The 57,671-nt window shown below is 30.5% G+C and carries 59 protein-coding genes and 1 pseudogene (1 of these 60 running past the window's edge); 9 read left to right on the top strand and 51 right to left on the bottom strand.

Going from position 1 to position 57,671, the window contains the following annotated elements:
- The 34 genes and pseudogenes from ACIPKN_RS13765 to ACIPKN_RS13930 form a co-directional block, all read right to left on the bottom strand.
- Positions 1-1,900: pseudogene (locus ACIPKN_RS13765) on the bottom strand (BppU family phage baseplate upper protein); the annotation flags it as partial.
- Positions 1,901-1,927: 27 nt separating this feature from the next.
- Positions 1,928-2,356: a hypothetical protein gene (locus tag ACIPKN_RS13770; protein ID WP_400936870.1), complete on the bottom strand. Its 429-nt coding sequence runs from the start codon at positions 2,354-2,356 to the stop codon at positions 1,928-1,930.
- 75 nt (positions 2,357-2,431) lie between these two features.
- Complete coding sequence (locus tag ACIPKN_RS13775) at positions 2,432-2,830, bottom strand: hypothetical protein (RefSeq protein ID WP_400936873.1); 399 nt, start codon at positions 2,828-2,830, stop codon at positions 2,432-2,434.
- Positions 2,831-2,980: 150 nt separating this feature from the next.
- Positions 2,981-6,028, bottom strand: a complete 3,048-nt coding sequence (locus ACIPKN_RS13780) for a phage tail protein (RefSeq protein ID WP_400936876.1) — start codon at positions 6,026-6,028, stop codon at positions 2,981-2,983.
- Between the two features lie 16 nt (positions 6,029-6,044).
- On the bottom strand, positions 6,045-6,830 hold the full coding sequence (locus ACIPKN_RS13785) for a distal tail protein Dit (RefSeq protein ID WP_400936878.1): 786 nt from the start codon (positions 6,828-6,830) through the stop codon (positions 6,045-6,047).
- Complete coding sequence (locus tag ACIPKN_RS13790) at positions 6,830-13,276, bottom strand: phage tail tip lysozyme (RefSeq protein WP_400936880.1); 6,447 nt, start codon at positions 13,274-13,276, stop codon at positions 6,830-6,832. The genes ACIPKN_RS13785 and ACIPKN_RS13790 overlap by 1 nt, the downstream gene beginning before the upstream one ends.
- Before the next feature lie 164 nt (positions 13,277-13,440).
- Positions 13,441-14,874 (bottom strand): zinc-ribbon domain-containing protein, encoded by a 1,434-nt coding sequence (locus tag ACIPKN_RS13795; protein WP_400936883.1) that lies wholly within the window; start codon positions 14,872-14,874, stop codon positions 13,441-13,443.
- Between the two features lie 348 nt (positions 14,875-15,222).
- Positions 15,223-15,966 carry a phage tail tape measure protein gene (locus ACIPKN_RS13800; protein WP_400936886.1) on the bottom strand — a complete coding sequence of 248 codons (744 nt, stop codon included), beginning with the start codon at positions 15,964-15,966 and terminating at the stop codon, positions 15,223-15,225.
- A gap of 234 nt (positions 15,967-16,200) precedes the next feature.
- On the bottom strand, positions 16,201-18,087 hold the full coding sequence (locus tag ACIPKN_RS13805) for a hypothetical protein (protein ID WP_400936889.1): 1,887 nt from the start codon (positions 18,085-18,087) through the stop codon (positions 16,201-16,203).
- 154 nt (positions 18,088-18,241) lie between these two features.
- Complete coding sequence (locus ACIPKN_RS13810; protein WP_400936892.1) at positions 18,242-18,751, bottom strand: hypothetical protein; 510 nt, start codon at positions 18,749-18,751, stop codon at positions 18,242-18,244.
- A gap of 225 nt (positions 18,752-18,976) precedes the next feature.
- The gene (locus tag ACIPKN_RS13815) at positions 18,977-19,954 is read right to left on the bottom strand and encodes a tyrosine-type recombinase/integrase (protein WP_400936895.1); all 978 of its coding nucleotides are present in this window, start codon (positions 19,952-19,954) and stop codon (positions 18,977-18,979) included.
- Between the two features lie 44 nt (positions 19,955-19,998).
- Complete coding sequence (locus tag ACIPKN_RS13820; protein ID WP_400936898.1) at positions 19,999-20,499, bottom strand: hypothetical protein; 501 nt, start codon at positions 20,497-20,499, stop codon at positions 19,999-20,001.
- Between the two features lie 2 nt (positions 20,500-20,501).
- Positions 20,502-20,990 carry a hypothetical protein gene (locus ACIPKN_RS13825; RefSeq protein WP_400936901.1) on the bottom strand — a complete coding sequence of 163 codons (489 nt, stop codon included), beginning with the start codon at positions 20,988-20,990 and terminating at the stop codon, positions 20,502-20,504.
- A gap of 79 nt (positions 20,991-21,069) precedes the next feature.
- Complete coding sequence (locus ACIPKN_RS13830; protein ID WP_400936903.1) at positions 21,070-22,041, bottom strand: Ig-like domain-containing protein; 972 nt, start codon at positions 22,039-22,041, stop codon at positions 21,070-21,072.
- Positions 22,042-22,077: 36 nt separating this feature from the next.
- A complete protein-coding gene (locus tag ACIPKN_RS13835) occupies positions 22,078-22,836 on the bottom strand; it encodes a hypothetical protein (RefSeq protein WP_400936905.1) in 759 nt (252 codons plus the stop codon).
- A complete protein-coding gene (locus tag ACIPKN_RS13840) occupies positions 22,833-23,378 on the bottom strand; it encodes a hypothetical protein (protein WP_400936908.1) in 546 nt (181 codons plus the stop codon). The genes ACIPKN_RS13835 and ACIPKN_RS13840 overlap by 4 nt, the downstream gene beginning before the upstream one ends.
- A complete protein-coding gene (locus tag ACIPKN_RS13845) occupies positions 23,375-24,046 on the bottom strand; it encodes a hypothetical protein (protein WP_400936911.1) in 672 nt (223 codons plus the stop codon). The genes ACIPKN_RS13840 and ACIPKN_RS13845 overlap by 4 nt, the downstream gene beginning before the upstream one ends.
- Positions 24,033-24,290: a hypothetical protein gene (locus tag ACIPKN_RS13850; RefSeq protein WP_400936913.1), complete on the bottom strand. Its 258-nt coding sequence runs from the start codon at positions 24,288-24,290 to the stop codon at positions 24,033-24,035. The genes ACIPKN_RS13845 and ACIPKN_RS13850 overlap by 14 nt, the downstream gene beginning before the upstream one ends.
- Complete coding sequence (locus ACIPKN_RS13855; protein WP_400936915.1) at positions 24,287-24,679, bottom strand: hypothetical protein; 393 nt, start codon at positions 24,677-24,679, stop codon at positions 24,287-24,289. Before ACIPKN_RS13855 ends, ACIPKN_RS13850 begins: the two co-directional genes overlap by 4 nt.
- 11 nt (positions 24,680-24,690) lie before the next feature.
- Complete coding sequence (locus ACIPKN_RS13860) at positions 24,691-25,161, bottom strand: hypothetical protein (protein WP_400936918.1); 471 nt, start codon at positions 25,159-25,161, stop codon at positions 24,691-24,693.
- Between the two features lie 76 nt (positions 25,162-25,237).
- Positions 25,238-26,248: a hypothetical protein gene (locus ACIPKN_RS13865; RefSeq protein ID WP_400936921.1), complete on the bottom strand. Its 1,011-nt coding sequence runs from the start codon at positions 26,246-26,248 to the stop codon at positions 25,238-25,240.
- Between the two features lie 51 nt (positions 26,249-26,299).
- Positions 26,300-26,821 carry a hypothetical protein gene (locus ACIPKN_RS13870; protein WP_400936924.1) on the bottom strand — a complete coding sequence of 174 codons (522 nt, stop codon included), beginning with the start codon at positions 26,819-26,821 and terminating at the stop codon, positions 26,300-26,302.
- Positions 26,822-26,856: 35 nt separating this feature from the next.
- Positions 26,857-28,053 carry a GumC domain-containing protein gene (locus tag ACIPKN_RS13875; protein ID WP_400936926.1) on the bottom strand — a complete coding sequence of 399 codons (1,197 nt, stop codon included), beginning with the start codon at positions 28,051-28,053 and terminating at the stop codon, positions 26,857-26,859.
- Between the two features lie 202 nt (positions 28,054-28,255).
- Complete coding sequence (locus ACIPKN_RS13880; RefSeq protein WP_400937419.1) at positions 28,256-29,743, bottom strand: hypothetical protein; 1,488 nt, start codon at positions 29,741-29,743, stop codon at positions 28,256-28,258.
- Between the two features lie 66 nt (positions 29,744-29,809).
- Complete coding sequence (locus ACIPKN_RS13885; RefSeq protein ID WP_400936929.1) at positions 29,810-31,600, bottom strand: hypothetical protein; 1,791 nt, start codon at positions 31,598-31,600, stop codon at positions 29,810-29,812.
- Positions 31,593-32,504, bottom strand: a complete 912-nt coding sequence (locus ACIPKN_RS13890; protein ID WP_400936931.1) for a hypothetical protein — start codon at positions 32,502-32,504, stop codon at positions 31,593-31,595. Before ACIPKN_RS13890 ends, ACIPKN_RS13885 begins: the two co-directional genes overlap by 8 nt.
- A gap of 154 nt (positions 32,505-32,658) precedes the next feature.
- Positions 32,659-33,891, bottom strand: coding sequence for a hypothetical protein (locus tag ACIPKN_RS13895; RefSeq protein ID WP_400936934.1), 1,233 nt, complete (start codon positions 33,889-33,891; stop codon positions 32,659-32,661).
- 11 nt (positions 33,892-33,902) lie between these two features.
- Positions 33,903-34,157 carry a YonK family protein gene (locus tag ACIPKN_RS13900; RefSeq protein WP_400936936.1) on the bottom strand — a complete coding sequence of 85 codons (255 nt, stop codon included), beginning with the start codon at positions 34,155-34,157 and terminating at the stop codon, positions 33,903-33,905.
- Between the two features lie 162 nt (positions 34,158-34,319).
- Complete coding sequence (locus ACIPKN_RS13905; protein ID WP_400936939.1) at positions 34,320-34,625, bottom strand: HU family DNA-binding protein; 306 nt, start codon at positions 34,623-34,625, stop codon at positions 34,320-34,322.
- Positions 34,626-34,676: 51 nt separating this feature from the next.
- The gene (locus ACIPKN_RS13910) at positions 34,677-35,033 is read right to left on the bottom strand and encodes an HU family DNA-binding protein (protein ID WP_400936941.1); all 357 of its coding nucleotides are present in this window, start codon (positions 35,031-35,033) and stop codon (positions 34,677-34,679) included.
- A gap of 79 nt (positions 35,034-35,112) precedes the next feature.
- On the bottom strand, positions 35,113-35,955 hold the full coding sequence (locus tag ACIPKN_RS13915; RefSeq protein WP_400936943.1) for a hypothetical protein: 843 nt from the start codon (positions 35,953-35,955) through the stop codon (positions 35,113-35,115).
- Positions 35,948-38,563, bottom strand: coding sequence for a hypothetical protein (locus ACIPKN_RS13920; protein ID WP_400936946.1), 2,616 nt, complete (start codon positions 38,561-38,563; stop codon positions 35,948-35,950). Before ACIPKN_RS13920 ends, ACIPKN_RS13915 begins: the two co-directional genes overlap by 8 nt.
- Entirely contained in the window at positions 38,560-39,999 is a 1,440-nt protein-coding gene (locus ACIPKN_RS13925) for a competence protein CoiA family protein (RefSeq protein WP_400936947.1), read from the bottom strand. The genes ACIPKN_RS13920 and ACIPKN_RS13925 overlap by 4 nt, the downstream gene beginning before the upstream one ends.
- A gap of 207 nt (positions 40,000-40,206) precedes the next feature.
- Positions 40,207-40,440: a hypothetical protein gene (locus ACIPKN_RS13930; protein WP_400936949.1), complete on the bottom strand. Its 234-nt coding sequence runs from the start codon at positions 40,438-40,440 to the stop codon at positions 40,207-40,209.
- A 403-nt stretch (positions 40,441-40,843) separates the two neighbouring features.
- Here ACIPKN_RS13930 and ACIPKN_RS13935 point away from each other — a divergent pair, with 403 nt between their 5' ends.
- Positions 40,844-41,035 carry a hypothetical protein gene (locus tag ACIPKN_RS13935; RefSeq protein ID WP_400936951.1) on the top strand — a complete coding sequence of 64 codons (192 nt, stop codon included), beginning with the start codon at positions 40,844-40,846 and terminating at the stop codon, positions 41,033-41,035.
- Positions 41,036-42,261: 1,226 nt separating this feature from the next.
- On the opposite strand, the gene ACIPKN_RS13940 is transcribed toward ACIPKN_RS13935, so the two are convergent.
- The 17 genes from ACIPKN_RS13940 to ACIPKN_RS14020 all read right to left on the bottom strand — a co-directional run bounded on the left by ACIPKN_RS13940 (position 42,262) and on the right by ACIPKN_RS14020 (position 53,105).
- Entirely contained in the window at positions 42,262-43,308 is a 1,047-nt protein-coding gene (locus ACIPKN_RS13940) for a hypothetical protein (protein ID WP_400936954.1), read from the bottom strand.
- 107 nt (positions 43,309-43,415) lie between these two features.
- Positions 43,416-44,393, bottom strand: coding sequence for a hypothetical protein (locus tag ACIPKN_RS13945; protein WP_400936956.1), 978 nt, complete (start codon positions 44,391-44,393; stop codon positions 43,416-43,418).
- Between the two features lie 168 nt (positions 44,394-44,561).
- Complete coding sequence (locus tag ACIPKN_RS13950; protein WP_400936959.1) at positions 44,562-45,086, bottom strand: hypothetical protein; 525 nt, start codon at positions 45,084-45,086, stop codon at positions 44,562-44,564.
- A gap of 704 nt (positions 45,087-45,790) precedes the next feature.
- Entirely contained in the window at positions 45,791-46,114 is a 324-nt protein-coding gene (locus tag ACIPKN_RS13955) for a hypothetical protein (RefSeq protein ID WP_400936961.1), read from the bottom strand.
- 6 nt (positions 46,115-46,120) lie between these two features.
- A complete protein-coding gene (locus ACIPKN_RS13960) occupies positions 46,121-46,357 on the bottom strand; it encodes a hypothetical protein (RefSeq protein WP_400936963.1) in 237 nt (78 codons plus the stop codon).
- Positions 46,358-46,383: 26 nt separating this feature from the next.
- Complete coding sequence (locus tag ACIPKN_RS13965) at positions 46,384-46,881, bottom strand: hypothetical protein (protein ID WP_400936966.1); 498 nt, start codon at positions 46,879-46,881, stop codon at positions 46,384-46,386.
- Between the two features lie 43 nt (positions 46,882-46,924).
- Positions 46,925-48,916, bottom strand: a complete 1,992-nt coding sequence (locus tag ACIPKN_RS13970; RefSeq protein WP_400936969.1) for a hypothetical protein — start codon at positions 48,914-48,916, stop codon at positions 46,925-46,927.
- 124 nt (positions 48,917-49,040) lie between these two features.
- On the bottom strand, positions 49,041-49,208 hold the full coding sequence (locus ACIPKN_RS13975) for a hypothetical protein (RefSeq protein ID WP_400936972.1): 168 nt from the start codon (positions 49,206-49,208) through the stop codon (positions 49,041-49,043).
- A gap of 26 nt (positions 49,209-49,234) precedes the next feature.
- The gene (locus ACIPKN_RS13980; protein ID WP_400936974.1) at positions 49,235-49,654 is read right to left on the bottom strand and encodes a hypothetical protein; all 420 of its coding nucleotides are present in this window, start codon (positions 49,652-49,654) and stop codon (positions 49,235-49,237) included.
- A 64-nt stretch (positions 49,655-49,718) separates the two neighbouring features.
- Positions 49,719-49,964 (bottom strand): hypothetical protein, encoded by a 246-nt coding sequence (locus ACIPKN_RS13985; protein WP_400936977.1) that lies wholly within the window; start codon positions 49,962-49,964, stop codon positions 49,719-49,721.
- Between the two features lie 182 nt (positions 49,965-50,146).
- Positions 50,147-50,293 carry a hypothetical protein gene (locus ACIPKN_RS13990; protein WP_400936980.1) on the bottom strand — a complete coding sequence of 49 codons (147 nt, stop codon included), beginning with the start codon at positions 50,291-50,293 and terminating at the stop codon, positions 50,147-50,149.
- 37 nt (positions 50,294-50,330) lie between these two features.
- A complete protein-coding gene (locus ACIPKN_RS13995; RefSeq protein WP_400936983.1) occupies positions 50,331-50,546 on the bottom strand; it encodes a hypothetical protein in 216 nt (71 codons plus the stop codon).
- A gap of 79 nt (positions 50,547-50,625) precedes the next feature.
- A complete protein-coding gene (locus ACIPKN_RS14000) occupies positions 50,626-51,180 on the bottom strand; it encodes a hypothetical protein (RefSeq protein WP_400936986.1) in 555 nt (184 codons plus the stop codon).
- 44 nt (positions 51,181-51,224) lie between these two features.
- Complete coding sequence (locus tag ACIPKN_RS14005; RefSeq protein ID WP_400936989.1) at positions 51,225-51,464, bottom strand: hypothetical protein; 240 nt, start codon at positions 51,462-51,464, stop codon at positions 51,225-51,227.
- Positions 51,461-51,829: a hypothetical protein gene (locus tag ACIPKN_RS14010; RefSeq protein WP_400936991.1), complete on the bottom strand. Its 369-nt coding sequence runs from the start codon at positions 51,827-51,829 to the stop codon at positions 51,461-51,463. The genes ACIPKN_RS14005 and ACIPKN_RS14010 overlap by 4 nt, the downstream gene beginning before the upstream one ends.
- 91 nt (positions 51,830-51,920) lie before the next feature.
- Positions 51,921-52,379, bottom strand: a complete 459-nt coding sequence (locus tag ACIPKN_RS14015; protein WP_400936994.1) for a hypothetical protein — start codon at positions 52,377-52,379, stop codon at positions 51,921-51,923.
- 108 nt (positions 52,380-52,487) lie between these two features.
- Entirely contained in the window at positions 52,488-53,105 is a 618-nt protein-coding gene (locus ACIPKN_RS14020) for a DNA-directed RNA polymerase subunit alpha C-terminal domain-containing protein (protein WP_400936997.1), read from the bottom strand.
- Between the two features lie 793 nt (positions 53,106-53,898).
- On the opposite strand from ACIPKN_RS14020, the gene ACIPKN_RS14025 reads away from it, so the two are divergent.
- From ACIPKN_RS14025 to ACIPKN_RS14060, 8 genes are all read left to right on the top strand, one after another.
- Positions 53,899-54,225 carry a hypothetical protein gene (locus ACIPKN_RS14025; RefSeq protein ID WP_400937000.1) on the top strand — a complete coding sequence of 109 codons (327 nt, stop codon included), beginning with the start codon at positions 53,899-53,901 and terminating at the stop codon, positions 54,223-54,225.
- A gap of 442 nt (positions 54,226-54,667) precedes the next feature.
- Entirely contained in the window at positions 54,668-54,964 is a 297-nt protein-coding gene (locus tag ACIPKN_RS14030) for a hypothetical protein (protein WP_400937003.1), read from the top strand.
- A gap of 17 nt (positions 54,965-54,981) precedes the next feature.
- A complete protein-coding gene (locus tag ACIPKN_RS14035; RefSeq protein WP_400937005.1) occupies positions 54,982-55,536 on the top strand; it encodes a hypothetical protein in 555 nt (184 codons plus the stop codon).
- 51 nt (positions 55,537-55,587) lie between these two features.
- Positions 55,588-55,842 (top strand): hypothetical protein, encoded by a 255-nt coding sequence (locus ACIPKN_RS14040; RefSeq protein WP_400937007.1) that lies wholly within the window; start codon positions 55,588-55,590, stop codon positions 55,840-55,842.
- A 55-nt stretch (positions 55,843-55,897) separates the two neighbouring features.
- Entirely contained in the window at positions 55,898-56,581 is a 684-nt protein-coding gene (locus ACIPKN_RS14045) for a DUF4046 domain-containing protein (RefSeq protein ID WP_400937010.1), read from the top strand.
- Between the two features lie 37 nt (positions 56,582-56,618).
- Positions 56,619-57,113: a hypothetical protein gene (locus ACIPKN_RS14050; RefSeq protein ID WP_400937012.1), complete on the top strand. Its 495-nt coding sequence runs from the start codon at positions 56,619-56,621 to the stop codon at positions 57,111-57,113.
- Positions 57,114-57,168: 55 nt separating this feature from the next.
- Entirely contained in the window at positions 57,169-57,525 is a 357-nt protein-coding gene (locus ACIPKN_RS14055; RefSeq protein WP_400937015.1) for a helix-turn-helix domain-containing protein, read from the top strand.
- Between the two features lie 44 nt (positions 57,526-57,569).
- Positions 57,570-57,671 carry the 5' portion of a hypothetical protein gene (locus tag ACIPKN_RS14060; RefSeq protein ID WP_400937018.1) on the top strand. 327 nt of this gene lie beyond the right edge of the window, so only the first 102 of its 429 coding nucleotides appear in the window; the start codon lies at positions 57,570-57,572; its stop codon lies off the right edge, out of view.

Here is a 57,671-nt window from a genome sequence, read left to right on the forward strand (position 1 = left end):
ATGCCTGTCCTGATGCTATAGAATAGTCACCTAATGCGACTGAATGCAATGCTGATGCTACAACATTGTTACCAAGAGCAACACAGTTACTAGTTTGTGCAGTCGATTTTATTCCAGTAGCAATAGATGAGAATCCTAATGCTTGAGTTGAATCTCCTACAGCCAAAGAATAGTGCCCTCTTGCTATAGAATTTTTACCCATAGCTGTAGAATTGGCACCTCCAGATAAGTTGAATGACCCAAATGCCTGATTGGATCTAGTTGTGGCTCCTTCATACTTCTGTACAATTTGTATAAAGGCGATTGACATGTCAGTTGCATCACTCAACTTAATATCTACTTCATCAGCTACAGTCGTTTTACTTATAGCAATACTGTCAATCCAAGTCCCATCTATTCTCCTTAATGAGACAGGAGAATTAGTATATAATGTTGCTGCATCTTTAACCCGAACTGTCTTTGCAGAACTGTTTTGAGAAAAACATATTCCTGCAAACGTTACAGAGTCAACAAAATTATCGTTACCTATAGCGCTAGATGTAGGAAATGTAATATTGTTTTCTTGATATAGTTTTGCGCTACTTCCTCCAATGACTTTTGCTACACCAGTCACAGGATCAACTTCTAAAGTCTCACCATCAGGTTTAAAATGACCTAACTTTTCAGTAGTCGCAATTTCAGTCAAATGTTCAGTAACTTCTGCTTGCATTCCATCAACTTTTTGATTAATTTCTGTTAAATCTGCATCTTGACCTTTATCACCTTTTTCACCTTTTAAAGAAGCTAACCACTCTTCAGAAGTACCGACAAATCCATTTTCAACTGCTATCTCGTATGCAGATTTACCATCTTCTCCAGTGATACCTGTATCACCTTTTTCACCCTTGATGTTACCAACATTTTCCCATATACCTGTCACTTCTGACCACACATATAATTCACCGTTTACAGTATAAGCATCACCGGGATGTCCAGTAGGAGGGAGTTGCGATTCGTCTGTTAATTTACCTAGAATACTTAATGCCGCACCAGTATCACCTTTGTCACCTTTTGCTCCTTTGCTAGCAAGTAATCTCCATACGTTTGTATTTGAGACAGGTGTATTTGTATTGTCAGTTATCGCAATATAAGTACTTCCATCAACTTCTACTTGATTAAATTTTTTATATGTAACATTTGTATTGTATGATCCAGTGAATTTATACTGATTAATAATGATATTCATATCATCTAAACTTTTTAGGCGAGCTTGCTCGTTGGTGTTACGTATTTGTTCATTTTGGATTCGTGCAACCTCATTAGATTTACGTGTATCTTCAGCATTTCTTCTATCAGTCTCATTTGACTTACGAGCATTTTCATTCACAATCCGTTGTTGTTCATTTGTATTTCTAATTGTTTCAGCTTCATTCGATTCTTCTAGTAAGTCATTTAATTCGTCTTTAATTTGGTTAGCTTCAGTTAAAGTATTTGTTACTTCTTGATTTAGCAATTCTACTTGAGCAATTAAATCTTGAAGGATGCCTATGTAACTTAAATCTTTATCTTTTAAGTGGTCGAATATCCATACTGAGAAAGGTTGAATAGAAACCATAGAAGTACCTGAATAAACGGAGAGAATAGTTTCTAGTTTTCCAACCTCAGACATTTCTACACCAACAAATTTATAAACAATCATGTGTGTCGCTTGATCTAAATAAGGCTCACCGATGATTGTTTGACCTGATGGTAGTCCAAAAGTAATTTCAGCTCTAGTAAAGTCTGTTAAGTCAAACTCTTTACCATCATCAAAAATTCTAAACTTTAATGTTGCTGAATCACCTTGCTTAAAAGTAGGTACAATACTTGTCATTCTACGTTTTACATCTACGTTTAATATGTATTCATTACTAAATGACATTTAAAAAATCCTTTCTTTATGTATTTTTTAATTTTGTCTGTCGTAAAACTTAATTACATTTTCAAATTGCTCACATATGTAATCGTGCGCTTCTGCTAATTCTCCTGAAACTGATATTAATTCTTCATCTAAGAATAGGTTAGCTACAGTCAGTAACATTTCTTTATTAGCTTCATTTAAATCAATATGCATTTCTTCATTCAATAATATATCCATTTCATTTAAATACTCGCTAGTAACTTTAAAATTACCGTTCTCAAATATTTCAATATTACCTGATGCATCTTTGATAGCATATTGATTCTTTAATTCATTTTTCTCTGGTTCAATAATATTAATGTAATGGCTCTGTAGTAAACGATTAAACCTTGTACGTCGTCTAGAAACTGTACCTTTTAAATCCAAATCAAAAAGCATTTTATATGTATTTTCCACATGCTTATTTTTTATTTTCATCAATATATTCTCCTTAAAATATAAATACAAAAAAAGGCTACTCTAAATTGAGTAGCCCATAGTAACCGTTTAATGTTATTTTTCTGGAATTTCAATAATTTCAAGTATACCTTCATCATTTCTATCATCAATGTCATATACGACTAAATAACGCTTACCATCTTCGAATTTAATTGGATGTTCGTTATCTTTCCAAATATGACGTTTACGGAAAATCTGCTTACCATTTGTGAATCCTTTTACTTCTCGTATTCCTGAATAACCTTCCATCATGATCCAAGGGTCTTTCTCCATTACCATAACCCAATTGTCTTTAGTGTAACCTTTACCATTTAGCAATTCTGCGTAGTCTTCTTGTTTGTCATATGTTAGATAAGGCGTTGGCTTCATTTCTGGATATTTTGCATCAGCACTTACTATACCTGCAAATAATAAACCTAAAGATAACATTCCTGCTACTAAAAACTTTTTCATATTAATCTTCTCCTTTATGGGTGTCTATATATTTATATTGTATACTTTCTTAAGGATAAAGTTAACAATTATATTGAAAATATTTTACTTTATTATAGATATAATGGAAGTATGACCGTTTTATTGCAGTATTAGACATTTTGATAATTATCACTTCAGTTCTATATATCCAATTTCGTCATTGAAGCCACGCACATATAGTCTTCCTCCTGAACCACCTTGTGAAGCTCCTCTTGAGCCATTCCATACTAAGCGTGCACCTGCATAATTAGATGTAATAGCACTTTCGCCTTGAATTGTCAAACCACCATATGGAATTTGTACACCTGCATCAGTAGATATTTCAATACCTCTGCTAGAAGACCATGATATTTGATTGCCCATACCTCTACCTCCAAAGCTTATACCTTTTATATTAGAGTCATTCCATTTAGCGCCTAGTTGTATCCAGTTACCAACAGTAACATCATCGCTAATATTAATAGTAGCAGATTCTATATTAGTTCCAGAAATAGTCCCACCAGTAATAGTATTGCCATATATTGTACTTCCTCTTATATCAGTGCCAGTAATAGTTCCACCATTAATTGTATTACCAGTGATGGTGTTCCCTGTTATTGTGCCACCATTTATATTATTACCATTGATAGTGCTACCTGTGATTGTAGTACCGTTAATCGATCCACCATAAATATTATTACCATTGATCGTCGTACCAGTTATTGTAGACGCGTTTATATTTCCACTAAAAGTAGCATTTCCGTATGTATCAATTTCAAACGTTTTTTCACCATAAGAGTTATATCCACGCATACCGTAGTCGTCCATTTTTACGCCACGATTTGAAGAAGTGGATGTTTGAATTAAGAAGTTTTCCTGTGAGGTCATTCTTCCTGAATTAGCATTTAACTCAAATGTTACTCCGCCTGAAGCATTATAGCCTGTTATTCCACTAGACGTTATAACTACCCCTCGATAAGAAGAAGGGGAGGACTTTATAGTTAAATCACCGATAATTTCAACTTGTCCAGTAGACGCATTGACATTAAAAGTACGAACGCCGTTAGAATTAAATGCCCTGAACCCGTTTCCGTCTAATTGAGTACCACGATTAGCACTACTAGATGTTCGAATATCAATTGCGCCATCCATTATATTTACACCGTATTTGTATTGAGAAGTGTTGTCAGGATTTTTATATCTACCAATCTCAACCTTCTTAACTCCGTTTGCATCGAATATTGTTTGAGTTGCTCCATTTATCTCAAATAAACCTAAGTCGCTTTGAATTACCAATTTATTACCAAGTATTAATTTTCCTGCTAATTTTTCAGCGTGAACTCCATTTTTAGAAATAGCCACTTCGACAGAGTTACCCGAATTTTTGGTAATGGCTAGAATCCCATTATTAATAACTAAATATGTATTATCATCTTGCAAGTCATTACTATAGAACCCACGCTCATTCATAGTGTTGGAATTTGCAGTACCGCCAACTAGTACATTCTTTGCAGTGTCAAATTCACTATTTATCATTTGTGTAACTAGGTTATTTGCGTTTACAGCTAAATCAAGCTTATATTTATTCATGTCTACAGAGGTAGAAGTATTATGTGATGAATAAATCATATCAACTAACTTGGAATCATCATCTTTTAAGTCTTTATCATTAGCTATTGTTAATGAAATATCATTGTTATCAAAATCATAACTAATCTCAATAATTTTAGATGATATACTAACGTCCAGAGTTCCTGAAATTAATTTAACAGTATCTCCTAGATTAATCTTGTCTCTATCAGCAACGTATTCCATATCGTTCAGGAAATTAACAACTTTAAATGTCATTGCAATAGCAGGTTCATTAACAGTTTTAAAATGCTTTGTTGCTGCATCTAATAAATCTTGTTCCTCAACAATTGTATCATCAGTAAAATCTTTACCTATTATGTATTTATTTAATTCTAATAAATTATCTCTTGTGAAATTGTTCTCTACTGATAATAAATTACGTAGTGTAGAAATGGCATTTTCAGTACTCTGTATTTCATTTTCTTTAGTGTTAATCTGATTTTTCTTGGTTGTAATTTGTGTATTTTTACTATTAATTCTATTGATAACAGATTGCCAATCAGGTCTTGAAGGTGCTTGCTCATAGTATGTAGCATTTATAACATCTAACTCATTGTTTAGTATCGTAAGTTCTGTATCAAGTACACTCAGTTCTTGATTTAAAGTTGTTAATTCTGCTTTTTTAGTGGATAGAGAAGTTGACAATTCTTTAAACTTAGTTGCATTTTGACTTAGTAGCTTATTGTACTTTAGTAAAGCAATGCATAATGCATCAGTCATATACTCTGAATGCTCTATAACATTGTAGTTATCGTCACACTTGAAAGGGTAGATGTACCAACTGAAATCCTCTAAATAGTTTGATCCAGTAGGAGAGAGAGTCCGAAATTCAAGACCTTCTTCACCATAGCAATACATACGAGTTACAATTTCATCAATATTAATATCAACATTATATGACTCTAGATATTTACCTTTTTTTAATTTCCATCCACGATTTAATCCAATTTTTTCTGGTTTATAAAATGAAACCTTCTGTTTTACAGTGTCAAAATGAATAATTGCATTGAATTTTGTTGCTACATCAAATAGACATTGTAATACTGTTGAATTGTCTGATTGATATGATCGTTTTAGTGCATTAGAATTGTTTACATCAAAATCTACATCAATAAAATCAATTCCCCAATCTGTTTCTTTTAAGAAATCAAATACTAATTGACTTAATGTATATGATGTAGCTTCATATAATTTAATTAATTTGTTATTTAAAAGGTAGCCTAGATTAAATAAATTGTATGAAATAACTTCTTCATTACTTGACATGGATTTATTTTGACTCATGACGACAAAGTATTCTGTAGTACCTTTAAATTGAAATTCAACTAGATAGTAAAGCTTAATATCTGAGATGAGTGGATTTTTAATTAATTCATGATTTCTGTCTATGTAAGATGGGGTAGTGAAAGAAAGTTCGTTTATAGCACCTAGTTTTAGATTTAATTTTAAATTGTATATGTCTTTTAATTTTCGAATTCTACTCTTATCAGGTTTGCACAAGTATATATTAGGAATAATTTCTTTTTTAGATAGTATGTCATCAATATACAATGATAAGATATTCATTCAATTCCTCCTTTCTTTAGTAGTAAATTGGTCTATCTTCATTTAAATATTTATACTCAAGATAAAATTCACAATCAAAATTACCTGTAAAAGTGAATGTTGAAGAAGAATTCCTATCAAAATCCAACCAAACATCATTGTGATTATTATGTAAATATCTATTTAATGACTTTTGAAAACTACTTATAATTTCTTCATTTTCACAATTAACTAAAACAACTTCTTTGTCATATAACCCTGTCAATTTGAATTCTTGATTATTCTCTTCATTCTTTATAGAGATATCACCATCTCCAATTTTTGTAAACTTAAGTTGTGGACGAATAATTGCATCACCTTCATTGTAAAAATACGGTTCTGCTTTTCCACGTACAGATACATAATGTGATATAGGAGGGGAGTAGCTGTATGGTGAATTACATCTGATATTTAAAGTTATATGACCTTCTTGACATCCATTGTGAATAAGCTCACTGTTGCCTTCAATGATTGCATAAAATACTCTATCTAAATTTGATTCAAAAATTAGAGGCTTATAATAATCAGTGAACAACCATCTAGATATGGCTCTCAAATTGTTTCTATCTTTCCATTCTTTAATGAAAAAAGACAAAGAAAAAGAGAGTGGATTGTTTTCCACTCCCATGAAGTATGGTCTATCTTTTCCATTTATCTTATTTTCTCTGATTGAACGATTTGGTAGGAAGGTTTCTTTGTATAATCCACCTCCGTCATTAATCATCACAACTCCGTATTCTTCACTAGACTCTCCATTGTATGTGAAATTTAGAGATTGGTACATTACCATTTACCTCCTTTTTCTCGTCTTATTTTATTTGCGATAGTTGTACCATATGTTTCAGCTTGTTCTTTTGTTGCGTTTATAACATCGCCAAATTGAATTTGGAATACATCACCATTAGAATTTGAATTCTGTGCAATAGGCTGAGGAGAGAACTTAGATAGTATAGGTCTTATACTACTCATAACTCTATCCATTACATCAATAGATTTAAAAAATCCTTTAGTATCAACTTTATTCAGCATAATTTCATTAGGGTGAGCAATAATAGCTTTTCCGCCTTTACCATCCATACCTGTACCAGACCAATTCATGAATCCACCAGTATCTAATGATGCCGCATATTTTTTAATTTGACTTTGTAAAGTTGCATCACCAAACATACCAGAGTTTACGGTCATAAAGTCTTTTAATTGGTTAGCTTGTGACCTACTCATTAATGCAGAAATTGCTCCAAATGAAATATTCTTGTCCAATTTTGACATTCCATTATTACGACCATCTGATGCTAATTTATCAACAGTCGCTTTGACAGAAGTTCTTTGTTTAGTATCTTTAATTTCACTTAATAGGACATCGTTAACGTACTTAGCCATAAGTACTTGCATGTCTCCATTCGTCAAAGTATTACCTAAACCATATTTATCTGTACCACTGACATCACTTCCACTAATAGGTGAACCGTTACCTTTTAAAAAATTATTTATGTATTTCTCATACTGACCACCATAAACAGACTTATTAGCTGTGAAGTATTGATTTAATGCCTCTAACTCAGCAGAAGTCAATCCTTTTACTGCATTGTCAAAAGAGATATTCTTATCGACAGTAGAACCTTCTACTCGTCCTGCACTACCTAATGAGTTACCTGCTGTATGAGCAGATTCTTTTGCAGAGCCAGATAATTGGTTAGCGACATTGTCAGTTAAGAATTTACCTAGAAGTACTTTCATATCTCCTTGAGTTAAATTTCCCTTGGAAGTTCCTACACCAGTACCTTTATTCTCATTAAAGATGTCATTAGGATTAAAATCACCAAAAGAGCCATTTGTACCTACTTGCATAGAATTAAACTCATTTACTAAGCTTATAGCTTCTCGCAAATGGTCGATAACATTTTGACGAATAGATGTACCAACTGATTGCATTGTTCCGTTTAGAGTATCTTCTAGTTCAGGCATTGTGGCAATCATTTCTGCAATATAACCATCAAACTCAGATAGCACTTTGTCAAAGTGACCTGCTAGGATATCTTCACGAATTCTAGCGAATTTACGCTCATCATTTAATAGATCAGTATAATGTTTTTCCCAATACTCTTTTTCACGGTTAATTTTATTGATAGTATTTTCATGCTCTTTGTCTTGAAGTTCAATCTTGCCATTTATCTCATCTTCTTTAGTTTCAAGTAGGTCATTAAGCCCTTGCTTTTGGAGCTCGATGTCACGCTCATGACGTTTTTCAGCAATATCTTTATCAATTTTATCAAGTTGTTCTTGTAACTTTTTACGCTTTTGCTTTGCTTCATTTGATTTATCTAATAGTGTGAGATTGTACTCTGACTGTAATTTGTCACGTTCTTTCTCCATATCACCAATTTGCATATTATAATCACGTTCAGCTTCTTGACGTTCAATTAAGCGTAATTTTTCATCAACGTTTTTACGGAATAAATCCATTTCATCGTTAAGTTGTTTCATGATTTTCTCATGCTTTTCATTTTCACGCTTAATTTCTTCATCAATTGACTTCATATGTTCGTCTTTGCGTTCTTGAACATATTCTTTATGTGCATTGATAAATTTTTCAGCAACATCTTTTAATTGAGATTCATTAGCTTTCTCAACTTGTTTTGTGTACTCTTTTATGGATAAGGTAGCGTTTAAATACGCTAAGTGTTCATCTTCTAACAACTTTTTAACTTCTTTTATTCTTTCAGCAGTAATGTCACGTTGTTTTAATTCTTCAACTAGTGCATCACGAGTTTCAAGATGTTTTTGAGCCATTTTTTCATACTGTTTAAGGATATTCTCAGTGTACTTTTTGTAATCAGCGGAACCTTCTTCATACATTTTACGTATTGCTTCATTTCGGTCAATTTCAAATTGCATTTTGCTAATATCAGCATCAGATTGAGTTTTAATGTTTACAATAATATTGAAATCGCCATTTTGAATTTCTAACTGCAATTGTTTAATTTGGGAGTTTAATTCTGTAACTCTATTTTTAGTGTTTTCTAACGCTTCACCAGATAATTTATTACTCTTAATTAACAATTCAAGATCAGTTAATTCTTGACGATTAATATTCTGTTTTTCTCGTAATTTAGAGTTTATTTTTTCTAGTGTCTGAAGGTAACGTAGCGAAGAGGTGTCAAGTTCTTCAATGGCAATATTTTCGTATTCTAGGAATGTATCTTTTTCTTTACGCAAAACATTATATTTAGTGAATATTTCATCTACTAATGAAACATAAGACTCTAACTTAGATGTATCAATATCTTTAATTGCAAAATCAATTTCACTGTTTACTTTACCTAACTCATGTAAACGCTCAGTATATTCTTCGACAACCTTTGATGTTAAGTTCCCACTACTAATAATATTTTGTAATGCCACAATCTCTGCTTGATTTATTTTCTTCTTTTCAGTTAGAGCATTAATTTGTTTATCCAACTCATCTCGGTACATCTGAGAAGATTTAATCAACTTATTTAAACGATTATCGCTGTTTTCAAGGAATTTATCATAATTGGACTTTTTATGCTCGTAAGCTGAAAGGGTAATATCAATAAGTCGCTTTTCTAAATTAGAGATAGCTTCTTCTTGTTGTAGAATATCAGTATTTAATCCGTTTAAATCAGAATTAGCTTGGTCAATTGCTTGTTGAGACGTATCAATACCGACACCTGCACCACCATTAGTACCTGCAAATTGATTGTAGTATTGGTTGGCAAAATTTTGACGTTTTCCAACAGCCGAACCGCCAGAACGCTCAAATAATCTTTCGAACTCTGAAGCGTGTTGTGAGGATGATAAATCACTTCGTTGTAATGAAGATAATGCTTTTTTCTCACTGTTGTTTAATTCTTTCCAAGCATAATCTAATTGAACCTGTAGATCAGTCCAGGATTTACCTACAGATTTAGCATAGTCTTGTAGTCCTGTTTTTCTTCCACCTAACCATTGGAAGATACCTGATGCACCACTAGATTTATTCACAGCACTTGAATTGAAGTTAGACTCTTGAGCAATGTTGCCCATTAGTCCTGCAATAGCTTTATCGTTTAAACCTTTATTTTTGAAATAATTCCAAACTACTGCTTGTTGACTAGAAGCAGATGGGGTAGTGGCACTGCTAGAACGTATAGCATTCAATGTTGCAGTAGGATTGATTGTTTGACCCTTTGAATTATTTTGTTCGTAATGTAAATGAGCGCCAGTAGAATAACCAGTGTTACCAGATTTACCAATCTGAGTTCCTGCTTGTACTTGATCTCCTAGTTTTACTATTGTTTGATCTAAGTGCGCTAAGATGTGCTTAACGTCATTGTCGTCTTGGATAACTACTAAGTTACCATATGTCCAATCCATCTTTTTACCATTTTTATCTGATGTAGCACTACCTGCTTTAATGACTTTGCCTGATACAGGAGCATCAACGCGAGTACCAGTAGGCATCGCGATATCTACACCGCGGTGATTGTCTGCGCGTGAACCATATGTAGAAGTTATTTTACCTTCATATCCATTAATCTTACCATTTGGAGATTTAACAGAAATATTACCAGTTTGTTGAATTTTACCCGATGCAATCTGAGACTCTATCGCTTTAGCTTGCTTTTGTTGTAATTCTAATTTTTGTTTCTCCAGCTTGATTTGAGTTTCTAATGATTTTTTATATTCACTAGAGTACTCAGGGAATTTTGATTGTATCTTTTGCTGTTTTTCAATTGCTAAATTAAGCTCTTCAAGTTTTTGTTTATACTTGTCAGTTATCCAAATTGATTTCTCTTTTTCAGCATTATTATCCTTTTGAGCTTTAGTATTACTTTTAGTAGATTTAGACGAGTTTTCTATTGCAGTATTGAAGCTATCAATTTTACCAATATTAGTACTAAGGCTCCCAGTTAAGCTACTTAATTCTGCTTTATATCCTTCAAGTGCTTGTTCGATAGGGATTTGTTGTAATCTAACAGCTAATCCTGCCATACCATTAAATGCGCTAACTACTTTAGAAGCAATGGTATTAGCTTTGACATACTTTTCTAGCATATCAATTTCTACTCTTAAATTATTAATACGTGCTCTAGCGCCAGAGGCAGACGCTAATGTAGCTTGTTCTTCAGCACTCAATTTACCATCTCTAGCATTTTTATAACCTTTTAATAGTATTTCGCTTGCTTTATTTTCTGCTTCAATTGCTTTACGTTTCTCATCGGATAAAAAGATTGCTTTACCGTCTTTACCTAATAAGTCAGGGTAAACACTAGACATTTCCTTCATTACAGCTACACGATCATCTAAGATATTTTTAATATCTCGTTCTTTAGATGTTAAATTTTCTTTAGTGTAAATGTCTTGTAGTTGTTTTTGAGTATAGCCTTCTAATTGGTATGTAAGCATATCATATTTAAGTATTAAATCATTTAATGCATCAACACCTGATTGCGATACACCTGCCATTGATTCAGTCGCATCTTTGAAGTCTTTCATTTTTGAAGCTAAGTTATCAACTGATTCAGAAGCACCTTCAGAATCATCGCCAAAAGCTTTCACCTTTGCTCTTGCTTCATCAATACTTACTCCATTTTCTTTGGCTACTTTAGCCAATCTATCATGTTCATTTGATACATCAGATAGCCTTTTTTTGAGAATTTCCATAATTGCAGAAACATCTTCTGCTTTCATTCCACTAGACTTTAAAACATTTGGTAGGGTGGAAAGGAAATCTTCTGCGCTTTTTTTCATATTACCAAATGAATCTTCAGAGGCGTTCTCTAAATCGCTGAAAACTTGAATTAATTCACTAGAAACTTTGGAGAATTGTACTCCTGAGAATAAATTTTCTAAACTATTTTTAACATTATTTAAATCTGACTCATTGACGGCATTCAATAGCTGAAGTGATAGGTTTTTAGCTGTTTCTTTTGCAGATTCATCCAGTTTTGAATTCCTGTTTATTATGTCATTTATTGAATCTGAGTATGTTAATCGCAATGATTCTACATTCTTTATTATATCATTAGTAAGAGGTGATACTGTTTGATAAGTCTCGTTTAAAATATCTAAGAGCTTTGTATAATATTTTACTGATTCTTCATCGCCATTATCATTGGCATCTTTAAGAAGCCCATTAATTTTTGTAATACCGTTTTCAACATCTTTGAATGTTTGATATATTGGCTTACCTTTTTCATCTATGAACCCAATACGTTTTTCTGATGGAATATTATTAATTTTAGCTGAAAGATCTTCTGCTTTTGCTCCACTAGACTTCAAAACATCTAAATAAGAATCTATCGCATCTTTAGAAGCTTTAATTGAATCTTCGTAGGTATCAATATTGTCATCACGTTTTTCTCTAGCTTCAGCTTGTGCAATTTTTTCTTGAATTTCAAGTTGTCTTTGTAGCATTTCAACTCTAACTTTAACTGCATCTGACGACCCAACTACTTTACGTCCATATGTATCTTCGCCTTGAACTAAAGAAGGCATTACTTTGCCTAATTCATCAGCTACTTCTGCGTGTTTTTGAAGAGTAGATTTGGATTTGTCTCCGTTACTCATAACCTTTTCTAACTCAGCATATTCATTTGCTAATTTAGAAATACTATCTTTATTTGACTTATAAGAATCCATTGTTTGCTTTGTTTGAGATTCTAATTCTTCTGCTTTTTGACGAGCATCACCCATTTTACTCATTAACTTTTCTAATGCTACGCCAACTATAATCAATGGGATTCCAACGCCTAAAGAAGCCAAGAATCCTTTCCAAGCAACCCCTAAAGTTCTCGTACTTACTGTAAGCATTTTGTTCCACATGTCTGTACTTTTTTGAGCACCGTTGAACCCTAATAAAGTTGTAGTGGCAATTTTTGCATTAGCACTGAATGTTCTAAAGTTAGAAGATAATGCGAATGTTGCCATTCCTGCTGTACCTAAAACTACAGGAAGTAAACCAACACCATCTACTAATTTAGTTATAACGCCTAAACCACCTGAAGCAACTTGAAGGAAAGCTACCATTCCATCTGTGAGAAAAGCATCTCCGATAGAAACAGCTAACTTTTCAAATTCAACTTTAGTCAAATTGATTCGTGCTTCTAATGATTTCATGTAGATTTCGTTTTCTTTTAAGGCGCTACCTGCGGAATCCTTAGATGTTTCGTACATTTCTCTGTACATTGATTTTGCAGAACCTAAATCATCTAATAACGCTTGCATTCTCGATATGTGATATTTCGATTATACCGCCATTTTCATGGTACTTTAACTCTGCACAAAGCAGACGGTCTAGACTGTATCATTAACTCATAATTCACCTTTAATCACATTCCACTGTTTAATAAGGTGATATAAAAATAGAGTAGGGGAGTTATCCCTACTCATTATAATTTTCCATATTGTTTTTCATAATCTTCTAAGAAAGACCATTTAAACCCTCTAGCTGTCCTGTTGGCATTTTTACAAGCGATTGATATAGATGATGAGCTTTTCAAACACATCGCCTTACTTGCTTCCTCGATAGATTCCCAAACTTTTATTAGACTAGAATCTTTTATTTGGACAACTTTCTTTTTATTTAGTTTACCACTTGAACGAGCACCTTTTTCACCATGTGGAGCATATTCTACAATTCCCATTTTCGCACCTATTTTTAAATATCTAATAACTGTGCTACTTGAAATAGCTAGTTTCTTGCTTATTTCAGTGTGAGTAAGTTCGGTTCTTTTATAAATGTCGCATACTTCATTTACCATAGAATTAAATGATTTTTTATAAACTTTATCCCAATTTACATTCCTAAGATTAAAAAAGTCTGTCATGACACTATTAAGAATTGATTTTTTAATATAATCAAAGTCATTTACTCTACAATCAATTTCAATATAATTTATGATTTTGTTTTGAATAGCAACATTTCTTTTAAACTCATCGTTAAACTGTTCTTCTTGTAGACTTCTACCGTTTTTATAAGGGTTGATTGAATGTTGTGCTCCGTGCGTTTCAATTATCATATTTAATGTAGGTATGTAAAAGTCGTATCTTTTATTGTTTGACCAAGAAAAAGACTTTTGAGAAGTAAAGTTTACATCTAATTGAGATAAAGTTGCACTCATCATTTTCTCTGGTAAGCTAAACCCATCAGAACAGTTAATACAAGGTAATCCTTTTTTAACTATTACTCTAATTTCCTTATTCTTTATCTCTAATCCACAATTAGAACATATCCAATCTGTGCAAAATGTACTTCCATGATGATATTTATATCCTAACGAATCATCTTTTAGTAATACTGCTACATGAGGATGGGTAGTCCATAAATCATTTTCATTAACTATAATTCTTTTGTTTGCACATATCGGACAATTAGAGCCCTTAGTTCTGTCTACGACTCTCATATCCCACTCATGCCCACACTCACCTAACCACCAAACTTTTTTATCATACCCACAAGTGACATCACGAGGTGTTAATTCACCGTTTAATGTTGGATGCCATTGTTCTGCTAAGTCAGGATTAAGTGAAGCTAAAGAGTTGGTTTCATTAACTTTTAATCCTCTACAATAAATACACATTTTACTTCTTATTTTATTTGTTGGCATAGCAATATGTTTACTTTTACACTGTTTGCAAATAAAATTGAATTTCATTTTACTACCTTTTGTTACTTTATAAATATCTGCGTCATTTTCCTCAAAATCCCATTCTTCGAATAGGTGAGGGGAATGCTTTAACATTGTGTTATCTTTTAAATTTACTATTCGCTCCATATCCAAAATTTCACCAGTTTGGATGTTTACATATGTATTTTTACACATAATTTTAAATTACCTCCTACGGTAATTATGTATTTTCCTAAATATATAAAATAGGGAAGTAAAGTTAGGATGCTTTACTTGTAAATTAAGCTAGCTATTTCTTAATCTATCCCTATAGTTAAATATTAACATATTAAATAACTTTATTCAATTTAAAATTACTAATTTTATGTATTTTATCTATTAAATAGTGGAATGTGATTAATTTAAATTATGAGTTACACCTTGTCAGTCGTTCGAGCGTAGTTCTAATGTTTTACGCTTCGGGATTACCTTATCTATTCAGACTTAGGCTTCCCCCGATATTCGGTGTTCAATATAACATCACTGTTATAAGGGGCTATTTTGTTAACCTGCTAAACCTTCCATTACTGAGATACGTTCAGTATCATTTAATTCTTTAACTTTGTTGGCGACGTCAGTATAAACTTGCACAATATCGCGCAGATTTCCTTGCTTATCAGTTAAAGAGACATTTACCATTTTCAATGCATCTTGAGCAGGATCACTAATTAAACGAGGCAACACATTTTTGACGAAGTTACCAATTTCGCTACCTGACTGCTTCGTGCTTGCGGTAACTGTACCTATTATTGCATTAAGTTGGTCAAAATCTAATCCCATTGCTTTAGCTGTAGCACCTGCACGAGATTGACCTTGAGCTAATTTTTCAACTGTAGTCGCATAGTTGTTACTGACGTTGTTCCAACTATCAATAATACCCATAGCTTCAGATGTTTCCTTCTTCCATTGCACCAAAGAAGCTGTTAAATATTCGCTTGCAGATTGACTTGAAATTTCTCCTACATTAGAGGCGACAAGACCTGCATCTGCAAGAGTACCTAACTCAGCACCTTTATATCCTTGACGTGCAAATTCGATATACGCATCTAAAGCTTTACTTATACTTTGCCCAAAAGTCTCTGCTGACTGAGTGGCTCTATCGAATACCGCACCTATATCTGTGCCATTATCTACTACTTTTTGAATAGATACTAATTTTGAATCAATGTCAACTAAAATAGTAGCGAATTCCTTGGCTGTGCGAACCGTACCGTAAAAAATTGTTGATGCCGACCATTTAACCTTCAATATGAATCGTTACTTCATACTCGTCATAAAATTAGACTGCTTATAGTTACCTATAAGATGAGACTATATCTTCAATTCTTATTTAAAAATAAGTATGCTCTCCGTTTCGAATGCCATCAACTTGCATCCTACGTCTTTCGACTAGTCGTTACACGTTCGTACATATGTATTATCACAATAAATATGCTTGCTTCGCTCGGTATTGTCCTACAATGTAGTAGGGGTTTCACCGAATTAGAAGAGTTTATTCTGGACTATGGCATAGTTAATCCAGATTGGGAATTTTTGCATCGCCACACCGAATGCCTCTAATACTCCAGTAGAACCTTTAGAAGCTTGAGTAGATTCAGCGTGGAACTGTTTAACTTTTTCTTTTAATTTATTTATTTCTTTCTGATTATCTTTTAAAGCAGTTGGACTAATGATGTTTAACTTACTAAGCTTCTCAATTTCTTTTCTTAACTCTTCAGCTTTGGATTTATCCATTGTGCGAGGGAAGAGCTTTTCGGTTCTTGTCAATTCTGAATTAAGACGAGAAAGTGAATTTTGCTGTTTTTCAAAAGTATCTAAGTTTTTTTCACTGGTTTTTAACTTATCAAATTTAGTACCCATTTGCGTCAGTAAGTTGTTAACGTTAGCTAAATTACCAGTTTCAATTCTCGATAACGAATCAGAAAATTTATGTATCTCTTTATTGGTAAGTAATCCAGACTCTTTCATTTGTTGTAATAGGTTATTAATTTCACGAGTCTTAGTTTCGAAGTGGTTTAAACTATTGCTATCTTGTCCAAGTTGTCGAATATTCTTAGATGTGTCAGAAATTAATTTATTAAGTGTTTTAATATCTTCAGGAGTATTAATTTTTGTATTGTTGATAGAATCAATATCTGATTTAATCTTACTGAATAATGCATTGTTTGGAGGTATGTTAAAACTATTTGTAACATTTTTTAATTTGTTATTTAATCGTTCAACTTCGTTTCCTATATTCTTAAATGCATTAGAAACTTGAGCATCAAATTGTGTATTTTTAGCAAATTTATTTATTTCTTTATTTAAATTACTTAACTCAGTTACAGTTGTGGCTACTTTTGCATCTTGAGTAAATTTAGCCAAATCAGAGGATGTAATTTTACCTTGACGTTGGAGTAGCTCTAGATTATCAGTAACATCCTTGTATCTACCTTGTAGCTTTATATATGTATTTATTTCTTTTTCAACCGAAGAGAAGTCTTTGTTGGCAGACTTCATGCCTTTAGTAGAATCAAAATTCACACCTGCTAATTTATCTAACTTGCTGATAAACTTATCTACAATTACAGGATCGAAAGCGCTATTTTTATCTTTAGTGAACTGATTTAACTTTTGAGATAATTCGATAGCTTGTTGATTGATGTTAGCCATTGAATTTTGCATCTTGTTTTCATGAGTAGTTTCCTTATTGATACTTCGCATCGACTCTAAAACTTTATTCAGTTCTGTATTATTGATAGAAGAAGAAATGCTACTTCTAAACTTTTCAAATTGCTCTTTAGAAAGTTCACCTTGGCGTGCAAACTTATTTAACTCTTCGATACCCTTAGATACATTCAATTTCAAATCTTTAGAACTAATATCGTGTACAGTTTGACCGACTTGCTTCAAGCCAACGACTAAATTATTTGTATCTAGTATTGGTTTTAGATGAGTTTCCTGAATCTGATTTAAACCAGTTTTAACTCTTGTGACAACAGAATCAATCTTCTCTAATCCTTGTGCGTCTACGACAGTCTTAATTTTGTATTCGCCATTCTGTTGTTTAATATGATTTTTCAATTGATCGAGTGACTTCATCGACTCTACAACATCTCGCTTGATTCCTTGAGATAAAGTAGGGGAGTGCGACTTACCTGTTCCAACACTACTTAGCTCTTGATTTAATTGAGATACTTGCTTTTGTAAAGATTCAATTTCTTTACGCATACTATCGAAGGTACTTCCATTACCTTTTATAGCATTTAATTCAACATCTAATTTTAAATCCTTTTTAATTTTATCTAAGTAAGTTTGGATATTGTTTTTGGACGCTTTGTCACTAACCCCCAATGCAATTAAAAGTTCTATGGGCGAATTTGTAGCCATTTTCATCCTCCTTTATAAATTTACAAAATAAAAAAAGAAGAAGGTAATCGAAAATTTTCACTCAACCTCTTCTGGTGTTTTTCTTAAATTATGTATTTTATTAAATAAAATTAAACAACCTAATCAATTAAGAATAGGTCGTATATTTACTTATTTATTTCTCGTGGAATAGTTTATATTTTCCCATTATGTCTATAACCATCAGCATGTCATTTTTTGCATCAGTAAAGTAATCACTTGCTACAGAACTGTCCAAATTAGATTTAGTATCTAAGTTTTTAATTCTATATTCTGCCCATTGTTTAGTGTTATACAAGAATGAAGAGAAATAATTATCAATTTCTTTTTCTACATTATTTGAAGTGCTATAATTTACTCCATTTAGATACAATAAGTATTTTCTATATAATTCTTTCTTGGTTTCTACATCAGAGTTTCCCAAATTTTTAAGACTCTTATCCATATCAAAGTACTCAGTCATAGTCTCATCTAAGATGGCGTAGTACTCAAGTGAAATCTTTCCTTCCTGAACACCAATAGGGTAGGTAGATAAGTCTACTTTTGGTTCACTGTTAATGCTTACCTTTTCATCATTTTCTTTTCCACAAGCTGATAGGAGGAAAGCAAAGCATAATATTACAATCCACAGTCCGTTAAATTTCATAATTAAACCTCCTAAAATACAATAATATGTAATATAAGGATACCATAATTATGAAGGGTTTATGCATATTTGTTGTTTATCTTTGAATTCATGAAATTCTAATATTAACATGACAGTTAATTTAGAAAACAAAATTATGTATTTCACTAAATAAAATTCTGATTTTACTTAAATAACTCAAGTAATCCCCTATAAAGAGTAGGGGAGTAGTTCAACTATTTAATTTTAAAATGCTCCGTCTGCCAAATCACTTTCATCACGAACAACATAAATTTCAGTCGTTTCGCTACTTTTGTGTCCTAAAATATCTTGAGCAGTTTTAATGTCCTGATTACCATCAACAACAATATGTGTTGCACGAGTACTACGAATTAAGTGAACAAACATGTGTCTACCAATTATTTTAGAAAAAGTATTCGATGTCCAATAGTTAAATGTTGCAGTAGACAATTGACTAACCTTACCGTCTTTTGTTTTATTAACAAATACGTAAGGACAATCATCTTCGCCTCGTACTTCTAACCATTTCTTGATAGCGTCCATTGCTTCATCATCGAATTTTAGTTTTCTAACTAATCCTTCGATACCTTTGCCTTTAGTACGAACATTGTGAGTTAGATAATATTTCTTTTCATTTCCTTCTTTATCTTTTACTCTGTTATAGTCAACCACTTCTTTTAAGAGTTGATGAACTTCGCCTTTACGACAGCCAGATGAATATGTAAACTTCAAGAAAGCCAACATTTGCCATTGCTCTTGTTCTTCTAATGTTTTACAAATCAATTCATATTCTTCTACTGTCAGAGGAATCTTTTCTTTAGCTTTTTCATTTGATACATTAGGAATTTTCTTGTTAAAGATATTTCTAAATAGCTTGTACTCATCTAAATCATCATAAAAGTTCTCCACAAATCCGCATATTGAAGAAACTACTGATCGTTTAAATCTTACTGATCCATTTGCTAATCCTGATTTAATTAAGTAGTTCTGATACTCTAATCCATTTCTAGGCTTTAATTGATGTAGTGGTTTATTTCGTTGAAAATCTTTTACCCAACGGAAAAATATCTTAACTGCTGAATTATATTGATTTAACGTATGCGGCGATAGATGTAATTGATTTAAAAATGATTCTGCAATCTCTTTATTTTCATCATTAACTAATTCCCATTCAGCATCTGTTACTGGTTTAATTTTACTCATTCATTATTCTCCTTTCATAAGAATGAAATAAAAAAGATTTGAAGTTATCTCACTTCAAATCCGATTTTCCTGTATGAACTTTTTATAGCCTCAATTAAGTAACTTGGATTAGCTTCAATTCTAGAAATTGTCTCCTGTATGAATGGTCTTGCTTCGCTCCATTTACCAGTACGATACCAATCTTCGTTAATACCATCATTAATCATGTCAGTAATAAAATGACCTTGCATACTGTCCACTGGTTGTTCATAGATAGGAGAGAAGTGTGCTTGCCCTAAAGTTAAATTTTCAAACAATACTTGAACTTTCCCATTATTAACTTCAACCTTTGTGATTTTCATATTACGAACGTCACTAAGTCCACCGTTATTGCGTCTGCGTTTATACTCAACTGGTATGTATCTTCCATATACAACATCATAAACAGCTTGTGACATTGTTCTTGCTAATACATTTTCGATACCTTTATCTTTAAATACAGTATTAATAATGTTTCCGCGTTCCAAATAACGTTTCAATTGATTCAAGTCTTTAAATTGAACCATGACTATTTACCAATAGTGTTTACGACTTTTAAGTTTTTATCTTCTGATTCTTTTTCTAATTCATTTAAAATATCAGCACCTAATTTAATAATATCGTTGAATCTATCTAGTACATCATGCACCTCTGATGGATCAAACATGTGGTCTAAGAAAATACGATATAATCCAGTTTCCTCCAAAGACTCCTTTGCTTCGAAATGAATATCAAAAGACTTATTATCTAGTTCTTCTTTTAAAGATGTGAAATGTTTGATAATTAGAAATTGAAGGTATTGTAAAGTTCGATCATCATCATTCAATTTATCTAATTTATTTTCTTGACAATATTTAATTGTTATAAGTAATTCATCTAAAAGTTCATTAATCTTTTTTTCCGAAAACTTAGGATAGTAATAGATGAATTCATCATTTTCTTTATCAAGATAAAACTTTTGTTTCTTATGTAATTCTTGTACTCGCTTCTTTACTTCAGCTAATTTTAATTGACTCATATTTAAATTCTCCTTTTCTCCTCAAATAATAAAAAAGAGTAGGGAAGTTAACCCTACTCATAAGTATGTATTTAATTAATTAAGCTACAACAACTTCAATTACGTCTGTATTAGTTCCATCTGAAACTTTAACATTTGTTTCTCCAACTGCCACGCCTGTAATTACACCGTCTACAAAAGTAGCAACGCTCTCATCATCGGATGTGAATGTAAGTGCAGAATTATCCATTACAATATTGCTATACTCTCCGCCTCGAATACCATAAACAGTAACAGTTTCAGTTTCGCCTACGGCAAGAGTAGTCTCACCGATATTTACAGCCAACATTGAAATTGCTACTTTTGTGTTACCGACTGGTTTCCATGTAATATAAGCATAATTGTTGTCATCGTCAGCTAAAGTTTTTCCGTTTAAAGTAAATTGAGATACACCATCATGAGTTAAGTTCATTGATAAGGCTCCGTCTAATTTGTATCGAGGAGCAATAATTTGCTGTTCAAATACCTTATCGCCTTCTGCGCCGAAAATATCAGAAGTAAGCACTAGCTTGTATGCTTTAGGGAATGAGTTAGCAGGAATAGTTAATTTATCAACCAATACATTGTATTGATATACTACTTTCGCTGTTTTATTAGCTAAAGTAGGTACAGTGATTGATTTACCATTCGCATTGATTGTATTATGATTAGAAGCCATTTCAACATATACTCCACCAATTGGCTTATCAGATAGCGTACCTTTACCTGTATCATCAAAAGTAACAGTTTCTTCAATATAATATTTAGACATTTCATTTTTAATTTTTGAACCAGTTTGTAATGCTAGATATGTAGGGGAGAAATCAGCAGCCTCGATTTGGAATGATAATACTTTTTGATAATTATAAGTGAATTGTAATTGCGATCCACGACCTGCGAAAACTTCTTGTTCTTGCATTGTTTGTTCCATTGTAGAACTTAATAGAGCATTACCTTTAACCACTAACGTATCTGATTGTGGGTCAATTAATAAGGCATCTGCTACTGATAAAGCAAATAATTTTTCTGTCATTATAAAATTCCTTCTTTCGTTTATGTATATTGTTATTTAAATACTTATTAAACCATTTTTTGAAGAAATCTGATTAAGTTGTTCTTCAGTCAACACTAAGTCATCATCTGTATTCTTAGTTTCAATTTGATCTAACCAGTGAGGAATTGTAGTTCCTTCTTTAAATGAAACCATGCCTGAATATTGAGCATTTTGAAGAATATCAGCAGATTTAATTAAATCGTATCGCTCTAATTCTTTTCTAAATTGATAAATAGTCATTTTCTTAATATCTTCATAAGAAGACTTTGAAACGCATTTATAAGCAATTATCTGTTGTTCTAAATCAGCCATCTTCTTGTTTCTTTTATTCATAAAAGCTCTAGCTTCACTCTTTGCCTTATCAAATTCACTACCTAAACTTTCATCAGATACATCGATTAAATTCTGCTCTCCAATAATCACTTTAATCTTGTCGAAGTCTTTTTCTCGGATTACAATTTCATCATTAATCACAATCGAGTACTTTTTCTTTTCATCAACATCAAACCTAATATTTTCACTTCTACTAATCAATTTTATAAGCGTTACTAATTTATCGAAGAAGTGCTTGTTACTTTCATCTGAGCTAATGAAAATCACAAATGCCAAATAAGACATTTTGATAATCATTGGTTCTTGAATTGTATTCTTAGGAATCAGTAGGCATTGTACTGCATCATAAAGTTGCTCAATATACTCCATCTGAACAGGGTGGACTGGAATATTACGATAGTATTTTGGATTGCCCCATACATTATCTAAATCAATTTTCATTTGTGAACTCTCTTAGGTGATTCTTGAAGTGAAGTTGTTGCATAGGCTAATTTATAACCGATGAATCCTTTAGGTGTATTATTAATAGGGGAACTAAACGCCAAAATAAAATCCCCAACATCTGTAACTTTGTTGAGGAGTAGTAATTCGTCTAATCTATCGCAAATCCAAGTCATACGGAAGTCCATTATGTCAATATCTACATGTACATATACATCGAAATTATATACTTGATCAGATGCATACGGATTGTCTTGCAATCTTCTTGAAGCATTACTGTAACTCGTTTGAGGTTTACGAGTTCCTGTGTAGAAGCAAATCCTGCACATTTTAGATTCTAAAACTAAATCGTATGTCTTATCTGATGGTATTAAAACTTTTTCAATTATTTTAAATTTATCAGTCATACTTAATATGTCTTTCTTTGATTTATCTAAAGGGTCATCTAATGCATTTTTCGGAACATAATGAAGAAGTCTAAGTAACTCTTCGTCCTTTGATAATTTAATAAATAGTTTCTCTAGTGATTCTTTTAACTTCATTCATAAACCTCCTCACTAGATTTATTTCGTCCTTCACGCTCACCAGTAATTCTTAAAATACCAACTTTATTAATTGAACCTGAAGGGTCGCTCCTAATAATACGATAAGTTTCATTATATAAATCAAATTGCTCGTTTAATTCAATAGAAGGCGCTTCAGTATAAGGGATAGTTACCATTACCTGATTGGCTAATAAGTTCACTGGTTCATTCGCATCTGCTATTGCCGTAGAAGCATCATTCATTTTAACTACACAAGGTAAGCTTATGACTTCTCCTGGAATAGTTTCATAAATAGGTCTATTAAGCTTGTCATAACCTATAATGACTTCCTTGTCTTCTAATTTTACAGGGAACGTTGCACTACAGAGTCTTATCTCTGCTTTCCTATAAATTCTATTATCTTCTGGTTTAGTTACTACAAGCCAATACTCATCGTTATACTCAATCAAATTACCACGTTCAATATCTGCAATATGACCAATTACTTTCATAGCCTCACCATCAGCATCCCATTTCTGACTCATCAATACTTTAGCTAATTTATCATAGTTAATTTTCACATCATAAGATGAGTAACCGTTTAATGAACGATTAAGGAGAAAGAGGGAATCATGTTCTATTTTCTTAGCTACATCGATTTGGTGATAATTACTAAAGTCTCTCAACTTCATCACCCACAATCACTAATTGATAAGGTAATCTCCCAAGATTTCCACTTACGTCTAAAATGTTGTTCTTAATTTCTAATAATTTTTCATCAGAATCTAAAGACTTTCCTATGTAGCTTTCAATTAGATGTAGAGTACAGTTATTTTTTCTTTTGAGAAAATTTAAATATAAATGCACCGGTTCTAGACCATCTATAAAGAAATCATTATCAATGTCAACTTTTATGTTTTTATAATTCATATAAAATCCTCCATTGCATTGAAAATGATTTCGTCTATTAGTTTTTCTTGCTCCTTAACTGAGTTATTCAAAGAATCTAATTGAGTTTTAAAGTTTCTAACTCCTACATCTGCTGCAAATGGATTATATAATTTTTCATAGAAAACTTTTGAATTGATAAGTTGTACTAACTTTATATAGTGTGCAAGTAAAATTAAATCATCTTCGCCAGATAAGCCTTCTACCATTTCAGAAGCATTATTACATATGGCTTTGGTACGCATTCTATTATTAAATAGTCTTAGAGCATTTTGAATAACGGAAGGTATTCTATCTGGATGGGGGAGGTCAACATCTTCTACTTCATAGTTTTCAAGGAAGGATTCCCAAATGTTATCGTATGAGAGCATTTGACCACCTCTTATTCTTCATCAGACTTTAAACGAACCCACTCATTAATGAAATCATTTTTACCTTTAGTCAATCCATCATCTTCGTTTTCATTTAACTCATCAGCAACAGCTTTGATAAATCTTTTTTCAGACTGAGATACAACTTTATTTAACTCTGATTTCATTTTATTAATATTACCTTTTAGCAATTTAATTACTTCCTCTTTTGAGTGAGAGTTTGCTTCGTATTCTTCTACTTCTGGAATCTGATTCTTGATCTCTTCTAGATTAGGTTCTGTTTCTGCGATTTGTAATTCACCATCACGAATCGTAGTTGTATTATAAAGCAGCCAGTCATACAACTCATAAGGTACTTCTTGAGACATTACTTTACCTTTTTCTGCTCCACGCCACACATAACGAAGGTTCTTTAATCCATTATGATAATTGACAATGAAATCACCATAATGCTCACGCTTTAATCGTACTGTTTCATTCATATTTTAATTTCCTCCTAGTTTCCAAAAATAATATTTAATTAAATAAAAAAGAAGAGTAGGGAATAAACCCTACTCATTAAAGTGTTAATGCAGTATCTTTAACATAACCAACGGCATCACCTTGAACAAATTCAATTGCAACTTCTTGGTTAAGGTTGATTTCCACACGTTTAAATTTAGAATCGAATGTAGTATATTGTTCTAATCCACCAAACTCAATAACCTTGAACGGTTTCATACCAACTGCTCCTGCAAACATATAACCTTCATTAACAGGTAATTCTGTTTTAGTGTTTTTAGAACCTGCGACAAATGGGTTTACTAGAGATACCGCACTAGTACGTCCAATAGTTGCTACATTCAAGTTATTTAGTAATTCAGATTTAACGTTATCTGTTAATAAATTTTGGAATGTTGCGTTAGTTGCTTGTTGGAACGCAATTTTGTCAATTAGCATTGTGTCAGCGATAAAGACAGGACGTCCACCGTAACGTTGTAATGTTGAAGCTAATTTATTGTAATCAACGATATCAATGTTAGCTGTAGAAATTACATTTTTAGTAGGAATTGTACCATCTGCAACATACGCATTGAATAATTTAGAAATTGTATTCCAATATAATTGAATTTTAGCATCTGCAACATTGTTCACTAGTTTACGGAAGTATTCAACATCATCTTGAACTAATGACTTCACTTCATAATAAACACCAGTTTGTAATGTAGCAGGAGAAGCAATGCGGGTCTCATCTCCTTCAACTCGAACATGATCAACAGAAGAACCATTTGCAGACCATACAGCTTTAATTTTATGTTCTTTAGGAATAGTATATTTATAAACTGCAACTTGACCTGCATTCTCATAGTCAGCAAGTAATGATAAAATTTCAGTAGCTTTAGGACGAGCAATTTCTTCAGCTTTCCTAACTACTAAGTTATTAAATTGATGTAATTCATGTTGTGAAGGGATACCATTACCAAATACTTCGTTAATGTAGCGTTTTAAATCTACTTCATCTTGATTAGTTGTTGTTTTTTCGTTTAAAACTAACGTGAATAAGTTCTCTAATTCTTCAGTCTTCCACATATGTAAAAATTCCTCATTTCATATTTATGTTATGTATTTTGTTATTTAAATTTATTGAACTTCAAAACGTACAGTAGGTTGTCCAAGTGTATATTGGATATCGTTCTCACTTAAAACAACTGTATATTTATTTCCTGCTGTTTCAAAATCGGCGTGAGTACCATCCGAAATTACAAATTCCTTAGTATCTATGTCAAAATGAGCTACCTGACCTGCTTTAATATCTTTAACAGCTTTAGCGTCAAAGTTGGAAGCATCAAATCGAATTCCTTCTTTTTGAATCAGGATACGACCACGTTCACCTTTACCGTTATAGAACTCGCCTAAGCTTTCACCTAAATAGCGACGCTCAGGAGAAGCTACTAAATAACCTTTTTTAGTTTTATCTGATAGGGGAGTAGCAGTACGTTCTCCATCAGCATTGAATCCTAATTCAACTAATGTGAAATTATCTACATCTTCAGTCATGATAGCTCCATGAGGGATATCTTGTAGATAGTCGTGTGAAGATGTAACATTACCAACTGTGTGTAAATCTTTTTCAGTCAATGCTTTAAATGCTTTTGTTGTCATAAACTAAATTTCCTCTTTTCTTAATTATGTATTTTTTAATATTTGTATTTTGAATTAAAATCATCTTGCTTTACTACATTGTTAAACTCACGCTTAGAGGCAATACCTGCAATAGCATTTGTTTGAATCTTTACTTCTTCAACTTTAATCGAGTCAAATAAAATTTTATTTAATTGTAGTAGTGCGTCTTTACCTTCATCTGTATCTTCAATTGAATTCATAATTAAATTTTGAACTTCATCTGATTTGAAGGTATCTGAGGCATTTACTGCATTAAATTTAACTTCATATACTTCTTTTTGTTCAGTTACTTTTGCTTCACGTAGAGAGTTTAGCATTTGTTCTTGATAAGGTTTTAACTGATCAATTGTAGAGTTTAAAGATATAATAGTGTCAGTAGCCTCACTAAACTTGCTAGCTAATTGATCTTTTTGAGATCTAACTTTGTTTAGCTCCTCTTGTAATTCATTAGTGACTACAACCCATTCACGCTTTTCTTTAACTTCAACCTTGGATTCTAAATTAACTGTCACACTGTCATTCTCAATCGAGTAGTCAAAACGATAATTATCCCAACCTGCATCTGTTTCGATTTCGACAATTGCGTAAGTTTCATAAACACTGTTTACCCATGCCCATTCATTTGCTGAAATAGTCGACTTAACTTGTTCTCGAATTTGATTACGAATCTCATCATGTGACAATTCATTTAGTTGAGTTTGTGTTTCTTGCTCTTCATTCTGTAATTTTTCTTCTTCTGTCAAAATATTATCCTCCTTATTTTCTTGACTCATTGCTTGTGCTACTAATAAATTAAATTGTGAAGTATCAACAAAAGTTGCAGATTCATACGCAGGTCTAATGTTAGAGCCTAATATGCAATGCCCCTCAAACAGTAGGGGAGCGAGATGATAGGTAATTCCATCAATTTCTTGATGGTTTTTATAACGATACTCACAGCTCATATTGATTTTCATTCCATTGTCATTCCAACTTAAAAGTAAATCGCAAGCATCTGTAAATCTTGTGTACCAAAGTAAGCCATCCGCAATTAATACACGCTTATTTTCTCCTTCAATAACTACATCATCAACATAACCTTCACTTGTAAATACTCCAATCGGAACAGTATCACGATCAATAACTTTTTTACCGTTAACAACTGACTCTGTATACTCATGAGTTCCAAAATCAGTTCCATTAAATTTAGTTACAATAGGCATATTTAACAATGTTTTAGATGCATCTAAAGCAACTTCTTCTGATACAACAACATTACTTCCTGATACACCAAAATCTAAAATAATAAAGCTACATCTTAATTTTGTTGGTTCATCCTTATCGAAATAAAGACTGTTTAGTTGAAGATTAAATTGTCCTTTTTTATTAATAATATATCACCACCTTTTATTTTAAGAGATAATATGTATTTTGTTACTTTGAAGAGTTTCCATCAGAAGCTTTGCTTTTCTGGGTATTTTCATTCTCGATAGAATTGTCATCAGTAGTGTGGCGACCGTTATTATCAGAATTGGATGTTTGAGTATGACTAGTGTTATATGTTTTAAGCTTTTCTTGTAGCAGTAAATCATCTGTCTCGTGTAGAGTTTGTTGTAAAAATACATCAAAATCCATGCCTATAGCTTCAATAAAGTGCTTACTTGACCAACCCTTATCATTAAGTTTTGATAAATAGTCAATCTTTTCTTTAAGTGTGAGAGGCATTTCTTTGTCATATACAATATAATAATTGTCACTTTCTTTATCAGGTAAAATCAAATTGAATAATCTTTGATATACCTCAGATTCAATACTCTCCAACATAACCCCTAGTCGCTTGTAGAAAATTTCTAAGTTTAGTTTTGCAGTAGCAAAGTTTGCGCCTTCACCATTCGTCATAGCTCCACTCATACCATAGGAAGTTTTAATGTCTGAGTTTATTTGGTCGAATTTATTACCATCTAAACCATCGGTATCTAATTTAGGGAACTCTAATTTAGCTGTTTCTGGAATAGTAACCACAGAAACTCCACCATTATGATTTTTTTCTAAAGCAGATTTAACTCCTAGATGGATTTTTTGCTTTATAGGCTTAGGGATTTTATCATTTGACTTTTCTGGATTTTTATCACTACCAATAGTTAATACTGCAACAGCATTAATGATTTTATTAGCAACGGATTGTTCCACATCTTTTAATTTCTTTTTGTGTAAAACATCAAGTAATCCAGATGTAGCCCAATTTGTTCCTATAGCTTGATTACGCTTAGTAGTTCCTGTACGTAGACAGAATGTCCTTTCATATGGTAACTCTTTATATTGATGATCCTTGCTATTCTTTCTGTAATTCTCATAATCATTATCTGTAACAAATGGAGAAAGGTTTGTAAAATATAATTTACGTTCTAAATCAGACATCATATCAAACCAAGACAAATCAACTACGCATAACCATTCGCCTTTATAGTTACGACCAATTGGAAATACGTATTTCATATTGTCGAATACAAAAGGGTAAGGGGATGATTTATCACCTAACCAAATGCCAATAACGTTACCTACAGTCGCATTTTGCTTCATTAAATCACGAGTTAGAGTTTTATGTTTGACTCTATGTAATGCTTTACTAATTACTTTTAAATGCTTATCAGCACTCGCTCTTTTATCAAATGAGTCAATACGGTGATTTAGTTGAGGTAAGACTTCAACCAATTCAAATAGTTGTCGAACTTCTCCGTTACTTATATAGAAATACTCTGCTATACTTGCTAATTCTTCTTGAAACTGGTCAGGACTAGAAAACATCTTTTTTAGTTTTTCTGCTTCAACTTCTTTAATAATACCTTCTTTGAATAAACCACCAATGTATTCTGAAGCATAGTCCATTACATAATCCTTATAACTATTCATTTGAAACTGCATGTCGTTCGAAGTAGGGTCTTGCAATTTTTCACCTCCTATTCGATATGGTAGGGGGATTGTATAATTTTAGTAGTATACAATTTCGTCATCATCTTCATATGTATTAGGTTCTTCAGCTTCTTTTTCCAAAAATAAAAAGATATAATACAATGCATAAGCTAACGCAGAGTACCTATCTTTATCAATTTTCTTTTGAACTTGTTCTACTGTTATGGAGTTCTTTGTTTTCTTTAACTTTAGATTCGAAACCTCGTCAATTAAATATTGAGTGTGTAGTCTAGCTCTTTCCTCTTCAACTAAACTATCGTCACCATGAACTGATGTTTTCTTAATTTCATCATTAATTTTCAGTAACTTTAATTTTTCGGTTTCAACATAGTCAATGAATGTACGAATAATTTCATCATTAATACCAGTTGCCGTTAAATCATAAATAATTTTAACAGCCTTTTCATGATCGGGTTTTTGGTCTGTATTTATTGTATCAAAACATCCCAATTCTTCATTGGTGTCAGTATCAGTGACATCCTCTAATAGCCTATCTATTAATCCTTTACCAATAACATTTCCATCAACAACAATTGCTTTTACTCTAGATTTAGATAAATCTTGGTTACCGCCATACTTATAGAATAAGCGTTTAACTATTATACTTTGTTCTTTAAAATTCAATCCATTGGGAGGTTCGATAATATTTACTAGTTGAATTTGACGTATTAGACCCTTAGGATTTCTAATTATTTTAAGTACAACAATTGCCGTTTTATTGTTGCTTTGCGCAGATGAGCGAGCGACATCGACTCCTAGTATGTATTCATTGATTTCGAGATTTCCACGTTTATCTTTAGGACATTCTAACTCAGGTTTAGGTATAGTTCTGAGGTTTAATAATTTTGTTATATTAACTAAAGCCCCGTCTGTAGCACCGACCCAACGACTTTCATAGTTCATTGCAAAAGCTGTAGCAGATGTTGTAGGGTCATTTTTCTTTGCTAATAACTGATTTCTAGTCTCGCCACGTCCATAATGACACGGTAGTTCCCAACTAGCACCTAATACAATTTTTCCTTTTAAATCAGCCATTTCATCTAGCATATTTAGTATTCTATTAAACTCATCAGAGCCTCTATATCCTGAAGTTGTGAGGTAGTTGATCATACCGTTTAGTTCGTAAGGATTTATTGTAGCTAACTTCCCGATAGTTCTTCTAGGTACATTTACGACTGGCTCAAGAGCGTCCTTAAATAAAAAATTGTCCAACAAAGCACTTTCTTCCACGTTCAATCTGCGTCTTCGTTGACCTTTGCTAGTTTGTGAATTTGCTAATATAGAATAGGTAGCACCTGATTTAAACTCAACCTCTACACTATCTTTAGTAAAACTAGGTGCTTTAGCTAACTCGTTTTTCATTAAAGGAAACCATTTCATTATTTCATTGTGTTTTTCTTCGCTAATTGATGCGGCGTTTTCTTTGGTCTGAGCAGACATTGCGATTGTGATATCTGGGAAGAATATACAAGTGTGATATATCGACATTAGCTCCAACATTGTCTTACCGAATCCACGAGGGAATACTCCGTATGTACTTACGAATCTACTCATACATCTAAGGAATAGACGTTGATCTAAGTCTAATCTCATTCCGCCTGTCTCTGGTTTAATTAAATCGTAGAATAAATCAGGAAACCACCTAGCCCATTGTACGAATTCTAGCCATTTATCAAAACTATCTTCAAATGAATTCTTTTTTAAATCATTTACTTTTACTTGAGAATTAAATGATGGATCATCGAATGAGCGTGAGCTACTTTTGCTGTATTTGAAATTATCATTTTGAAAATTATTATGACTAGTCATTTTCGACTTCCTCACTTGACTCTTCGTTATCTATCTCTTGACTCTCATAATCTTTTCTTCTGACTTCATAGAATTCATATAGCTCTTCGTACTTCGCATCATTCATTCCTTTTAAATCTCTTATATAATTTATATATAGCCATAATGTAATATCTACTTTATCTTTTGGCTGCTGAATAAATTTAGGTAGAAGAGGTATAATGTCTTGACGCTCTTCTACCATACGAGCTAACTGTCCAAACCCATCTAACCCTTGAGACAAATCAGCTTTACTCATTTGACTAGGCTTCAATTTACCTGCTTCAGCAGATTCTTTAGCCATAGCAGCCCATTCTTTAGCTTCTTTGAATTCACCTTTAGCTTTAGCGATAGTTTCCTTAACCTTATTGACGCAATACTCACGTAAGTATTCTTCGTGCATTGTAGTAGGGAGTTGGAAACTAGGATTTAGGTTAATAAACTTCTTTTCAAATAATATGTACTCTTCATCTGGATAACCATATCCGTACTTTTCTTTTAATTCATCCATATTATCAATTGATAATTTATCTTCTTGAATAACCACATCATCATTTTCTTCTTTTTCGAATATGCTCTGTTCCCATGTATCATGCCTATAATCTTTAGCGTTGATAAGCTTAAAATACTCACCAATAACATCAGACTTCGTTAAGGCAGACTCCCATAAATGTACGTTAAATGGCTTATCTACTTGTCTCAAAGTATTCTTTACGCTATCAATATTGTCATTGTTTGTATTATCTTTTAAGCATTTCTTACATACACGCAAACGCTCATCAATTTTATCCATAGGGCTATACGATTTATAGTAGTCAGTGAGACGTTTATTTTCTCCACACATGGAACAGTTTTTATATTTATCTTTATCTTGAATAGTAGACAAATATATTCACCTCATTCCAACTGTTCACTTAAAACACAAATATAATTATGTATTATTTTAAATAAAATAACCGTTTTAATAAATTTTTAAATTGCTGTATGAATACAAAAGTAGTAAGTTTAATTTCAAATACTAAATTTTTCATATGTATCACCTAAATGTTATGTATAGTTTTCAATAAGTCCGATTTATACTCAAACAAACTGAAATATTTACCTGCACCAACAAACGATTCTTCTCGATGCCATTCGTCCGTCTTAGCTTTAGTAGGTAAAGTTCTGAATACTACACCGAAATCATCTTTAGATTGAGAGAAGTGTAGATGTCCACTATGGATCTCAACAACTTTCTTATCAGCAATAATCTTACCGTATTCTTTATAAATGGTTTTACTAATTCGATTTGATCCTTTATCACCGTGCAGACTTAGAATAGCAACATCTTTCCATGTGAACATCTTCTTGTTGCTAACAGAAGTATCAAATTTAACTTGTGGAAACTTTACTTCCAATGCTCTAACTAATCCGTAAGTCATAACTTTATCATGATTACCACATACATAATCAGATGCTACATTGTTAGAATTCTTTAATGAGGCTTCATAAATGTGACTATAGAATGTAAATGCATCAGTCCAAGCGTTCTCTATATCTACTTTTTCTATTGCTGTTCCGTTGCTAGTATGTCCTTTAAAGTCATCATGGTGAAGTAAGTCATTACCAATTGGAATATAGATAGTATCCCATTTCTTAGACTCAATTAGCTCTATAATTTCATTTAAAGTTTCTTTGTAGTACTCTAAATCATTGATTCCAAAATGCATATCTACTAGAGGTATTTCTAATAAATTTTCACCTTTAAATTCATTCTTATTTATTACCACTTTTTTAACTTTATCTTGTAGTTGTGAAAGCACATTTTCGATATCGAATTTAACTGATTTAGGTTTGACTGTGATTTTACTTGAATATAAAGTCTTATCAATGGATTGATTCCAGATGGAATTTTTAGCATTGACTAAATCAAACTCGTTGATGTCGAATCCATGAGCTTCTAAGATAGCTTTATTATCTAACTTATCGCTTTCACTAATGCGAATAAGCTTGTCCGATGAATGAGTACCATCACCTTTAATTTCATTAGATTGCTTATATGACGGTAATTCATTGTCGCCAATTAATTTAGACTCGATATAATCTTTCCAATTGATATACTGACCAAAATCCTTACGCCACTTAGATTCACTATAATTAGAACCATATTCCTTATTTAAGAGTAGGGTAGCTTCATCAGATGAAATTTCATAACTATCTAGATTAGAATATAGTCGAATGTGATAATCTTTGAAACTCTCATTTTCTTTACGTTTTAAATCATAAGAAGTCATTCAATCACTCCTTAATCTTCAATTGGTTCAATAGCAGTGTCTAATTTAACCGTCAATGAAATATGGGTATTTAAGTACTCGCCCAATTTATCTGATAAGTTATACGGATATTCTACACCTTTAACTGTTTCAATAAAGATATATTTACCATCTTCAAATTTTAATTCACCGTTAAATCCGAATCCTTTATTTTCTTTAGCCATAATTGTATTCTCCTGTTCTCCAATTAATTTCACAATTCCATACTTATCTACTGTATATTTCATTTATTTTCTCCAATAACATTAAAAAAGGCACAAGTTTATTAAACTCGTACCTTAATAATTATTTAATTAAAATTTAATTAATAGAGAAGGGTAGAGGAGAACTCTACCACTAACTCCATTTTGTATTTAAAACGTCTGTATTAATTTGCTATGTATTAAAAATTAACCTTTCAACAAATCTTTCAACTTCTTATGAGATTTTAATCCAACGGCACGACTCTCAGCAATTTGAATCTCTGCACCTGTTTGAGGATTTCGCCCTTTACGAGCTGATCGAACTTTAGGTTCTAAGTCAGCATAAGCACCTAACTTTACAGTTTCACCGTTATTTACTCGTTTGAAAATTGCGTCAATAAGTTCATCTACAATTTCTTTACCTTCTTTAGTTTTAACTGTAATTCCTTTTGCTTCTAAAATTCCTTGCAAATCCTTACCTAATTCTGTTGTATTTACTTTCACTTTAGTCATAATTTAATTTCTCCTGTTCTCTATTTTAATTTGTTTTATGTATTTTATTTATTAAACATTAGACTTTCTACGTTCAATAGTGTCATTAAATATCTTGCCTGCTTTAAATTTTGGAATTCTTTTAGCATTGATTAATATTTCTTCGCCATTAGATGGATTTCTACCTTTACGTTGTTCTCTCATCACTGCCTTAAAGCTACCAAAACCTTGAAGCATCAACTCATCATATTCATCTGTGAGTTTGATTATAGACTTTAATAACGAATCAATCATAACGTCAACTTGGTCTAAATTAAATTTAAAGTCATCATTGTTTAGTTTACTATTAATAGTAGTAATAAACTTTTTGTTGTCATTTAATAATTGTCTAATTTCTAGTTTTAAATCATCTCTTTTCGCATTAGCCATATTTACCATTCCTTGTTCATAATTATGTATATTTGGATTGACAATTGTTACGCTGTTATCCACAGTGATAAATAAAGCTCTAATTAGGTAGTTTTTTATATTTGTTTTTATTTTTATGCCATTTTATTAATTGTCTTTTTCTCTCTGTTTCAGCAGAACAAACGTTACAATACTTCTGCCTATTACTATTCGGCTTATATGATACTTCGCACTGATTGCATTTTTTTATTATTTCAATTTTAGGCTTTAAACTCTTCATATAGTTCATCATATAACCAGTTAAGCTTTTACAGAAGTATTTAACAATGAAATTATCTTCGTGCCATGCATTATGATAAGAGGTGATTTCCCATCCGTACAACTTTTCGTATTCATGTGGAGGCTTATAGTTATTGAACAGTCTCAATATGTAATTATTGATTATACTTTTGTACTCTCTAAATGAAATACTAATTTTCTTATCTACGTCACGTTGCCTGAATTCTTCTGCTTGAATTTGTGACTTATGTATTCTATCTTTTAGTTCATCTACATCAATAGTTTCGCCGTTTTTTAATTTTTGGGTTGCCTCATAATATAGTTTTTTAGGTTGTATCTTAGCATTAAAATACTCTTTAGATAGATAAACATCTTCATTTGTCAAATACATATACATGTTATTAATATGCACTCTAATCATATCAATTGAAGAGGGTTTATCTTTGTAATAACTTTTTGCATGTTTAATCTCAATTTTTTGATAAGGTTCAAATAAATCAATAAGTTCTTGATTATTATTTAATGCTGAAGGTTGAAGGTTAAAGGTGTAAAATTTCTTATACGTTCTACATCCGTATTTACTATTCCATAAGAGTCTAAGGAATTCATCTAATGCCTCATCTTCATTAAACTCTTGATAATCCTCTAGTAATTCATTAAGCATTACTTTTATCACCAACCAACTCTAATTTATAATATTTTCCTAAAAATTCATTTGCGTATTCATCACTAGAATCACACTCTACAATTGAACACTCTTCACTTTCATCTGAATTAGAACGTAAATTTTCTATCATTTCTTCTCCGAATAAGTACCAACATAAAGTTTTGTCTATACTCATTGACCGGTAAGCTGTTTTGATACAGTAATTTACTAACTCATCATGAGATATATCAGAGTATTTTATTTCCAATTCATTAATTATGATTTTGTATTTTTCGTACAAGGTAGAGACCTTATCTTCATCATCAACACAATCTCTCAACTCTTCTGTGAATTTATTATAGATGGAAGCGACTTCACGAATTAACTTCTTATTATCCAAAACTAGGGAGCTATCAACTAATAACTCGCTACTATTCTTAACTGTATTGTTGATTTTTAATTTCTTACGTTCCCATTGACAAATATAATCACTTAATTCGTTCATTGGAGAAGGGGAGTTGAATGCATTATATTCAACTTTGTCATTCTGACTCAACTCTTTATTTAGTTTTTTTAATTTATTATAAACACTCAACTTGGAAGGGTAGTTATAAAGTAAAAAATGTGGCATTTTCTTTAGGTAATTTCTTAAATTCTTAGTGATATGCCATCTAAACCCAGTTTTAAGAAAATCAATCTCCTTGCCTTGATATAATCTTAAAAGAGCAATATTATCTTCGTTAATTTTTTTCCACTTTTCATTCTCAGTGAATTGATTCAGAATGGCGGTAGCGATATTTGTTATTTCTCCAATTCTACTATCACGACTATTTAATTCATAATTAGTGATGTTTTTCTTGTTGTACTCAACTGGCTCAGCTCCTTTTTTATCCTCCATATCAACCACAATAGGCAGGTTAATCCTAGAAGATATAATTATCTCATTATTAGTGAGCAATACCGAATCCCCATCCATATCCATTCCGCCTTGTTGTTGCATAGTTAAATCATACATATTAATCATTACAATATCCTGATTATCAAAATGAGATAACCACTCATTAGTTTCATCGTTATTTACTAAGTCAACGACATTTACTTCTGAAGAATCAACTAGTGGGCTTCTCATTGAAGTTACTTTTCCTAATGGTAATGTTTTAGCATAAAATTGTCCTTCCTCTAAACAACCAATTGGATCTTTTCCTGCACAATATTCAAGATAACCAATAATATCTCCAACTACAGTATGATAAAATCCTTCTACGTAAATTTTTCCGAATTTCATCATATTAATAGACTTTTCTAATCTGCGTTTAATCATTTTTTTTACACTAATATCCTCTAACATTGTATCATTGATTAAAATTGCTTTCTCATAATTACTTTGTATTTCATTAGTGTCTTTTGTATTATGTATACCTAAAAACTTAAGTGTATAGAGTTTATCTCCATTTACTATTTTTTCAATTAGATCAGTAGTATATTTAGCTAAATTAATTATCTTTCCGTTATTATTCTCGTCAAAAATGTCATACTTAAAATCATTATTTTTGTATTTTTCTATGTATTTAGGATTACTTAAATCTAAGCATTGTAAGTACTGGAAGTTCATTCTTGAGTATAATTGCAAATCATCAGTATGATGACTATATTTACTGATTCCTAATTTATAATTATATTTATCTAATCTTTCCAAATATGTATTCCAAGCGTTATCTCCATAGGCTTCCTTGAAATAGCTATAACCCTTCCACATTGATGTATTCCAAATACAATCAATATCATCTACATTGTGTTTTTTTCCGAATACATCAGTAATAGTATGAGTTTTCAGTACTTCCTTTAAGTATCGTTTAAAGTCCATTTCAATTGTTATACCTTTCATGAATGGCAGACGTATTTGAAATAAAACAGACTTACAACTATTCGAAATTGATTTAGCAAGCACTGTGCTCATTTCAGGTGTATGAACTCCAAAACCGTCAAATGGAGACAAGGATACATCAGTTGTTCCATTTTTAATAATCTTTTGGTTTTTAGATATTTTCTTTTTACCTGTTGTTTTGTCTGTGTACTCAACAACCTTTTGTTCAGCGTACCTAACATTCTGATCAAGTAGTGTCTTTTCATACTCGCCAACGATAACAATATACGGTAATTTATTTTTCTTATCAACGATATTCTCAACTAATGTACATGAACTAAATATCAATGATCGATAACTTTCATATTTTGAAATTACACATTTATTGATTTCTAATCCTAATTGACTTCGCTCTGTCATTTCTTTAAAATAACTACTTTTTATGAATGTAGTAATTCCATCTTTACCTTGAGAAGGACTTTTTCCGAATCTAACAAATTTAACTCCGTTATATGTAAACCCTTCATTTAGTATTTTAATTAATGATTGCTCCTGTTTTTTATTACGTTTTGCTTCAACAAAAATTAACTCACTTATTTTATCAGTGTCTTTACTTCTAACTATCTTTAATTGGTCAAAAAGAGGGGAGTTAGGTAATCGTACTAAAAAATTACTTTCTTCTTCTATTACTAGATTGAAGTTAGCTTTGATGATTTGGCTAATCTTAATTTTTAATAATGAATACATTTTAATTTTACTCATTTAATTCCTCCAGACTTGCGTTTTTGGCGACAAGACTTACAACGTTTAGGTACTTCTAATCTGTTGCCGACATAAAAGAAATATTCGTTTGGAGGTAATTTAAATGTTTTATTGCAAGATTTACATTCTTTTTCTCTAGACCCTTTAAATGATTTATCAAGCAGTTCATTTTTAAATCCATTTTTATCAGTAAAAGTTTCTCTATTGATATACATTTCATTGTAATTATAGTAATTGAAATAGAATAGTTCATCCAATCGATTAAAGAGGTGCTTAACTGTAACACTAAAGCCAATCCTATCGAAGTCTAATTTAAATGATACTTCTTTGTAGTCATTGTTTAATTCTTCAATAGACTGCTTTAATCCTTTCTCTAATTCCTTATATGCCATTCGATTATGTATGCTATTTAATCTTTCCTCTATATCTACACCATCGAATCTATATAACTTAAAATCTAATATATGAGTCATTCCATCGTTGTTATGATAATGAATGTAAAATTTATTAATGTTAAATTCTACAGATGAAACAGTGTACTCAATGCCACTACTTTTTAATAAATTGTTTATGTAGTCAGCATTTAAAAAGCTATCTTCTATATATTTGACTTTTTTTCTTTGTTCTTCTTTTAACTTTTTATTCAACTTGTCTACATAGCCTTTAATTATTTCATTACTTTTCCTTTTGTTTAATGCTTGTTTGATTATCACAAATTCTTTTTGGTTCATCGTTTCTAAGAATAAATACATTTCATCTAAGCTGATAATTTCATTATTTTCGTATTTACAAATCTCATCCCAAAACCAATTAAGTTTACGAGCTATTTCAATGTCGTATTCACTATTAGACATCATTTCTTCTTTCAACTTACCAATAACATTGTAATAACCACCATCACGTTTATTGAAATTGAAGCATTTACCTTTATAATACAAAGCTTTAAATTCTTTAATCTTTGTTTCATTAGTTAAAGAGGGGATATCCACTTCAACAACAATCTTATCTAACTCGATCCAACGATCAATGTAGTCTTGAACTTTCTTTTTATTAGTATTAGCCATTTCGAACATAACTTCATTCCCACATTCTGTTTCAACAACTATGTCTGGTCTATATGTACCTGAATCTAGTTGATAGGTAACTTCTGTTTTAAAATCATTACAAGTATATGTATGTTTTTCATCTGCAGTAATTGTAAAAGTATCACCTTGTTCGATAAACTTGTGCTTAAACCAAAAATGCAGCATCGATTCATTTGAACATTTATTTCTATCAATATGTGCGAAGTGGGGAGTAATTTGTTTTGACTCTAATGCTTTTGGAATTACTTCACTATTACAAATAGGACATGTATATGTATTTTCATTATTTGAATTTAAAATTGTTGTAATCTCACCATGATTATCTCTTGCAAACCATAGATTTACATTCATTATGTAGCTTCTCCTTATTCAATTTATATTTTTATGTATTTGTTATATTAATTTTAAAACTCGACTTCATACCATTTATGCATTATTTAATTAATTCCAATTGATTTAAAAAGACTTTAATATCTTCTAATAGTAAGTGTCACAACGTTCATATCAACGCTGTATTAATTCATAGCAATTCCATTTTATACTTCATATGTATTCTTATTAAATCTTCTCATTATATAATTTAAACATGTTGCGCTTAATCTTCTTAAAAGCACTTTTTTTAACTTTCCCGTACCGCTTAATATCCTGATAAGCTTCTAATTCATAATCTTTCTCCATATTCATGCTAATCATTTCTTCCAAGTAATACATAATCTCACTGTTACTAAAATTATCCTCCTTAGTCTTAGTCATTTCAAATACCTCTTCATTAATTGTTTCATAGTTTTTCAATAACATCATTCTCCTTTTTATGTATTTAATTAAATAATATCATAGGTAAATGTAATGTCAATATATTTATGTATTTTATTATTTAATTTGTGTTCTACTTATATAATAATGCGAAACTAGTCAATTATCTAGTGATATTTCAAAATAAATTTAAATATTAAAATACAAAATTAACACTAATTAATCATTTCTATTAAATGGTAAGAAATATTGTCGAAACATGTAGAAAAATAAAGAATATCATTTCATTAACTTTTGAATTGTTGTATCATTGTCTATAATGAATGATACGTCAGACGTAAAATTATAACAATTACTAACTTTTCGCTTGTAATTTATAGGAAAATTTCCAATAATTATTAGTATATAATAGGAAGGGGAATGAGTTATTAAGATGAATAACGTGAAGAGAGTACATATAAAGAAAGATGAGTCTGTTGAGTCTGCATTACTTTTAGTGATCAGTAAACTATCTATCAATCAACCAGAAGAATCTTTAAAATTATTGGCAATGTGTGCGAAAGATGATATACCAAAGATACATGTGCTTGATTATGCACTCGATATTGTTGAGAAGGGAAGTTATCTAAGCTAATTAAATTTTAAATACATATCAATATACTGTCATAGATATCAAATTAATATTATAAGTTAGTTGCTATGAATACTTAGGTTATCAAATTTAGCCAAGAATTAGACTCGAAAAGACGATTACTAACAAAAACATCATTACTCGTAAATTGATCTAATTTCAATAGAAGAAATGTAGATTTAATAAGGTAAATGATGCCGAATAGTCGTTTATTTTCGAGTCATTTTTATATTTCAGAAATGAAGATAAAATGATGATATATCCAGTGTTTATATGGTAATTGAGTAGGTTATATAATGCAGATAGAAATTAGTCGTTCATGTTTAGTCGTGAATATTCAATGTTTATGCGGATATTAGAGGTCAAAATAGGGTGATAATAGGTTGAAAAGTGTGTTTTGTTACTATTTTACTATACGTTAATATTCAATGTTGATAAGGATATTTGATGAAATTTACGATTACGTTTACGAGTAACGGAGAAAGTGCAAAATAGGTAAGTTGAACTAATTTTAGGTATATTGGATTATAAATAAGGAAGGTAAGAGAGGGGAATGAAAAGTTAGAATCGTAAATTTCATCATGGTGTGGAAATAGATGTGGTAGCACGCTATTTTGATCACTCATATTACCTCTAGATGTAAACTAACCCCCCCCATACTCAGTGTTTAAAGGATATAATGTATATTATTTTACCTATATCTTACAATAAATACCATCTATAACACACATAAAACACTCTATCAACTCACTATAAAATACGAACATACGTTCTTATAACCATAAAAGTATAACTATATTATATAAAAGTTTGTTGGTTCTTTTAAACCATCTGAGCACACGTCACGTTGTTATATTCGTAGTATAACAGACAGCGTTGAGCCGAGGTATTCTTTTTCTATATTTCACATATAATCATATACTTTCCATCCATGCTCATTCATCACACTCAATTTATACAACCTATAATCCAATACAAAATAAAAAGTAGAGAATATATTTCAACTCTCTACCCATTACATAAACAATATTTAACTGGTGTAGTTTCTATTATTCTCATAACCTTAACTAATACCACTAATTTAACCTTTTAACAATACTCACTGGTATCACTCTAACTATCTATAATTTCAATTATCTCATATCTAGAATATAGAATTTACTAAATATAAAATGTTGTCCGTTTAAAATCCTTTAATACTATACATAGGAAATTAAAGGGACAACAAATTAATAATGGATCATATCTAAGTCAATATCATCTAATGTTTTATCATCCATATTACTTTTAATACTATCCACATTATCCTTATCAATAAGGCTAGATGAAAGGAAGTTAATGTTATCTATATAATTAATATCTGCTCTAACATTTGTCCTTACCTTATTTGTTTCTGTCTCTAATAGTTCATTCAATGCTGTTATATACCTTTTGTTATTGGTTTCATCTAACCGAATCATAACCTTATTATTGATTTGTTTTTGTAATTGATCTATCTGATATTTATCTAATAACTTAATCCTTTCTTCTTCTAAGTTATCTATGTTGAATGTGTATCTATGTGCTTTATATGCCTTCTTAATATTTAATTCTTTGAATAATATTCTAGATACATCTGAATAGAATGAAGTAGCCTTACCATCCATAAATAAATCTTGTATATTATCATAGCCATATTTATTTTTCATGATATGCTTTTCAACTCTAACAATTAATTCTCTTTCATCCTTTGTAGCTTCTCTACGTACTTCTTTAGGTTTTATATCTTTATATGTATAAGTATCTAAATCATTATTATAATCAAACATATCATGTATCTTGTTATGCCCTGTGATAGTTTTTTGTACTGGTGTATCAACGAAACAAACCATTGTTACTTGTTCATGTATGACTAAACGTTTATTTTCTAGTCTTTTAGTTACTGTATTAATAGCAGAACGAAATGTAGAATTAGTCACGTCATAGAAGTCTATAATAAAATTTATATCCATGTTTATTAACTTTGAAAGGTGCTCTTTGTTTTTTACATATGTCATGTAGTTAGGATTAATTAAACATAATAGAATCAACAGTTTGCTATTAGATATTGTCAATTCTTTGTTTTCACTTTTCAATAATAAATCTATTAATAATAATTCCATCTCATCTATAAAAGGGAGAATATTGTTACCTTGTTTACGTCCATCTTTTTTATATAATATTTCATTATGTATTTCTTTTATTATAAATTTATATCCATCCTTATCATATTTAAAATATCTTTCCCAGTCGATCAATTGATACTTCTTAGCGTTACCAGTCTTAACTTTTTCTTCAAGTGCAAAGCATAACTCTTTATAATTTTTATATGTACTTCCTACTTTAATATTAGTGATATTAATTATTAATCAACCTTTCCGTTTTTAATTTCTTCACATCTGTAAACATATTTCTTATATTCATCTAAAGTCATTGAATTCAGTTCAGCAATGTAAGTCAGTGCATCAATAAATAGTTCTTCTTTGACATCAAACCTTTCAGCATTATTCTTATACCATTCAAATACGTTACTATCATGTTTAGATGAGTTTATGCTGTCCCAGATAGGAAGCATGTTAGATAGAGTAGTACCTTTAATTTCCCATACAACTGGTATTACATGATCCATATGTAAATTTACTTCTTTATCAGTGAATGCACATTTACCATTAAACCTTTTTAATAATTCGCTTTTTTCATCTTCAGTAAAGTCATTCTTCAATTTCTTCAATCTTTCAGTTCTTTTATTTTTATTAGTTATATATGGATAATTGAATTGATTCTGAACTTCCATTGTATTAAGTACATCTTCATTTTCATACAATCTCAATTTTTTAGCGTTTAAGATTACTGTAACGTGATTAATATTTTCTGCCTCTATTACTCTTATGTAATTATGATTTAATAATTCATCTAAATTGTTTTGAATTCCGTGTTTTTTATTAATCCTAACAAAGAAAGAGGGGACTGATATTTCAACTATCATACTCATTAGTACGTCTAATGTTTCATCTGTTAAGAATTGACTATGTTCAATTACTAGTTCATTTAAAAAATCATTGTCTCTAACTAGTTTCAAACTATCAATAAAAGAATAATGCCTTTTAATTTTATTTTTACATATAAAACAATTTACATATTCTTGATCTGGATCACTTGATTCCGAATCGTAGATACCGAATATTAAAAATACACTAGATGATGATCCGTAATAATGTTCACAAGGTATGCATACTTCTGCAATTTCTTCATTGTCAATAAGTTGTGATTCTATTAATTGTAACTCCTTTTCCAATTCTTCTTTTCTTTGTTTTAGCTTTTCTTTTTCAGTTACATCAATCATGTTAATCAATCCTTTTCAATTTTATTTTACAAGTGAGTAGGGAATCGGTACAACAATAGAATGTATCAGCTCTAATCATATTCAATCTATATTCAATCCTTTATTATGTATTTATATTATTAAAATGCAAAAGAAACCACCGAAAAGGTGGCTTTAAAAATTAACTACTTAGATACATTCCTTAACTTCATCATACGCATATCCATTAACTGTGATACAATCAATATTAGTTTGCTCATTTATCAATGATCCCAAGAAATCTACCATGTCAATAGTTTTCAATACTTCAAGCTGTTTATCTGAAAATGTAATATCAACAGTATGGAAGTGTTCACAATGAATAATGTTGTGTAAATCATCTTCTTCTATATTAGAAAAATCAATATTTGAAATATTTTCACTTTGGTAAAAGTTAAATTTGATATCAATGTCATTGAATAAATCATACACATTAGGCTTTAAATCAAATACGTTTCGAATCATAGACATTACTGGTGAATACTCTACACATGTTGTTAAATTTTCTGTGAAATAACCTTTCATATATTCAATAATTTCTCCAAATGTAAGAGCTGTTTTATAATCACGTACATAGCTTTCAAAACATTCTGTAATATCTTCAAACAAGTTGTTAATAAAAGCAGTTTCAATTGGATTTGAATTTTCTAATATTACATTAATTGCACTTGTCATTGTTATTTTCTCCTTTTGGTTTGATGCCTTGTTGCATCTACAACCTTTAAATGTTTTATGTAATTCTTTAACTTAAATATAGTATACCATAGATTTTCCATTTGTGCAAATATATTTATGTATTTTATTAAATAAAATTTAAAGTAAAAGAAGAGAGCAGCTTAGATATAAGTTAGCTGCTCAAAATATCATAACTTTCATGTTTAATTTCCCTTTGATCCAATCACAACAATCACAATCCTAACTATAAATACAATCACAAGTATTCCGTACAGTACAAATATTATCCAATCAAATACAGTCAATTTTCCAAAATCAATCCATTGATACATCAAGAATGGCAAGAACAATATAAAAAATAAATTTAAATAACCGATTTTCTTTAGCATATTTTAAGTGAGTATGGTAATATTATTATCAATAGGGAAGGGGAATAAATCCCCTCCGACTACTTGCGACTTTTCTTCTTTCGTTTTCCAGACGGCTTGGAAGAAGGTCGCTTTTTGCTTGTCCTCATGTCGTGCATGTCTTTTAAGGAAGAAGTAATTCCTTTAAAGATTGCTACGATTGAGCCTATAAGCATGATAATGTGTTCAACATCCATACTACACTTGTCCAACTCCTTTCCTTTAATATAATTCTATTATATACCATAAATTAATAAAACACAATACTATTTATGTATTTTATTAAATAATTTCATACTAAAAGTATCTACTCAATTTGTAGACTCTTTTGTTTTTAAATTTAATTTTATATTCACAATCTGACTTTTTAACCATTTCAATCACATTTCCATTTAATAATTCTATTCCACGTAAACTTTCTTTTATATCATCATTACATACCGTTATAAAATGTAACTGTCCATTATGAAGCGGTTCACATTTCCACTTATCAAACTTTAATTTTGTAGTATGTAGTGTGGTAGGTGGTTGTAAATTTAATTTATTAATATTTACACTTAGAAACTTTTTTACATGTTCCTTAATACTGAAGTGACTATGAAGCTCTTTACGTGTAATCATAGCTATTTACACCGTTATTAATTGTAGTTGATCAATTGTCTGCTCAGTTTTTTCTTTAGCTGTTACAAGGCATTGCGTAGCGTTATAGGCTTCTTTGTACACATTAGCAAACATTGTATACTCATCTGGTGAGAGAGTGTCAAAGAAGTATTTATTAATGAATAAACAATCTAACATCTTATTACTTTGCATTAACATTAAGCAAGCTGTTTCATTTACTATCTTTACAGTGATATTTTCCATTGGATTAATCCTCCTTAATATTTCATTTAAAATATAATGTTTTCTGTTTTTACAACATTCAATTGATTATTAATGTTAATCAGATAACCTACTTCAATAAAGCGTCCTTCACTTGATTTAAAGAATTGTTTTGCCATATTTATAGCTTTTTCTTTAGTATCATATAAAGGATTTCCCCAACCATTGCCCATTAAGTCGCCAAATGTCCAACCTTTAATAGCGCTCATCGAATTGTTAACTTCATCATAGGTAACTGTTATCATTTCATTTTGATGAGTTTTAAAAGTCATTAACTGTCTGTAATCATCAAAATTTAAAACAGTGTTATTATTATCCATGCAATACTGAAGTACTGACTCTTTCCATTCATCGTATAAGTAAACATTTACTCCTTGTCGTGTATTTTCATTACTATCTGTAAATGATTGACCTATATAACACTCTTTAGCTTCTTTTAGTGTGCAGTTTATAGAAGTAGTTAAAAAATCGTTATTAGTAAAATTTACAATAATTTTAATTGTCATAATTAATCATCCTTTTCATTTTTTTGTATTTTATTATTTAAAATTATATAGCTTGTTTAACACGTTGACTTTCTAAATGCATTACATACTTCTTAACATAATCTAATTTATCTGTAGTCTTAAAATCGCAAACCTCTTTATTAGTCACATTGTCAAATACTCGATAACATCCACCGATTTTTGCAATATAATAATTTGCACTTATATAACATCTCACATCATTAGTAAAGCCGTTTCTCAATGTCACTGTACGCTTTTGGGTTGTAAAGATTAATGTACAATCTTCAATATTTGAAATAGTATCATTAATAGCTTGTTTAGCTTTATAGGCATTGTTTCGTATGATACGACTTTCATATTTCTCCAAAATTCCTTTTTGTTTCTCTAACATTTCCACAACTTTACCCATTTTATTATGCAATTGATCTTGATTCTTGTTATAGCGTGATACATTCAGTCCACCACGTCCAGTTACTGCCCATCCTGGGTTAACAGAACGTTGATATAGATAACTGTTCAATTCTCTTGCATAGCGTTCACAAAAAGCATTAAAACCATTAATCAGTGTATTTTTACTATAGTTATTATCAGCTAGTTCTATAACTTCTTTTGTTTTCTCTAGTAAATTGGATAATGTAAGTTGTAATTGATTTGTTTCACGACCGACTTGTTTTCCATTATTAAATAATGAATTATCAATTAAACGTTTTTCAGTTTCTTCATTGACTTTAAATTGTGCAATATCAACAAATTCCACTAACTCAATTTCAAAAGGCTCTATAGCCTCTGAAGCTTCAATATTCCCACTTGAAAGTTGTTCAGCTAATGACAATGTATTTTCATTTTGTTTAGAGTACCAGCATTTGTTGAAGCGACTCCACTTGAAACCACTTGATTTTAGTTGAGTGCGAATTTCCTCACTAGGTTTATCGCTGAAATATAATTCAACTCCGTTTTTCTCCTCATTCAATTTATAGTAAATGTCCGATGGAGTAGGGGAGGAAGTTTCATCTGTAGTTGTTTCTACTTCTTCAAATTTTTCTGACTGCATTTCAGTAGATTGAACTACCTCTTCTGTAGTTTCAATTTCGATGTGTCCTTTTGGTTGTTCTGGTTTACGTTTTGCTTTTTGGTATACCGTTTTAGTTGTAACTTCTTCTACTTCTTTAATCTCCATTACATCAATAGTAGAATCTGAAATATAATTTAGAAGTCTTTCTTCACTGATCCATAATAAGTTATTAGAAACTTCTTTCAATTTTTGTAATTTCTTTCCTAACTTTACGAAACTGTATTTTTTACCGTTTGAACCTTCTGAAACTTTAGTCAATACAAACGCTGTACCTCTATAAAAACCACCTGTAAAATTATGATTAAGTTTGATAATAGATTGTTCAACGATTAATTCTTTGCTTTCTGATTTTACTAATTTATCAACTTTTTTAACTACTGGTTTTTCAACCTTTACTAGCTGTTCACTGCCATTTAAAACAGCTTCAAATTTAGATACTAACTTTTCCATGTTTTGCTTTGTTAATTCTCTGTCATTAATATCGTAAGCGCTAATTAAGCCATTTCCTTTTGCTAATAGTTCGCCGTCTTTTTCAATATGCCACATACTCATTTTAGGAGTTTTATGTGAAAAAGTAGGGAATACATATTCTACTGTATAAGAAGTTTCTTGTATTTCTTTTAACTTTTCAATTTTCTTAGAAGCTACTTCTTTTTCGTTTTCGCTAGAAGCTTCATCATTCATAGTTGCTTCAAGCTTTTTAATTTTATCGTAGTTGTTCACTTTACCATTGGCGTTATAATTGTATGATCTAACTTCACGACCACTATTAGAAGTGCTATACTGATCTACTAATAATACAAAACCGTTTTTAGTTGCTACACCATCCCAATGAGCAGGACTCCAGTAGTCAGTCATTGCGTCACTTGCATCTGGAGTATATCCGAAAATAGTCCATCCATTGTTTTCAAGTACATGCATTAAGGCAACTTTCGAGCTTTGTTTGTCGTAATAGTTTGTCATTTGAATAACCACCTTTAAAAGTTTTATGTATTTCCTTAATTAAAATTATAAACGATTCGAAACTGTTTTACAAGTTATTTTATGTATTTTATTATTTAATTTTTAGATAATAAGCATATATTATTTAAAGATTGATGTTCATTAATTCTTCTTTTTGTTCAACAGTGTAATCTGGAGGAGTAGATACAAACTTTTTCACGCCATTAAATAAATCTTCTTCATTTGAATCAAATTCAATTACAACTGGTATTTTAGTTGAATCGTAAATAATTCCATTAACTAATATTTTCATTTATTATATTCTCCTTAGTTATATGTTTAAATTATTTCTTTGCAAAACTTAGGATATATTGGATATTCTTTTAAACCTTTTCTTGGATGGTTAACAATAATAAATCCTAAGCCTTCTAATTGTACTTTTACGACATTATCAACAATATGATTGATCCATTTATTAATTTCTGGGACTTGGATTTTACTAGGTGAGAAGATGTATTTTTTACCTTCTTCAAATGCTTTTACATCGTCACTAACTACTATTTGAGCAGTTTCTTCAAATGGAATTAAATCTTCTTCGTGTAGAATGAATGTATTTTCACTATCACCAATAACTTCAACACGATAATATACTGCACCTGTAGTTTTTAAAGTTGTAATTTCAGTAATAACGAACATCGGGAAATTATCTTCTATCGAATTCTTTAATTGTTGACCAATATAAAATTTTTGATTTATCATTTCTTGCTCCTCCTAATAAATAAGCTAGAAAAATGTATTTTATTAATTAAATTTGCTATGGTTATTAAATATTTTTTATAAATTCATTTTCAATTTTAGATATTCTACTAGTTAATTCAATTCTTTCTGGCTCTACAAAATCATTCATAGTACGTAACCATTCATTAAATTGGTTAGGTGATTTTACGATAATAGAATTTCCTTTACAATTTGCGTATATTTTACCTCCTAATTTTTTTACACTAACGCTTAAGTTGTTTGGAATTAATTCTTTTAATTTTTCAATTCTTGAATCGATTAAATTTTTCATTTTTATTTCCCTCCAATAGTTTAATGATTTTACTTACTATGACTTGAAATATGATTCAAATAAACAAACTTGTTATTTATTTAAACTGTACTTCAAGCAGTCAACTTAATGACTCGTTATCATTTCCTTGTCTTTATAATACTATAAATACATAATGTTGTAAAGTGGTATTATGTATTTTATTAATTAATTTTAGTTATTAAGAATAAAGCAATTGATAATACATTTACAGTAATTCCAAACTTATAATAAGAAGCTTTATCTTCTGGTGAGTCATCATCCATCCATAAAAAATCATCTAATGTAGACTTAATTTTACTAATCATCATGAATCCTCCTATGTAAATTGAGAGTAGGGAAAACCTCTCAATCATCAAATTTTAATTTAATATGTTTATCCACGTTATCAGCAACTACAATCAATTCATTTTGAATAACCTCAACAATAATACTTGTATCGTTAGCTGCAGCTATACTTTTGATATTATCCTTATATTTTTGGATCTTGTTGTATAATTCATTTGAGTTCTTACTTGCTTTTAAATCATCTATAATGTGTCTTAAATCTGCATATACTTTCAATTTGCTCTACCTCCTTTTATGTATATCTATCTGTGAAAGGAGAGTAGGGAAGTAATTAATATGGTTATTTTATTTAATGTTAAGATGCTATACTATGGACACCTTTCATATAGTTAATCATTTCATTATTAGCGTGAACAATATTTAAAATAATTTCTTCATTACAATCTTGGATGTTACTACTATAAACTTTATTTTCATGTTGTAATTGACTAATTAAATCATTAATATCTCTACTTCCATAGTTAACTTTAAATGAACCGTTTGGCTCTTGAAGGGAATAAAAACATGTATTATCTGAATAAGTTTGTTTGTGTAATGTTAATGTACTTTTTGGATATTTTATAGTGAATAATTCTAAGTTACTAGTGATTTTCTTTTTACCATAAATATTCTCGCCAATAACAAAACATGCTCCACAAGTAGATGAGTTAAAATCCATATTCAATGGGAAAGAAGAATTACCAGTTCTATAATATAGCTTACCATCAACATTAAAATATGTTCTTCCAGATTCTCTTCTTTCAACCTCAACCCATTCACCGTCAGCATACTTTTCATATTTAATAACTTCAAATTCTTGAATAACATTTCCAAATTCATCCTCGAATTGATTAAAGTTTATGTTTGTCATTTTAAATTCCTCCAATTATTTATTTTATAATACAGTTGATTTACTTAATCTTCATCGTCATTGTCTAATTCTCGATAATGAACATAATTTTCATGATTGTAAATAAGTTCGTGTAAAGGCTCTATGACATCTAATAAGTCGACTGCATCTGTATTTGTATAGTTGATAATTGTATTAAGTAATTCTTCATGTTTCTCACTGTATGGAATCTTATACTCTCTAAGAGTATGTAAACATGATTTATATAGCTGTTCTAATAGTATAATATTCTTTTCTATACTCATTTATCGACAGCCTCCAATTTAATCAATTCCCATAATGAATCATCTACAAATGTACCGATAAACTTTTTACCATGATGAAGGGTAGTAGTATCAATTTTAAAATTTTCATCTATCTTATAATCATTTAATCCAACAAAAATAACGTTTTCAGTTTCGGCTTTTGGATCAAGGAAGTAATGACCTTCTTTATTGCTGTACATGTAGAATAACTCTGTTTGATTATCATTTAATTCATTTGTTTGTATTTGAGTACATTTATTTGAAGTATTATTTGTTTCTTTAGCTATAACATCTATACTTGTAGTTGCACCCGTGAATAGAGTGAAAGCTGTAACGATTGAAAGTAAAAGGTTTTTGATTTTCATAATTAAGTACCATCCTTTTTTATTTTATTATTTAAGTGAACAGAGTAGGGGAAATGACTTTCAAAGAACTTTGTTAATATTTACTTTTTATTTAAGCTACTACAGCGTTAATTTTACGTTCTGCTGTAGACACAATACATTTAATGTTATTTATTGTTAAAGCCCAATTACGAGCCAGTAATTTGTTTTTCTTGTCTGTAAGCTTATCATGCAGCTTTACAAATGCGTCTGATAGTAGTTCTTTAACAGTACTCAATTGTTGCGCGGCTTGATCATAATCTTCTTTAGCTGCATTAATTGCATTGGAAGCTAGTTCTTTGAAATGTGTAACCAATTGAACAGTTGTTGAGTTTTCAATTTCTAATTCTTTGTTTTGATCTTGTCCAATTAAGTTTGCGTAATAACCAGTTAACATTGTAAGAATTTCACCTTTATGCATTTTTCGCTTTTCCTCACGGTTGTACCATGCTAAGCCTTCTTTGTTTGCTGCTACTTGTAACTCCTTAGCTGTCATATTAGATAATGCGCTGATTTTGTTTTGTAATTTCATTTTAATTCCTCCTGATTGATTATGTATTTTGTATTACAACCTCCTTCCTTATTGGAAGGAACGCTCACAGCTTAATGTCTTTTTATACTCGCTGTGACGAGTTTTTATTTATGAAAATTTAATTCCTAGGGCTTCTTCAATTTCATTTAAAGAAGTCTGTCCCAAGTTTCTAACTTTCATCATTTCGTCAAGTGTAGCATTTTTTACTTGTTGTATAGTGTTATATCCAGCACGTTTTAAACAGTTAAAAGAACGAATGGATAATTTTAATACTTCAATTTCTTGGTTGTTATCATTGTTTTGACTAATAATATTGATATACAAAGACATAAATTTATTATTTAATTTTAAATTACGGTTTTCCTGTTCTTCTTTAGATGGATAACCTACAAGTCCATAGTATTCAAATTCAGAAGCTTTAATAATAGCAACTAATTCATTTTGTGTATATTCATCTTTAGATGAAATTCGAGTAATTGTATCTTGGATTAATTCGTTGATACGTTTTGTATTGTCTGTGTCTACAAACTCACGAACAGCGAAGTATTCAACTTCTTTATTTACTGGGTTGAATGTTACGATAGTAGCAATAAATGAACGATCATATATAGTTTGACCGTATGAGTTACGCTCCCTCGACGTAAAATCTACAGCCGATTGGATAGAATTTTTAAAACTTTTAGAAGTAGTAACCATAATATTTTCAGCAACATTAAATTTTTTCATTATAAATTCCTCCTATTAAGTAAGTACTTTATAAAATTACCTATGCTCATATCATCGCTACTTTGTTACATTGTACGCTCACTCTACTGAGGTCATGGCGGCTAGGAGACTTTATAAAGCACTCACTTGTTTTTATGTATTTATTAACTGTTTTTATAATATCATTTATACCATTCTTTGGTCAATGCTTTTATGTATTTATTTATATAAAATTTTTAAAGTTGCTCGAAACGTTTATATATTAACCTTTGTGAGTGATCCAATTATCAAAAATTTAGTTTCTTCCTATTAAAAGTGATTTTTTTAATTAGATAGCTGCTAATATGATTGATCTCTTTTTAAAACTCATCACCAGATCATGTTACAAGAAAAATTCAATTCTTTCTATAACCTATCCAGTGAGGAAGAATTAAAACTGGATCAATAAACAATTATCTCAAATTCATGTGAATAAATAAGAAGGGAGTAGACAAGAATAATTAATACTTCCAAAATATACAAAAAAATTTAAAAAACTATTGTATCTTACTAGTATCTTATGTATAATTTACTTATAGCTTACAAGTAAGATACATTTTAATCAAAGTTCCAATCATCTACTTAGAGTATGGTTAACGCTATTTTAACTCGATTATTCTTATGTTAACTAAAATATAAAATACATAATAATGTAATTATTTATTGAAAATTGGAATATTGATATTGAAATGAGCTAATCTTACAAAGAAACAAGTTAAGTTGTTGTGATATAATTTATATGAATAAATACTTAAAAAATAAAGGGGATATAAAAATGATGAATCAATTAAAATTAGTTGTTAATAATGCTGCGGATTGTAATAATGGAGTTAGTTACAATAAATATGAAGTGTACAATTCACTGTTACAAATGAGTGAAGAAGTTAGAGAAGAATGCATTAACAATATAAATAATGAATATGGGTTCGAATTAGTGGATAAATATGATTTTGCTCGTTATGAAATCTCAGTAAATAACTCAGATATAGAAGTTGATGTTCCTGCGTTATTTACGCCAAGCTATACAAAAGAAGAAGTTGATTACTATAAGGATCAAATGAAAGAGCTGCAAAAGGGATATATGAAGTTGTTAGCTAACTAAATATATAAATAATATTCTTTATTAAATTACAATAGCTGTTTGATCGATGTGAACCAATTCTTAGTTAGACATGCAAGATAGCAGTATTTGAAAAATCAAAACTGTAGAATTAAAAAATCAAAATCGTAGAATTTTACATTTAGAAAATTAGAATATGTAGAATTTTTAATGCGAATATAGAGATAGACAAAATCTTGATTTATTAATTGTATGATTTTGAAATTTCAATCGTATAGAATTTTTGATTTACTTTAACTACTTTAAAATTAAATATAAAAATACATAAATGTGTTTGACTTTAATTTTGAGTGTATGGTAATATCAGGTTAAGATTAAATGGAGGCAGCAACTAATTATAAGTACAAATTAATATTTGTAGTTGGAAGTTGTATACCATTTGAGCATCAAGTAAAATTAAAATAATAGATAAAGGGTGATTAAGATGGATGTGACAGCTTCAACTAACAAATATTATATCGAACGATCACTAGATTCTTTTCTTTATCTAGATAGGGTATCCTTGAAATTATTAAAAGATATGTTTTCTATTAAGATTAAGCATAGATTAGTATCTAAATTAACTGATTTAATTTGGAATGAAATAATAGAAATACGAAAGTTATATCCAGATATTGAAAATTTTGAATTTGATATCAAAAACTTTATAGCATATCAAGAATTTTTAAAAGAATGGCATGGCGAACAAATTATTGTAGAATCTGGAGATTATGGAATATAAAAAGAAAGAAGGAATATATGATGAAAACTTATGAAGAAAACATGGTTATTTGGGAAAATGTATTAGAAGATATTACACATCCAATGCACAAATACATACTAAACGAATTCCACAGTGATTTAACGCAAGAAATCGTATTTATGATAGAAGAAGGACATGTAGAAAAAGATTTCAATTCGATTATGAATTACGTCTTAAAATACTTACTAACTCATTTACAAATACAAATAAAGAATACAACACAATATGAACTATTAGAGAAAATCGTAGGTGATACAATTGGAAATGAAGTTGAAAACTCTTTCTTAAAGATTGACAGTATAGATATTTACTATATCATTGAAGATTTTAAAAGTGAGGAAGAAGTCTTAGCAGAAATGAAAGAAGAAGATTCAACAATAGGAGATTTGGGTGTCACTATGTCAATAAATCTTAAACTGAACGATAAACAAAAGGCAATAATGGACTTATTCAATGTTAATCATTCTTTTGGAAGACTAGTCGAAGATTACCTTGGTTATAACGTTGGAACTTATATTAATGGTGTTTATTGGGATAATTTTAAGGAATAAATGAACATTAAGTAATATCAGCATTTTATAAAACTTAGGAGGAATATAATTATGAAAGCAAATGTTCAAATAAAAGAAGCATTACAGGTGATTTCCACTACATTAAATGAAGCTCAATTTTTACTCGCATTTGATATAGTCCGAAAGCCAAACAGATTAGAATTAAATGTAGTTACTGAGGAAAAAGAAGTTGAATTTACTTGTGTAGATCCATTAAAAATGAAAAATTTTCTAATAAAGCTAAAAAACATAACTCCATACCACCAAGACGACATTGATGAGCTTCTTAGTGAAATTGTATATTAGACTATGAAGATTAGAGTATATCTAGATAATGTAGGCTTATTAAGGAGGAAGCGATATGGAGATGAAGTCGATTTTTGAAATATATGAAGAAGTGTTAAATAATGAACTATCACGCTTCCCTTTGTTTACATGGGATCAGATAGACAGTAAAGACACTCTTATCAAACTAACTAGATATCTTGTTCTTGATAAATTTGAATGGGATAGAAATCAATTTTGTGAGAATTTTTGTATAGCCGTCATCTATAAATATAGACTGAATGGCGGATTGGCTAAACTCTATCAGAAAAATATTTATCCTTATGTTGTAGAGAGTTTTCCAGAGTGGGAAATAAAAGAATGGGAGATGAAAAAGAGTAGAGTACCAGTTGGTTTTTGGAATAAAGAAAATGCTGTTGCAGCTTGTAAATGGTTAATAGAGGAAGAGTTGCAATGGAATTTAGAAAAAGTGTCAAGAGATATATCAAATTCAACCTTCCATAAAAACAATCTAGGAGGAATGCTCAGAACTCTAGGTATGAATGCTTCTGAAATAATTGAAATGACGTATCCTGAATATGATTGGGCATATTTAAAAGAAAGAAACGGAAACAGTGTCACCCTTAGACAGGTTAAAGATATAAAAAAGATGTATGAAGATGGTTATAGTCAAAGAGAATTATCAAGACTATATAAGTGCGACCCAGTTGTAATATTTAATATTGTCCATGAAAAGACTTTTAGAAATTCCAAAAGGTAAAATAAAAGAAGTCTATTATAAGGAGGAAAATATAACTATGACGTACCAGTACGACGTAGTAATTGATCCTAGAAAAGAATCATATTGTTTCTCATTCAGTAAACATGACTGTTATAAACTTGCCACAGGTAAGTGTACATTCGATTTAACTGATGAAGAATATGAGAAAAAAGAAGCTAAGTGTAGGCGTCCCTATAATTATAAAGCTCGTGTGGGCTATTGTCGTGGACTCTTGGTAAAGATGGGTGATGGCGGTGAAATATCTGCAACTAAACGTACAAAAATTCATGCCCATAGAAATACATGTGGTCATATGACATTTTCAAGTGGACAGCATCGCTCATGTATTGCAAAGAAAAACCGTTTACCAAAGTTACACCTAAATGAACTAGGAATCAATGAAGACTACATATGTAATTCTTGTTATTATGAAAGCATAGAAGAACAAAAGCCAAAAAGGTTTTGGAATATATTTAAAAAAATGAAGAAACTCGATGACTTTGGTATTGATATTACTGATGATAAGCTTTAGTTTTTATTATTAATATGAAGTTATTATTCAAAGCTAAACTGAAGGTGGTGAATACATGGATATATTAGCAGCGAGACTTAAGAAGTTAAGAGAAGAAAATAAAGTATCAAATAAAGATTGGACTCAAGGGTATGTTGCTGACAAATTGAATGTAGCAAGGACTTCCTATACTGCATATGAAAACGGTACAAAGCAACCTACATTAGAAACTTTAATTAATATGGCTGATTTGTTTGATGTAACTATTGATTATTTATTAGGGAGAAATTCACAAAGAAGATTTGAGGATGTAAATTGTTATGTAAAGGAATTTGTAGACATTATAGAGACAATTCCAGAAAATAAATTAGAAGAATCAAAAATAAAAGCATTAGCATATACAAAAGGAATGGCTGATGCTTATAAAGATTAAATTTTAGATGAAATAGAACTATTATGAAAGGAGTGAAGATAATTATGAAATCATACGAGTTTAAAAAGTTAATCATGAGTGGATATCGACCAGTAGTGAAAATGAAAGAAGATGTTTACTTGTACATTGAAGAATCTGTAGACCCA

Origin of the sequence: Lysinibacillus sp. NPDC086135 (genome assembly GCF_044746345.1) — a bacterium.
GTDB lineage: Bacteria > Bacillota > Bacilli > Bacillales_A > Planococcaceae > Lysinibacillus.

Excerpts from the sequence above, each read along its gene's own strand:
- ACIPKN_RS13855 (WP_400936915.1), bottom strand. The coding sequence starts at position 24,679 with ATGCTCTCATACGATAACATTTGGGAATCCTTCCTTGAAAACTATGAA.
- ACIPKN_RS13960 (WP_400936963.1), bottom strand. The coding sequence starts at position 46,357 with ATGGAAAATATCACTGTAAAGATAGTAAATGAAACAGCTTGCTTAATG.
- ACIPKN_RS13990 (WP_400936980.1), bottom strand. The coding sequence starts at position 50,293 with ATGATGATTAGTAAAATTAAGTCTACATTAGATGATTTTTTATGGATG.
- ACIPKN_RS13830 (WP_400936903.1), bottom strand. The coding sequence starts at position 22,041 with ATGACAGAAAAATTATTTGCTTTATCAGTAGCAGATGCCTTATTAATT.
- ACIPKN_RS13915 (WP_400936943.1), bottom strand. The coding sequence starts at position 35,955 with ATGCTTAATGAATTACTAGAGGATTATCAAGAGTTTAATGAAGATGAG.
- ACIPKN_RS14045 (WP_400937010.1), top strand. The coding sequence starts at position 55,898 with ATGGAGATGAAGTCGATTTTTGAAATATATGAAGAAGTGTTAAATAAT.
- ACIPKN_RS13920 (WP_400936946.1), bottom strand. The coding sequence starts at position 38,563 with ATGAGTAAAATTAAAATGTATTCATTATTAAAAATTAAGATTAGCCAA.
- ACIPKN_RS13835 (WP_400936905.1), bottom strand. The coding sequence starts at position 22,836 with ATGAAAATTGATTTAGATAATGTATGGGGCAATCCAAAATACTATCGT.
- ACIPKN_RS13895 (WP_400936934.1), bottom strand. The coding sequence starts at position 33,891 with ATGACTTCTTATGATTTAAAACGTAAAGAAAATGAGAGTTTCAAAGAT.
- ACIPKN_RS13870 (WP_400936924.1), bottom strand. The coding sequence starts at position 26,821 with ATGACAACAAAAGCATTTAAAGCATTGACTGAAAAAGATTTACACACA.
- ACIPKN_RS13815 (WP_400936895.1), bottom strand. The coding sequence starts at position 19,954 with ATGAGTAAAATTAAACCAGTAACAGATGCTGAATGGGAATTAGTTAAT.
- ACIPKN_RS14040 (WP_400937007.1), top strand. The coding sequence starts at position 55,588 with ATGAAAGCAAATGTTCAAATAAAAGAAGCATTACAGGTGATTTCCACT.
- ACIPKN_RS13910 (WP_400936941.1), bottom strand. The coding sequence starts at position 35,033 with ATGGCTAATGCGAAAAGAGATGATTTAAAACTAGAAATTAGACAATTA.
- ACIPKN_RS14015 (WP_400936994.1), bottom strand. The coding sequence starts at position 52,379 with ATGAAATTACAAAACAAAATCAGCGCATTATCTAATATGACAGCTAAG.
- ACIPKN_RS13905 (WP_400936939.1), bottom strand. The coding sequence starts at position 34,625 with ATGACTAAAGTGAAAGTAAATACAACAGAATTAGGTAAGGATTTGCAA.
- ACIPKN_RS13955 (WP_400936961.1), bottom strand. The coding sequence starts at position 46,114 with ATGATTACACGTAAAGAGCTTCATAGTCACTTCAGTATTAAGGAACAT.
- ACIPKN_RS13775 (WP_400936873.1), bottom strand. The coding sequence starts at position 2,830 with ATGAAAAAGTTTTTAGTAGCAGGAATGTTATCTTTAGGTTTATTATTT.
- ACIPKN_RS14020 (WP_400936997.1), bottom strand. The coding sequence starts at position 53,105 with ATGAAAAAATTTAATGTTGCTGAAAATATTATGGTTACTACTTCTAAA.
- ACIPKN_RS13885 (WP_400936929.1), bottom strand. The coding sequence starts at position 31,600 with ATGACTAGTCATAATAATTTTCAAAATGATAATTTCAAATACAGCAAA.
- ACIPKN_RS13850 (WP_400936913.1), bottom strand. The coding sequence starts at position 24,290 with ATGAATTATAAAAACATAAAAGTTGACATTGATAATGATTTCTTTATA.
- ACIPKN_RS13825 (WP_400936901.1), bottom strand. The coding sequence starts at position 20,990 with ATGAGTCAATTAAAATTAGCTGAAGTAAAGAAGCGAGTACAAGAATTA.
- ACIPKN_RS13770 (WP_400936870.1), bottom strand. The coding sequence starts at position 2,356 with ATGAAAATAAAAAATAAGCATGTGGAAAATACATATAAAATGCTTTTT.
- ACIPKN_RS14035 (WP_400937005.1), top strand. The coding sequence starts at position 54,982 with ATGATGAAAACTTATGAAGAAAACATGGTTATTTGGGAAAATGTATTA.
- ACIPKN_RS14000 (WP_400936986.1), bottom strand. The coding sequence starts at position 51,180 with ATGACAAACATAAACTTTAATCAATTCGAGGATGAATTTGGAAATGTT.
- ACIPKN_RS14025 (WP_400937000.1), top strand. The coding sequence starts at position 53,899 with ATGATGAATCAATTAAAATTAGTTGTTAATAATGCTGCGGATTGTAAT.
- ACIPKN_RS14005 (WP_400936989.1), bottom strand. The coding sequence starts at position 51,464 with ATGAGTATAGAAAAGAATATTATACTATTAGAACAGCTATATAAATCA.
- ACIPKN_RS13780 (WP_400936876.1), bottom strand. The coding sequence starts at position 6,028 with ATGAATATCTTATCATTGTATATTGATGACATACTATCTAAAAAAGAA.
- ACIPKN_RS13790 (WP_400936880.1), bottom strand. The coding sequence starts at position 13,276 with ATGCAAGCGTTATTAGATGATTTAGGTTCTGCAAAATCAATGTACAGA.
- ACIPKN_RS14030 (WP_400937003.1), top strand. The coding sequence starts at position 54,668 with ATGGATGTGACAGCTTCAACTAACAAATATTATATCGAACGATCACTA.
- ACIPKN_RS14055 (WP_400937015.1), top strand. The coding sequence starts at position 57,169 with ATGGATATATTAGCAGCGAGACTTAAGAAGTTAAGAGAAGAAAATAAA.
- ACIPKN_RS13785 (WP_400936878.1), bottom strand. The coding sequence starts at position 6,830 with ATGTACCAATCTCTAAATTTCACATACAATGGAGAGTCTAGTGAAGAA.
- ACIPKN_RS13970 (WP_400936969.1), bottom strand. The coding sequence starts at position 48,916 with ATGACAAACTATTACGACAAACAAAGCTCGAAAGTTGCCTTAATGCAT.
- ACIPKN_RS13965 (WP_400936966.1), bottom strand. The coding sequence starts at position 46,881 with ATGACAATTAAAATTATTGTAAATTTTACTAATAACGATTTTTTAACT.
- ACIPKN_RS13865 (WP_400936921.1), bottom strand. The coding sequence starts at position 26,248 with ATGTGGAAGACTGAAGAATTAGAGAACTTATTCACGTTAGTTTTAAAC.
- ACIPKN_RS13945 (WP_400936956.1), bottom strand. The coding sequence starts at position 44,393 with ATGATTGATGTAACTGAAAAAGAAAAGCTAAAACAAAGAAAAGAAGAA.
- ACIPKN_RS13860 (WP_400936918.1), bottom strand. The coding sequence starts at position 25,161 with ATGAATGAAACAGTACGATTAAAGCGTGAGCATTATGGTGATTTCATT.
- ACIPKN_RS13950 (WP_400936959.1), bottom strand. The coding sequence starts at position 45,086 with ATGACAAGTGCAATTAATGTAATATTAGAAAATTCAAATCCAATTGAA.
- ACIPKN_RS13925 (WP_400936947.1), bottom strand. The coding sequence starts at position 39,999 with ATGAATGTAAATCTATGGTTTGCAAGAGATAATCATGGTGAGATTACA.
- ACIPKN_RS14010 (WP_400936991.1), bottom strand. The coding sequence starts at position 51,829 with ATGAAAATCAAAAACCTTTTACTTTCAATCGTTACAGCTTTCACTCTA.
- ACIPKN_RS13975 (WP_400936972.1), bottom strand. The coding sequence starts at position 49,208 with ATGAAAATATTAGTTAATGGAATTATTTACGATTCAACTAAAATACCA.
- ACIPKN_RS13795 (WP_400936883.1), bottom strand. The coding sequence starts at position 14,874 with ATGTGTAAAAATACATATGTAAACATCCAAACTGGTGAAATTTTGGAT.
- ACIPKN_RS13805 (WP_400936889.1), bottom strand. The coding sequence starts at position 18,087 with ATGGCTACAAATTCGCCCATAGAACTTTTAATTGCATTGGGGGTTAGT.
- ACIPKN_RS13985 (WP_400936977.1), bottom strand. The coding sequence starts at position 49,964 with ATGAAAAATTTAATCGATTCAAGAATTGAAAAATTAAAAGAATTAATT.
- ACIPKN_RS13810 (WP_400936892.1), bottom strand. The coding sequence starts at position 18,751 with ATGAAATTTAACGGACTGTGGATTGTAATATTATGCTTTGCTTTCCTC.
- ACIPKN_RS13900 (WP_400936936.1), bottom strand. The coding sequence starts at position 34,157 with ATGAAATATACAGTAGATAAGTATGGAATTGTGAAATTAATTGGAGAA.
- ACIPKN_RS13840 (WP_400936908.1), bottom strand. The coding sequence starts at position 23,378 with ATGAAGTTAAAAGAATCACTAGAGAAACTATTTATTAAATTATCAAAG.
- ACIPKN_RS13820 (WP_400936898.1), bottom strand. The coding sequence starts at position 20,499 with ATGGTTCAATTTAAAGACTTGAATCAATTGAAACGTTATTTGGAACGC.
- ACIPKN_RS13880 (WP_400937419.1), bottom strand. The coding sequence starts at position 29,743 with ATGCAGTTTCAAATGAATAGTTATAAGGATTATGTAATGGACTATGCT.
- ACIPKN_RS13980 (WP_400936974.1), bottom strand. The coding sequence starts at position 49,654 with ATGATAAATCAAAAATTTTATATTGGTCAACAATTAAAGAATTCGATA.
- ACIPKN_RS14050 (WP_400937012.1), top strand. The coding sequence starts at position 56,619 with ATGACGTACCAGTACGACGTAGTAATTGATCCTAGAAAAGAATCATAT.